The following is a 57671-nucleotide window of genomic DNA, read 5'->3' as shown; positions in this document are numbered from 1 at the left end:
GTTGCTCACGATCCAATTCCACTGACTTGTTCAGCAGATTCTTCGGCTTCGTGCAAAAGTAGAAAAAAACCGAACTATCCGCCGGGTAAACCTGCGGGATTGTGACTGCGCCAGAAAATGCGACAGTGATCCAGACGACTTTCCGAGGTTCAGCGAGCAACAACGGAAATGCTCTGCGACATTGCTCCTTCGCTGAGCTACTTATGCATCTCTTTAGCCCACGAATCGCGCAAGGCCACCGTGCGGTTGAATACCAACTGGTGAGCGTTCGAATCATCATCAACGCAAAAATAGCCTAGTCGTTCAAACTGAAAGCGCTCACCGGGCCGGGCCGATTTGAGACTTGGTTCGACATGCGCGGTTAGATTCTGCAAACTATTGGGATTCAGATTATCCAAGAACGTTTTGCCTGTCGGGGCTTCATCCGGATTTTCGGTCAAGAACAGTCGATCGTACAGGCGGACCTGGGCGGGCACACTGTGCGCTGCGCTGACCCAGTGGATCGTGCCTTTAACTTTGCGCATTGATTCGTTGGGGCCACCCGATCGCGTCTGGGGGTCGTAACTGCACTGCAACTGGACGATCTGGCCGGCGGAATCTTTGATGACTTCGTCGCAGCGAATAATGTAGGCGTAACGCAAACGCACTTCGCCACCGACGGTCAGCCGGAAGAACTTGCGCGGCGCCTGTTCCATAAAATCATCGCGTTCAATGTACAGCTCACGTGAAAACGGCACCGACCGCGATCCGGCTGAAGGATCCTCTGGGTTGTTGATCGCGTCCAGCATTTCGACGCTGTCGGAAGGATAGTTGGTAATCACAACTTTGATTGGGTTCAGCACTGCCATGACTCGCGCGGCCACGGCGTTCAGGTGCTCGCGGACGGCATTTTCCAAAACGCCAACATCAATGGTACTGTGGAATCGAGCAACCCCGATGCGTTCGCAGAACAGTCGAATGCTGTCGGGAGTATAGCCCCGTCGGCGCAGCCCGCTAATGGTTGGCATACGCGGGTCATTCCAGCCATCAACATATCGTTCTTGGACAAGCTGCAGCAGCTTGCGTTTGCTCATCACAGTATACGAGAGATTCAGTCGCGCGAACTCCATCTGTCGCGGGTGGTAAATGCCCAGCTCGCGGCAAAACCAGTCGTACAGTGGGCGATGATCTTCAAATTCCAAAGTGCATATCGAATGCGTGATGCGCTCCAGAGAGTCGCTTTGACCGTGAGCCCAGTCGTACATCGGATAGATACACCAGCGGTCGCCGGTGCGGTGATGGTGCGCGTGCACGATGCGGTACATGACTGGGTCGCGCAGATTTACATTGGCGGAAGCCATGTCGATCTTAGCGCGCAACGTCCGCGCACCATTGGGATATTTGCCGTCGCGCATCTCTTGAAACAGCACCAAGTTCTCCTCAACGCTGCGATCGCGGTAGGGACTGTTTTTACCCGGCTGTGTCAACGTGCCACGATACTCTCGAGTCTGTTCGCTGGTCAGATCACAGACGTATGCTTTGCCGGCTTTGATCAGTTGAATTGCCCACTCATATAACTGGTCAAAGTAGTCGGAAGCGTAATGCAGTTCGTCCCACTGAAAGCCTAACCAGCGCACATCCTGCATGATGGAATCGACATACTCTTGATCCTCCTTGCTGGGATTGGTATCGTCGAAACGCAGATTGCAGCGGCCACCATACTTTCTGGCCAAGCCAAAATTCAGGCAGATGCTCTTTGCATGACCAATGTGCAGATAGCCGTTTGGCTCGGGTGGAAAGCGGCTGATAAAGGTCTGGCCGGCCAGCTTGGGTTGTTGCAGATCGTGCTCGACTTCCTGTTCAATGAAATTGAGACGTTCAGCATGTCGCCCCTCCGAATGGGAATCATCCGCTGCGTTGGAATCGGGGCGTTCATTGGGGCTCATCGAAGGACTCTCCTAGTCTGGCCGGCACACTTGTCAGGCGCGTGAATCAAGCCAGGATGATATCAGCCATAGGGGCTAGTCGTCAAACTGGGGTCTGGTCACTAGCCAGCTCGGTCTTGACTGCCAGCGTGGCTGTCTGGTGGCACTTCTAACTGGTGGCTACGCGGGCCCAGAGCGTGGTGGAACCACCGGCAGACATTGCCACTCCCAAAACCTCCACCTTCTGGTGACGGTAGCTACCTAGCCTACCACGGGCGTGACTAAGTCGTTGTGAACGCTGGCCACAACGTCGGCGCTGATGATCGGGCACTCTTCAGCATAGCCGACCATCAGCGCTAGATCGCACAGGCGGTTGATCTTACGAGGAATGCCGTGTGCAAGCTGATGAATGCGTTCCAGAGCCGCTTCGTTAAACACGCGTTGACTGTCACCTCCTACGGCACGCAAGCGATGCTGGATGTATCCTACCGTTTCTTCGGGTAGCAGTCGATTGAGCATACATTTGACCGCCAATCGTTCGTCCAGAGGCTGGTAACGTTCAACATGCGACAGCACGATGGGTTGTCCAACCAAGACCAACGTCCAGGCAGACTCTCCTGGCGATTGATTGGCAGCCACATTCAATAGCAGCCGTAGCGGCTCGAGCAGGCCATGCTGTTCCAGCAGATGTGCTTCATCGACCACAATTACCCCATGGCGCCCAGCCTGGATGTTGTTGACCAACAGCCGCTCGAAGCGCACCAAGTCAGCCGAAGTTTCACGCGGCCATTCGCTGTTTTGAGTATCGACTTGTTGCACCAAATAGCGTAGCAATTGGCTGCTTTCCAACGTCGGAAAAACGACGTGCTGCAGCGGACGAAATGTATCATCCAGTTGTCGTAATAGCATGTCGGCAATCAACGACTTACCCATCCCGCTGGGACCACACAGCAGCGCGGCGGCGCGGCGGTTTTCGATGGCATACCGAAGTTTCAACAGAGCCGCCTGGTGCGACTCGGCTGGGTAATATTGCTCGTGGCCGATGCGGTTTTCAAAGGGGCGAGCTTGCAGGCGCCAGTATTCTTCGTACATCTGAATTCCCGAATGCGATGGTTAGGCGGCGAAGTTTTCAATCAGCCCGATGGACGAAATTCCCGTTTGCCGGATCTGCCGCAGACAAGATTCCAAGCGTTCGGTCGATGTGTGGCGGCGATCGACAACGGCCACCACGGCACTGAGTGCACCCAGCTCGCCTAGCGAATAAACCAGACTGCGCGGCACGGACATGTGACCTAGATCGACCAATACCAAATCAAAGCTTTGTGACAGCTCCTGCAACATCAGCGCCATACTGTGCTCGTCGAGTGACGGCGCACTCAACCGCTCAAGCAACGGGACCAAGGTAACTTGGTCTTCAACCGAGTGGACAGCAATCTCTTCCAGCGGCAGTTGTCGAGCCAACGCTTCTTGCCAGTCGACTTCCAACTCCAGATTGGTTTGGTAGCATAGCGATGGATTCTCAGTATTGCCATCGACCAATGCGACGTTCAGTCCGCGCTTGCCAGCTAACATGGCCAAGCAGCACGCCACAGTGGATGTTCCTGTCCCGCCCTGAGGACTGGTAACTGCCAACACCTGCAAGCCGTCTTGGCAAGCCTCAAGTAGATGCTGCGCGATGGCCGATGAGCGTTCTCCGATCGTATCCAGCAATTGATTGCACACCCAGGGCCATTCCAGGCGATCGACTTCCCACAACGGATTGAAGATGCGCGAGCGGGCTTGACGTAGCTGCCTTTCTTTGGCCATGGCTTGCGACATCTGATCCGCACCGGATCGCGGACCAGCGTTGGGTCGGTGCGTCTGTGCGTCTTGGCTTGTGTCGGAATGACTGCCCAGTTGATGAATAACGGCCGACTGCTCGCTGCAATCGCTGTCGATGTATGGGTCTTGCGAGGCTGTGTCCTGCACGTAGCTCGGACGGTCCAGGCGAAAAATGCCGCCGTCCCGATTCTTGGCAGCAATCTGGTCGTCTAGCCTGGCAGGCTGAACGTCACGGCGCGCCGCTGTGGACGGCTGAATCTGGCTTGTGTGGGGGGCCACATCCTGCCATGGCTGCTGTCCCGAGACTGACTGCGAACCTCCCGGCATGCCGCTTCCCGCTTGGTTGGCTGCATAGGGCGATTGAGGCTGAACGTAGTTGGATTGTTGGACATTCGGTACTGATAGACTGGCAGTTGCCGCTTCCGACGCCTGGAGGGCGTTTTGTTGATATTGTGGTTGCAGTTGATACTGAAACTGCTCGGCAGCGATTGGCATGGGCGCTGGAGCTTGATTGGTCAGATTGTTTGGCTGCGCTACGGTCGGAGCCTGTTGACGAACTGCCTGTTGAGTCAGCAAATGTGGCGGTGTGGGGTGCGCTGTCGCGGTGTCAAAACGAACGGCGTAAGCATTCCCCGCAGCGGCCCCCTGGGTGGACTTCGGAGACTGGCCAACCGCAGGCTTACCTTTGTCGTAGGCTTTGATGAAAACTCGGTTCAAATTGTCGGAGGCCATGGCGATTTGTTCCGTCAAGTTCTTGGGAAAGCCAGATGCAAAGAAAAGGTGCAGTGTCCGGGCTCTAGGAACACTACTTGGTATTCGGATATCGATTGAGCTGCTGTTTGGCGTCAGTCGTTTCGGCAGGTCGTTTGGCTGTCCGCGTCAGCTCCAGATAAGCCCGAATAATCGACTCGTCGTCAGCTTCGGGCGTGGAGGTTGAGCGAATGGTCGGCGTTGTTGGTACCGCATTTGCGTCAGTAACCGCATCGGTCATTGAACTGGTGTCTGTTGGCCCAGCATTTCCAGCAGTCGCATTTCCAACTGTAGAGGCCAATCCGCCAGCCGTGCCGACCATCTTGGTGTTTGGCGCCAGCGAAGTGTCTCCACTTCCAAGATTCGGCATACTGGTTGCCGACAGCGACGGTGCTGTAAGGTTAGGCAATGCTGGTGAACCGGAAACGGGCGAGCTGGACAATGGTATTTGACTGTTGCTCTGAGCTAGGTTGTTTGCAGCCAGGTTGTCCACGGGCTGATTGCTGGCGAGCTGGCTGCCGGGTAATTGGCTACCGGGTAACGGCGTATGTATCCCGCTGCCGCTGACCGCCGAGAGCGATTTCTGAGCTTCGATGGGCTGGGGCTGCATCAACTGAGCCTGCGCGAGCTGGCTGGTTGGCTGGTTATTAGATTGAGTTGTGGTCAGCGCGGGCGAAATGTCTGCGTTCATTAAGCCGTCGGCCAAAGCGTTTTCCACTTCGGTTGAAGAACGGTTGGCCAACGAGCCTTCAGACGCTGTGCTCTGTGCGGCGTCGTTGGTACTGGATGGTTCACCGGAGAGCAATAATTCGAATTCAGCCTGCGAGTTTAGCGTACTGGTCGGCCCGGTGTCATCTTGAACAATTTCCAGCGTAGGTACAGTGATCTGATCCAGGTCGCCAAAGTCGCTGTTGGATGTCGTTGAAGAACTGGCACCCTCATGCGACTTGCCTGACGGCCGAAAGGCTATAATGCTCAACAGGATCAACAAGATGATCAAGACAATCAAGACCACGCCGCTAGACCAGTGCTCCCACCAGGAACGCCGCCAGCCACTGTCGAATTCGGCTGGCTGCTGTGCGAAAGCCGACCGAGTTTCTGTACGTGAAGTTGGCTGCGCTAACGACTGCTCGTCCTCGTCAGCCGCTGTTAGAGCGTGACCGCCAAAGTCGGTTGAGCTGGAAAACGAGGGTTGCTCGACGCGCGGAAGGCGCAACAGAACCGGGATGTTCTCCAGCACATTTTGCGGCTGCGAACGCGAATTGGGTCTCGTTCGATCGGGTCGAATCGATGTTGTTCTTTGCATGGCTAACGATCCTTAAGTTGAGCCATACTAGCCTGATGCTAGCCGCCTCCGGCTACATCCATAGCTAATTGGCCCCACCCAATCAAGGTCATCACAGTTTCCGAGACATGACCGGCCAAACCAGGTTTCTGGGGACACACGGCCATCTTCTGTATCGGTTCCGATTGTAGGAGCCTTGAGCCTTTTGCCGATTAAACGGACTTGGAGGGTTGGGGCGAAAGGGACAAATCCCAACTGGGACTCATTACAGGCGCCAACTTAACCCAAGGCGAACCCTGTCCTTGACTAATCCAATGAAATCAATCAAAATCCTTCCATCCGGATAAACGGATGAACAATCTATCTTTTAAGGTGAAAAATGTCGTCCACCCCTGATCGCACAGATGCCCTGTTGCAAGCACTCTCAGAGCGCATCCTCATTTTGGATGGTGCCATGGGGACAATGGTGCAGGCGCTGAAACTCAGCGAAGCCGACATGCGCAGCCAGCGATTTGCAAACCATCATAAAGACCTGAAGAACTTTACCGACATCCTTTCGCTGACTCATCCGCAGAGTCTGGTTGAAATTCATCGGCAGTATCTAGCGGCTGGTGCCGACATCGTTACGACCAACACGTTTGGGGCAAGTCCGGTCGGCATGGAGGAGTTCGAGCTTCCGCCCAGCCTGGTAGCCGAAATCAATCATGCGGCGGTGGCCTGTGCGCGTCGAGCGACGGAGGAATTCTCCGAGCGTACTCCGGATCGCCCGCGCTTTGTCGCCGCCAGCATTGGCCCCACTGCCAAGCAGACCGCGATCAGTACCAAAGTAGACGATCCGGCCTTCCGCAATACGACCTACCAGATTATGGCCGACTCTTACTATCAGCAGATCGCGAGTCTGGTGGAAGCGGGCACCGATATTCTGCTAGTGGAAACCGTAATCGACACGTTGAATCTCAAAGCCTGTCTCTTTGCCATCAGTCAGTACTTTACCGATTCGGGGCGGCGGGTTCCGGTGATGGTTAGCGGGACATTTGATAAGGGCGGACGCACATTCGTCAGCGGTCAAAGCGTGGAAGCGTTTTGGAACGCGCTCAGCCACTTTCCGATGCTCAGCATCGGCATGAACTGCGCGCTGGGCCCGGATGTCATGCGTCCGCACATCGAAGAGTTGTCGCACATCGCTGGCACGAACATCAGTTGTCATCCCAACGCTGGCTTGCCCAATGCGATGGGACAATACGATCTATCGCCAGCCGCGATGGGACAAATGATCGGCGAGTTTGCTGAGCAAGGCTGGCTGAATATTGTTGGCGGATGTTGTGGGACAACTCCCGATCACATTCGAGCCATTGCCACCGCTGTCGCTGGCAGGCGACCACATCAGCAGCCGGCACCGTCGGTCTACACTCGCTTGTCCGGTACGCTGCCGCTGACACTGCGACCAGAATCGAACTTTACGATGATCGGCGAACGCACCAACGTCACCGGTTCGCGGGCCTTCGCACGACTGATTCGCAATGATCAGTTTGAAGAGGCGGTCGAGGTGGCTCGCCAACAAGTACTGGGCGGGGCAACGATCATCGATATCAACATGGATGACGCGTTGCTGGACGGCGTGGCTGCAATGACTCGATTCCTACGTTTGATCGGCGGTGAGTCGGATATCGCTCAAGTGCCCGTGATGATCGACAGCAGCAAATGGGAGGTTCTGGAGGCCGGTCTACAAAACACGCAGGGCAAGTCGATTGTCAATTCCATTAGCCTAAAGGATGGCGAAGACGAATTCTTGCGCCGCGCCCGACTGGTCCGACAATACGGAGCGGCCTGTGTGGTGATGGCCTTTGACGAACAAGGCCAGGCGGTGACCAAAGACGACAAAGTGCGCATCTGTGTGCGAGCCTATCAGTTGTTGACCCAACAGGTTGGCTTTCCTCCACAAGACATCATCTTCGATCCCAATATCTTAACGGTGGCTACCGGAATTGAGGAACATAACAACTATGCAGTGGACTTCATCGAGGCGACTCGCGAAATAAAGCGGGCCTGTCCGGGCTCCAAAATCAGTGGGGGCGTCAGCAATATCAGCTTTTCGTTTCGCGGCAACGATCATGTTCGCGAAGCCATGCACTCGGCGTTTTTGTATCATGCGGTTCGCGCCGGCATGGATATGGGCATCGTCAACGCCGGACAGTTGGAGGTGTATGAGGACATTCCCAAAGACCTGCTGGAGCGCGTGGAAGATGTGCTGTTGAATCGTCGCCCTGATGCCACGGAGCGATTGATCGAACTGGCCGACAACGTCAAGTCGGCGGGCAAGAAGGCGGCTACCGAAGACCTGTCGTGGCGCGAGGCTGACGTTCGCTCGCGTTTGCAACATGCACTAGTACGTGGAATTGACAAGTATATCGAACAGGACGCGGAAGAGGCTCGACAGTCTTGCAGTCGTTGCCTGGAGGTCATCGAAGGTCCACTGATGGACGGCATGAGCGTCGTGGGGGACCTATTTGGCGCGGGCAAGATGTTTCTACCTCAGGTCGTCAAGTCGGCTCGCGTCATGAAGAAAGCGGTGGCCTATTTGACGCCCTTCATGGAAGAAGAAAAACGCCAGGCCGGCGTCGCTAGCGGTTCAGCGCGTGGCAAAGTCTTGATGGCCACGGTCAAAGGCGACGTGCACGACATCGGCAAAAACATCGTGGGCGTCGTACTGGCGTGCAACAACTATGAAGTCATCGACCTGGGCGTCATGGTTCCCACCGAGAAAATTCTGGATCAGGCACAGGAGTTGGGCGTCGACGTCATCGGACTGTCTGGCTTGATTACGCCCAGCCTGGACGAGATGGTGCATGTGGCCAAGCAGATGCAGCGGCGCGGCATGGCGCTGCCATTGCTGATCGGCGGCGCCACGACCAGCGCCAAACACACCGCCGTCAAAATCGCCCCCCAGTACGAACACGAGGTGATTCACGTGCTGGACGCCTCACGCAGCGTGCCGGTTGTCGAGCGATTGACTAATTCTGAATCGCGTCGCAAATTGTCTGATGATAATCGGCGATTGCAACAAGAACTGGTCGCCAGCTACCAAGCGCGGCAGGTCAAACTGGTTCCGTATGCCGAAGCTCTCCAGCGTCGATTTGCCACCGATTGGTCCAGCGTCGATATCCCTGTGCCGGCATTTACCGGCATCAAGTCGCTGCCGGACTTCCCGTTGCAGAAATTAGTCGAGACGATCGACTGGTCGCCATTCTTCTGGGCTTGGGAGCTGCGCGGCAAGTATCCTCAGATTCTCAGCGATGCCACGGTCGGTCAGCAGGCTCGTGAATTGTTTGACCATGCGCGAGTCATGCTGGACAAGATTATTTCGCAAAAGTTGATTCGCGCGCACGCCGTCTACGGATTCTGGCCGGCCAATAGCCAAGACGACGACGTAATCTTGTACCAAGACGATAGCCGCCAACACGAGCTGGATCGCTTGCACTTTCTGCGCCAGCAATGGGAACGTAAGGGTCAGTCCGACTTCCGCTCGCTGGCCGACTACATCGCGCCGGTTGGCAGCGGTCGAGCTGATTACATCGGCGGCTTTGTCGTAACTACGGGTGAAGGCGTGGACGAGCTGGCCCAGAAGTACCAACAGGCCAGCGACGATTATAACGCCATCATGGTCAAAGCCCTGGCCGATCGCCTGGCCGAGTCGTTTGCAGAATGGCTGCATCGGCAGGCGCGCCGCGATTGGGGATTTGGCGCCAGTGAAGGACTCAGCAACCAGCAATTGATCGACGAACAGTATCGCGGTATTCGACCCGCTCCGGGATATCCAGCCTGCCCGGATCACACTGAGAAAGGCATCTTATTTAAACTGCTGGACGCTACGGCACACACCGGAGTCAGCTTGACCGAGTCGTATGCCATGTGGCCCGCAGCCAGCGTCAGCGGACTTTATTTTGCACATCCTCAATCTCGCTACTTTACCGTGGATCGTGTGAGTCAAGATCAAGTACAAGCCTACGCCCGCCGCAAAGGCCTCAGCCAAACCGAAGTCGAACGCTGGCTTTCACCGAATCTGGGATACGAGACGTAGGAGACAGTTCATTGAGCGTGGATCATTGATCCATTGTCAACCAACAGTTCCTGTAGACAACAGGTTGAAGGCAAATCTCTGAGTACTGAGTACTGAGTCCGCCCGAACCCGTTCACTCCACCACCCCGGCATGCCTGACGCCAGTCCCTGCAATCCCCATCAGTGAATCGCCTAGCTCCTGCCGCATTGGATCGGCTAGCCCCTGTAGTCTGGTGACAACATCGGGATGTGAGTCGGCGAGGTTGCGGCTTTCACTAATGTCTTGCCAAAGGTCATAGAGTTCCAAGCCGCATTTCTTTTGAGCATACTGCCCGGGCATGCCCGCTTCAGGCGGCGGGCTCTTGAGCGTGCGATAGCTGTGAGGAAAGTGCAGTTTCCAGCGGCCACTGCGGACGGCCTGCAGTTCGCGATCCCAATAGTAGTACCAGGCCTTGTGTGGACTGGCTGCTCCGGGTGTGCCGGCCAGCAGTGGCCAAATGCTGCGACCGTCGATGGGCAGTCGCGGCAATTCGGCGCCAGACAACTCAGCCAGCGTGGGCAGAATGTCGATAGTTCCGGCAACCTCATCGCAGACAGCCCCGGAGGGTATTCTGCCGGGCCACGATGCAACTGTTGGCACGCGCACTCCACCTTCCCACGCGGTGCCCTTGCCTTCGCGAAGTGGTGCAGCCGAGCCGGCATGGCTACCGTAGGACAACCACGGGCCATTGTCCGAGGTGAACAGAACCAGCGTATTATCACCAGCACCAATCTGATTGATAGCGGACACGATCTGTCCGACGCTCCAGTCAATTTCAGCGACAACATCGGCGTACAGCCCCTGCCCGGTCGAGCCTTGAAATTCCGGTGATGCATACAGCGGCACATGCGGCATGCTATAGGGCACGTAGAGCAAGAAGGGTTGCCGCTGATGCCGTTTGATAAACTCGACAGCCTGCTCGGTAGCCCAACGTGTCAAATAGCACTGATCCTCGCCGGTAACGTGGGCATTGAGCACCATTCGGTTTCGCAGCAGCGGCAAAGCCGGAAAGCGACTCATGCTGGGATGGTGTGGCCACATGTCATTGGAGTACGGCAAGCCCTGGTAGTTGTCGAAGCCATGCTCGGCTGGCAACCCCGCGCCACGATCGCCTAAATGCCACTTGCCAAAAACCGCCGTTGCATAGCCGCGCGCCTTGAGCATCTCGGCCAGCGTCGTTTCAGCCGGGTTCAGGCAGATTCGCGATCCAGGCCCGAGTGCCCCGTGGATACTGATGCGCACGTTGAGACAACCGGTAAGCAGTGAGCTTCGCGAAGCGCTGCACACGGCCTGGGCGACATAGAAGCTCGTCAGACGCATGCCGCCTTCGGCCAGTCGATCCAAATTGGGAGTCGACATCTGCGATCCACCAAAACATCCCAAGTCGGCATATCCCAGGTCGTCCGCAAACAGCACCACGAAGTTAGGTCGCTCGCCGCCTGAGGCTAGACATAAACCGCCACTGCAAGTCAGGCCCAGCGAATTTGAAAACCATACGAGGCATAGTAACGCACCTGCCTTCGAGTAACGCTGCATGACTATAGTCTCCACTAACCGAGTTAGGCTTGGGTTCGAGGCTACTGTGGTGATAACCTAAGTGCCCTAGCGTGGCCACCGTGCCAAGCAGTGGAGAGGCTAAATTCCGCGCTACTTCGGGGAATACCGACGGCGATGGCTTGCCAAAGTCGCCTCGAAGGCCGAAAATATCGACATAAGCCTCCAGATTCATCGATCGGCCAAGCTGCGTCGAACAGTTATTGGCAATTCTAATTTTTTCGGGGAGATTAGACATGAACCGTTCACCCCAGAAAACGGGTTTTACTCTAGTTGAGCTACTGGTGGTCATCGCCATCATCGGCATTCTGGTCGGGCTGCTGTTACCTGCCGTCCAAGCCGCCCGCGAAGCCGCTCGCAGAATGAGCTGCGGCAACAATCTCAAGCAGCTCGGTATCGCCGTCCACAACCACGAATCAACCTACGGCTATGTGCCTGCCTGGCGTAAGGAATTCCCCAACAATCCTCCTGATCCCTATGCATCTCAGGGAAGTCCATGGTACGCAAGCATCTCTGGCGCCAGAAATGGATTCGGCGTTCTGGGTCACTTACTACCGTTCCTGGAGCAATCGAATGTGATCAACAAGTTTGATCTGAAGAAGCCGATGATTCACCCGGATAACCTGTCACCTCCGTTTCCCGGTGCCAAGAACACGCCGGATAGTCTTGCAAAGGTAGTCACATTTCTCTGCCCATCTACACCCGAGGCAGGTTCGGATTATGGCCCATACTTTGCGCTAAACGGCTTCGGATTTCCGACCAACACCCAGTACAACATGCCAAGGACAGACTATGTTCCACTTCGAGGCGTTCACAGTTCGTTGCTATCGTGCGTTGGGATAACAACCGGCAGTACAGAGAATGCGATGCTGGGGACCAGAGACGCAGTTAACAGGTCAACTGTAAAGTTTTCCGAGACGAGCGACGGACTTTCCAATACATTCTTGTTCATTGAATTAGCTGCCAAGCAGAGTATTTGGTTTCGTGGAATTGATCGCACGTCAACCTACCCAGCTACGTCAAACTTAAACTCGTTTTATGGTGACTGGAACATTGCCAAAAGGGTTACTGGCTTAAGTGGCGCAAACATGGCTGTCGGACGCGAATTGGATTCTGGTTGTTCAGTTATAAACATCCTGAATTTTGAGACGCCATACTCGTTCCATTCTGGAGGAATTCAGACTGTTAGAGGAGATGGATCCGTCTCGTTTCTATCTGCCAATACAACCAATCAAGTTTTTGTGGCGTTGGTGACGCGTGATGGTGGTGAGGTCGCCACTCCTTAAACTGGTGGACAGCAGAGCCTTGCAGTGCCTGCCGCGTAATAGTTGTAGAGACTGACTTAGATTCGCTATCGATAAGGATTCTGAAGTTGTGTAGCTGGCTCCGAGTTTTCAAAATTCGTGCCGTTTTCTGTTCAGTACTGGGTGCGGGTTTGGTGTTTCTGACCGGCTGCGCTGAGCCGCTGATTCAGGTGAGCGGCTCGGTCACCGTGGATGGTAAGCCCGCCGAGGGTGCCGTGTTGATATTTCATCCTGAGGTGGCTGAAATCCCTACGGTTGCCACGGCGGTCACTGATGCTAATGGAAAGTATCAGTTAGTCTCCGACATGAACAACGGCATCCGTGCCGGTACCTACCGTGTGACGGCGACTTGGAGGGGACCTCCCAAGAAGACAGCTCAGCCCACGTTTGGGCTTGGCTCAGATGCCGACCTACCAGATTTACTCAAAGGCCGTTACGCTTCCAAGGACACATCGGGGCTCACGGCTGTGATTGAGAAGTCGACGGTTGAGCTTCCACCACTGGAACTAACGACCAAAGCTAGCCGCAAATAGACTTCGCTAGAACGATGAACTATCCGCGCAGTTGCTGCATAATTTCTCTTACAATCTGTTCAATAAAATCATCGCTGGCTTGGGCTTGCCGTCCGGCAACCGCTGGCTGGATATCCGGTAGCCAGTGCTGCAGCTCGCTCAGCATCTGCACCAATTGCTGCTGCGTCTGCTGAGCCGTTGCGATCTGTTCGGGAGACAGCGGCTGGCGACTGCGACCTAAGTCCCAACCGCGAGTCAGAGCACCACGGCGGAAACCTTCGGGAAACTCGGGCTGACTAATCATGGCGTCAAACAGCGGTAGCAGGCGATACTGCAACTGCATGGTCCGATCCCACTGGCCACGCGTAGCGGCTTCGTAGATGGCTCGTGTTAATTCTGGCACTACGCCGCTGGTTGCATTCGTACCGCCATTGCAGCCGATTAGCAACATGGGAGCCAGCGCCGCATCCCAGCCGGTCAAGAAAGAGAACTCGGGGCGTTGAGGTCGCACGGCGGCGATCATTCGCATCATGTGCGGAATGTCGCCACTGCTGTCCTTGATCCCCACAATTCGCGGACAATCCAGCGCTAGCCGGCGAACGGTGGCCACGTCGATTGGCGAAGCAAACAACGGAATGTTGTACAGCGTTACATCCACCGAGACATGATCGGCGATCTCTTTGAAATACTGATAAACCGCTTCAGGACCTAGCTTGTAGTAGAACGGCGCCACGATCGCTACAGCCCGGACTCCAAAACTGCCATAGGTTTGGCAAGCGTCGATCGTCTCGCGTACATTGGCTTCTGCTGCTCCAGCCAGGATGGGTACGCGACCGGCAACGTGACTGGTCAGTAGTTCAATGATTCTGCGTCGCTCCGCAGCCGTAAATCGTGTGAACTCTCCAGTTGAGCCGTTCGGATACAGTCCGTGCACACCGCGCTCGATCAGCCAATCGACATACGCGCACAACTTATCTTCGTCGACCCGCCCCTGCGAGTCGACTGGCGTAATGTTCGGAGTATAAATGCCTTCCATGGGTTGGTTCATCTTGTTTTTCCCGTCGGTGCGTGTCAGGTAACTGCCGGATAGGTAATTGGTTAACTAAAGCACAGTGAGACTGTCGTCAGTTTGAATGCCTTTTGGCTTCCATTAGGTCAGGGGTGCCGGTTTAACCCAGGCCCGTGGCGAAAGCCACCGGTGTAGTATGCAATCGTCCGTTAGGGACCAATGTTAGTAGCAAGATTGGTATGTAGCCAGCAAGAATCATCCCCTCGGGACGAGATGGGGTACGATGATAGGATGATAGTTGACATATTTTACCGACATCGAGGCCCCACGGGACGAATCGCATCCAAAAGTCGCTGATCGGTTCTACCAACATCGTGCCCAGACTTCGTGCCATTGATGCTCAGTGTCTGCTCTGCTTCACATAAAAACATAAACTGCTCGGAGGCAGCTCCGAGCAGTTTATGTTAATGACATTGTACCTGCCGAATGTCAGCAACGCACTATGGATTGGCGGGAATGGTAATGCGTGTCAACTGCGCGGACACGTTATTACGCATGGCAGTGATATCCGCAAAGGCAACCGTTCCATTCTTGTCGATGTCCGTCAGTCCACCAGCGTCAACAATCTGCGCTACCGTATTCTTGATCTGCGTAATATCCGCAAACGAAACAGTGAACACCGGCAGAGCGTCCGGGCCGGTGGTTTCACCTAGCAAGTGGCCAATGTACAGCTCGACCGAAGTTGAACCAATCGTAACTTTAATACACAGATAGCGGTTTTGAATAGCATTGTTAGCCCATAGAATCCGCACCCGATCATTTCCACCCGCCTCCGCCAAGTCTGGATGGAGCGTTACCGATGTTGGAGCCGGAGCACCTTCCCAACCTGAAACAGGATGAGCACCTTCATTGAAGGCTCCCTGGGGACTCATCTTGTATTCCAAGCTGATATCGTTCAGCGAAGCTAAATTATCGAAATCCAGCACAACACCGTTCAGCCCGCGACTGTCGTTGGTCAGGTTGACCAGACCAATCTGCTGCGGATTATTACTTCGCTGAATCAGTTCGTTGGTTGGGTTGACTGCGTTCCAGGGAGGAGAACCCATGGTACCACTAAAACCGTTGTGGTACACGCGTTTGTTAACCAACGTCGCCGCTGGGGCGGCCAGAGTGGCAACGATGGTGCCTGCCCAATTCTCGATTCGATTGGAACCAACCGTTTGAAACTGAACTGGAATGGTCAGCGTTGTGCCATCCCAGGCCACATTGGACGCCGCAGTATTTGTGCCACTAACATTAACCAGGCTAGAGGTACCACCTGTCGTTAGCGGCGGAACATCTTCGTTCTGAGCACCCCAGACCAATCTACCGACAGTAAACCGAAAAGTGGCGGCGGTAGGCGATCCGTTTTGAGCTGTGCCAGAAGGAAGGTCGATTGTCAAATCTTCGTACAATCCCAAAACGTGTACAAACCCGAACCCGAATACAGCGCCGTCTCCTCGGATGCCAAAATTGCCTGGCCTGGTCAGCGACGATTCAAACGTGAAAGGTGCGTGAGAATAGGGGCCGGTGGGATTTACGTCGACCGCAATCGCGCTGCCTCCCGAGAACGTAAAGACGCCGCCGGTCAGGTCGCCAGTAATGGTGCCACTGAGCGAGGTGGTCATCGAGCCTGCGTTCTGTTGGGCATACGGCAATCCGAACGCTTGACCTGAGATTGTAAGGTTGCTTTGGGCTGAGTTTACGCTCAGCACTACGGGGTCTGCCTGGACAGTGGTCGTAAGGCTAGCCAGCGCAAGAGATGCCACACAGGCCATCTGCTTGAGTTGAAAAAACAGTTGCCTCATCTTAGTTCTCCAGATTGGATGATAGTTGATGTTTGTATTTGTCGGAGCTTAGAAAAAATGGCAAGCCGAAACGCTATTCGGCTCGCCACGATGAAGTTGACTCTGCGCTAGTTACTAACAAACTGTTCGGCGACGATAGATGCAACTGCCCAGGCTAGCCAGTGACAGCAAAACCATCGACGATGGCTCTGGTACGCGAGCTACGATTAGGCCGCTCCATGATTCATTGCGGTTTGATCCAGTGGTTGCAAAGGCAACTGGGATTCTCAATGTGGTTCCATCCCAAGTAGCCAGTCCGGCGCTCGTGTTGGGCACATTCGCCGTTGAAACATTGGACGTACCAGCCGTGATGGGCGCTGGATTAGCAGCTCCAAAGACGATCTGCCCAGAGTTAAATTTCATTAGCGTCGACGTGACCGCCGAACCATCGGATACGGTTCCAGCGGTGATGTCCAGGGTGAGACTGTGATAAACGCCATTGACCGTCACCGTTCCAAAACCCTGAACCGGTCCAATTGCTGTTACACCATAGTTTCCAGGAATTATACCAGCAGGATTAGGTGCCGTAGTGTAAGGGCCACCCGGATTCACATTCGGGATTATGGAGCTGCCAGGTGAAAAGGTGAACACTCCGCCCGTCAGGTCAACGTTGATTGTTCCGCCGAGAGCCGTGGTCATCGAGCCTGGGCCCTGTGGACCGTAAGGCAAGCCGAACGCTTGTCCGCCAATTGTCAAACTGCTGTAGGCGGAATCAACCGCCAGCGAAATGATCGCGGCCTTGCCAATCGACGGCGTCGACACGGATGCAATCGCCGTAGCGATCGCCAAGCCGATTTTAAAAAATCGAAATCTACTCATCGTTGTCCTCTCCAATCCACTTGAATGAAACTTAATACCAAAGTTGCACTGCTCAGACGTTGACAACTGCTACGAATCACTTCGCAAACGTCGCATTAGTACGTTTCCTAAATGGAGCCAATGCAACTTAGGGGTCACGCTAAGTTTAGTCGTGCTATGCGTTAAGGCGTAGCGGCTGGATAGGACTTTTCCGCCAAATTGGAGAACTTAGGCTAAAATTGGTTTTGGAAGGCCAGCCCCCCGTCGTTTGGGGGTAGTACAAGCGAAATCAGAATTTTAGGCTTCAACTGTGCTTATCTGCAAATTGCTGCTCAAGTGGGTCAAATCCGAAGTTTGGGACTGGCTTCGCCCTGCTTTCGCTGGGCTGGGACGAACGGGAAAGCAGCGCCAAGTGTCAGACTGCAATCCTGGCTGTGGTGAGCCTAGCTACCTTTGAATTCAGCCTGATGCTGAAACCAACGCCAGGGACTGATGGTAACGTTATGATAGATGACGCAGGGCGAATTCCACCGCACGCCTCGGAACGCAGAATCTGTCCTCTATGAGCCACGACAAACCGTTAAGCCTACCGGCGCGTTGCTGCATCGGTATGGTTCATTTATATCAGCGAGCACTGTCGCCACTACTGGGCAGCAATTGTCGCTATCAGCCTACATGCAGTCAGTACATGATCGGTGCGATCATCAAGTACGGAGTGCTACGAGGTGTGCCTCGCGGTGCTTGGCGAATCCTGCGCTGCCATCCGTTTAGCCGAGGTGGATATGACCCGCCCTGAAGTGCGTAGCTACCGTCGCCAGACGGTGGAGTCGTAGTCGTGGGTCGTGTGAAGCAGGCGGACGTGAATTCAGATCGTGTAATGATTGAAACGCTGAGTGACTAGACCAGCGGGCCCTTAAACCATCATCGCCAGCGAAAATCGCCAGGCAGGGGCGCAAGTGGCGATGGTACGTTACGCGGTCTGACCATTAATTGGAGCACACTCGCCTTGTGATGCATTAGTCAAGTTGACTAGGTTTCTGCGCTGCCCCGATCGCTGCCTGTCCTCCTAGGTTACCCCAAAGCTAGCTATAGCAAATAGGCTTGCCACGGATAGCGAGATTTTACTATACCAGCCGTTTATGGCTAACTAGAGACGTCCCGCGTCCGGTTCAGGAGGAGTCCGAATATGTTGCGTTATGGCCTGGCAATTGCAGGTTGGTTGGTGGGCAGCGCTGCGCTGCCGGTGGTCGCTCAACAGAAGAAGCCCCTATCCGCTGTGCGCGCGGCAGTCACTCCGGCATCAACTGCTCAAACACAAAACACGCAGCCGGCGGCCGGGCAAGCCGCTTCTGCCAATGTACCAGTTGGCCTGGATAAGATTCCTAAGGTGGTTGCCGTAGTCAACGGCCACACCATCGCGCGCGACAAAATCGCTGACGCGTGTATCCAGCGCTTCGGCACAATCGTGCTCGACAACCTCCTGAACAAGCATCTAATTCTGCAAGCCTGCGAAGCTAAAAACATCAAGATTACTCAGGCCGATGTCAACGCGGAAATCGACCGGGTTGCCAGCAAATTCGGCTTAACGACCAAGCTATTTCTGCAGTCGATTGATGAACAACGCGATGTCACGCCCGAACAGTATGCCAGCGAAATTGTTTGGCCGATGTTGGCGTTGCGAGCACTGGCGGCTGACAAGATCGCCGTGACGCCGCAAGAGATTGAGCAAGTCATCCAGAGTGAATACGGACCCAAAGTCTCAGTGCGAATGATCGCGGTGTCTGAAGTCGACAAGGCCAAGCAACTGCACCAGCAGGCCATGTCGCAACCGGAGCTATTTCGGCGGTTGGCCAAGGAGCACTCCGAAGACGCTCCCAGCGCCAGCGTCGACGGACTCTTGCCGCCGATTCGTCAGCACAGTGGCGACGATCTGCTGGAGCGGATGGCCTTTCAGTTGAAGGAAGGCGAAATCTCACCCGTCTTTCAAGTCGGCAATCTGCATATCCTGTTGCAATGCGTCCGCCACCTGCCGGCCACTCCTCCCGACCCACAATTATTGCCCGCCATTCAGGAGCGAATTGTCGATCACCTGCGCGACGAGCGGTTGGCCAAGGCCGCCGACGAACTGTTTGCTAAGCTGCAACAGAATAGCCAGGTGGTCGCCGTAATTGGCAATCCTCAGCTTGAGCAGCAATATCCCGCTGTGGCCGGATTCATCAACAACCAACCGGTATCTCGCGACCACTTGGCACTGGAATGCATCAATCGCCATGGCCGTCAAGTATTGCGCGGTGAGATCAATCGGCTACTGATTACTGAAGCGCTGAAACAAGCCAATTTAACAATTGAGGAAACGGACATCCAGGCCGAACTGTCCGCAGCGGCTGAGGGCATGGGCTACTTCAATTCCGACGGTACACCCAACACCGATGCATGGGTCAAGGCCGTCATGGAAGACGAAAACGTGCCGTACCAACTGTATGTCCAGGATGCTGTTTGGCCCAAAGCAGCCCTTAGAAAACTGGCCGAGCGCGAAGTGCAAATCACCGACGACGACTTGCGCAAGGGTTTTGAAGCCAATTTTGGACCACGCGCTGAAGTGTTGGCCATTGTGCTATCCAACCAGCGGACCGCCGAACAGGTCTTCCGGCAGATTCGTCAGTCGCCTACAGAACAAAACTTTGGCGAATTAGCCGCTAAATATTCGGTAGAACCGGTCTCGCGCAGCAACTTCGGCAAAATTCAGCCGATCAGGCAGCATGGTGGCATGCCCACACTGGAAAAAGAGGCGTTTGCCTTGGAGCCGGGAACGCATTCCGGTGTGATTGCGCTGAGTAACGATCAGTACTGTATCCTCTACAAGCAAGGCGATTCGCAGCCCATCGTACAAGACTTTGAAGCCGTCAAACCGGAGATCGCGCGCGAACTGCACGAGAAGAAGCTGAACGTCGCCATGCAGCACAAGATCGACCAGCTATTAAAGTCCTCGCAGATCGAAAACTTCCTGGAAGGCTCCATTCAAATCGGCGCCACCAAATCCGCCGACCGCCCCAGCCTACCCGCGAAAACCGCCAGCTTCCCGATAACGCGGTAACAAGCACATCGGCAGTTCGGGTGACCTTCGGCCAACATGTTGCAGTTTAAGATTAACCCCAGCGATCTGTTTCAGTTATCGGCTTGTGCACGGTAGCCGAAAGCGATTGGCAACGCCCAACCGATCGGCGTACGAGCCCCAAAATTGCTTCTCAGTCGGGCTAGCCAGCAGACCGGTCGTTGAAGACAATTGTCTTGTAGCTCGTATACAATGGAGCGGTTGGATCGCACCGGACAGGTTCCGTGGGGTCCTGACCATAATGCATATCTGCCCTTCCGTCTCTGGACTACGAATCGACGATGAATCCCGACCCCCATTCAGCTCCCATCGATACCAAGCCATTTTCGATCGAATTTGCTTCGCGCGTTCACCGTTTGCCGCCGTACTTATTTGGTCGAATCAATAATACTTTATATCAAAAGCGACGCGCCGGGCATGACGTGATTGACCTGGGCATGGGGAATCCATCCGACCCGCCTGAGCGAATCGTGATGGAAAAGATGGTGGAAGCCACTTACGACGAACGCAATCACGGTTACAGCAAGTCCAATGGGCTGCTCAACCTCAGACGCGAGCTCGCCAGCAAGTATTTCCGCAAGTATGGTGTACGTCTCGACCCCGAGTCGCAGGCGATTGTTTGCCTGGGCAGCAAAGAGGGGTTCAGCCACATGTGCCTGGCGCTGATGGGCCCTGGCGATACAGCAATCATTCCGTCGCCCTATTTTCCGGTGCACATGTACGGCGTTATCTTAGCCGCAGGCAATGTGGTCGCGCTGGAAGTGGCCGATAGCGAAAAATTTCTATCAAACATCGCCTACACCTGTCAGCATTTTTATCCGCGTCCCAAGTTGCTGATTATCAACTATCCGCACAACCCTTCAACGGTGACGGTCGAGGCTCCATTTTTCGTCGAAGTGGTCAAGCTGGCCAAGCGTTATGGCTTTATGGTCATCAGTGACTTTGCCTACGCCGACGTAGCATTTGACGGCTATCAACCACCCAGCTTCCTATCTGCACCGGGAGCAATCGACGTTGGTGTCGAGTTCACGACGATGAGCAAGGGCTACAACATGGCCGGGTGGCGCATCGGTTTTTGTGCAGGTAACTCCGAAATGATTCGCGGGTTGGCCACCGTCAAGGGCTACTATGACTACGGTATGTTCCAAGCCGTACAGATCGCTGCAATTGTTGCCTTGCGGGACACCGAAGCGGCCGTCGAGCGACAAGCGGAAATCTACCAGGGTCGCCGCGACATCCTCTTGGAAGGCTTGCGGAGAATTGGTTGGCAAGCAGACGCGCCGCGAGCAGGCATGTTCGTTTGGGGCAAGATTCCTGATAAGTGGATGCAGCGGATGAATACGCTGGACTTCGCTATGATGCTGCTTGAAGAAGGTGATGTGGCCGTCAGCCCCGGAACCGGCTTTGGCCCGACTGGCGAAGGCTATCTGCGGATGGCACTAGTGGAAAACGAAAGCCGGCTACGACAGGCTGTACGCCAAATCGCTCGCTGCCTGGAACGTGCCGAAGCCAGATATCAGCCGCCTTCCCCATCCGCCGATAAGGTGACTACCTAGATGGATTCTGCCGGCTAGCCAATCTAACGCCCCCCTAACGGTTGCCAGCCGGGTGAGCGTATGTTCCGGCAATTGCGTTTCCGTATGGACAGAATCTAAAAAAAGGCGGTCGCGCAGGAATAAACGCTAGGCGATTGCCATCTATGACTATAATTGTCGCCTCGACATGTTAACTGATGCCGGCAACACAGTGTTGCCGCAAGTTTGACTGATCATTTTCTCAAAAGGGGGAAGTACCATGTTGCGCAAGTTGCTGGCTCTGTGCTGTGTATGTGTGATGACCGTTGGCTTTGTTGGCTGTGCTAAAGTTGAAGACGCCGCTACCAAAGCTGCTGATACTGCTACCGACACGATTGATGCCACTGCCGAAGCTGCTGGTGAGGCTGTTGATGCCACTGCCGAAGCTGCCAAAGAAGCAGTTGCGGGCGAAAACAAGTAACTGCCAGACTAGTCTACAAGACTTGATCGCAGACTGTATCGTTTGGATTGGCGATCCAGCTTATCCAGGATAAAAAACCAGTGGGGTGCAAATTGTTGCACCCCATTTTTTATTGCCACGTCGGATTCACCTGGCTGATTGCCGGCGTCAACTCCTGTTACACCTGCTGTCGGAGTAATTCGTACGCCCCTTGCAAATCTAGAGGTAGCGGACTCTCGATGCACAGCGGTTGCTCTGTAATCGGATGTGTGAGCTGAATCCGACGCGCGTGAAGTGCTTGTCGTTCGAGCACAATTTCGCCATCATCCGGTTCGGGTGGTAGACCGCGCACCAGCCGTCGGCGAATCTCCCCGCGCGTGATTTTCGCATGTCCAGCGTACAGTCGATCACATAGCACTGGTGCCCCCAGATAATCCATGTGCACTCGTATTTGGTGCGTACGACCTGTTTTGGGATGTACGCGAACCGCACAAAAACCTCGAAATCGGTCGATCACTTCATACATCGTTTCTGCTTCGCGACTATCTGGATGATCGCGGCGGATGGCCATCTTGTCGCGCTGGTAGGGATGCGGCCCGATCGGCTGGCGGACAATGTCGCGATCCAGCTGCAAGTTACCAACCACGATGGCAAAGTACTCTTTGGATACCAGTCGCTGTTCGAACTGCTCGCTCAACTTGAGATGCACGGCGTTGGTCTTGGCGACCAAAATGACGCCGCTTGTATCTCGGTCGAGACGATGGATGATTCCAGGTCGCGTTGGACCACCAATGTCGCTTAACTGCTTGAAGTGATGCGCCAGGGCGCTGGCAAGAGTTCCCCGCCAGTTTCCCTTGGCGGGGTGCACAACCATTCCCGGCGGCTTGTTGATTGCCAGCAGTGCATCGTCTTCGTACAGCACATCCAATTCGATCGCTTCCGGTTGTGGACCATCCACTGGCGGCGGAGGGAGTGCCATCGAGATGTGCTGACCCTCACGAACGCGAAAGCTGGGCTTGACCAACTGGCCGTCAACCTGCGCACCGCCTTCCTGCACAACTTTGCGAATGAAGACTCGGCTGTAGGCGTTCAAGTGCATTGCCAGTACGGCATCGACTCGCTGACCGTGTTCAGCGGCGGTGGCCCGATGTTCAAATTGCAACATGAGTCCAGCTAATTGAGCAACGGTGGCGATGCCTCGCTGGCAGGGATGGGCTGCTCGCTTGGTACTGCAGGTGGTGCGGGTTGTTGCGTGTCAGCGGCCTGTTCCGCAGTCGTTTCGTCTGAGGCCGGCTGTGTTTCGGCCGGCAATTCCAACTGAAGCTGCCCATCTACTGCCGCCGACGGCTCGGTTGGTTGAGCGCCATCCGCAGGTATAGCAGGCAGCTTATCGGGATCAAACTGAATCGTAGGGCTTTCCGGAGGCGACCCCAGATCACCCGGTATCTCGGGAGAGGCGGCTGGTTTGGGATTCAACGTTCCAAACCACTGGTAGAACTCTTTGGCTTCTTGAGTCAATAAAAAACTGACCCGGTCGCGAACTTGCTCTCGTTCGAGTTCCGACAAATTTGTTGCATCAACCACCGATTGATAATGACTGATTGCCTGATCCAGCTCTCCTAAACTCTCATGGGCTTTGGCCAGCATCAGAATGGACTGAGTTCTCAGGTCGCCCGTCGTAGAGTTCTTCAAAGCGCCGAGTTCCGCAATCGCTTTCTGAATCAGGCCAACACCCTCTTGCCGGTTCACGTACAGCGCTTCGATGCCGTTTTGCAAATTGGCCGCGGCCGCAGAAAACCGTGCCCACTGTCCGGCAGGCGCGGCCCCGTATTGGTTTGCCAAAGCTTCAAAAGATTCGGCATCGCCATTGAGATTGAAGTAGAACTTTGTCCAGGCTTCAGCTGCTTGCTTGGTAGACAGACTCTGAAATGCGGTGTAGCCCAAGAATCCTAAGAAACTCGCCGCCACCGCGATCAGAGCCGGCTTGAGCAAGTGCTGAACCCGCGAGAGGCGGATGCCCAGGTAATTCGCCAAGTAGTTTTGCTCAAGCTGATGCCGACGCTGGTTATTCATATTCAATCCTGATTATTGGTTCGACTGGCCATGTTCGAATCGGGAACCACAACGTCCTCGTGTTGTTTCCAGGCCGGCGGATTTGCCGACACACGAGAATCACTCCACCCCGCAATGGAGGTAGAATTATAGGTCTGAAGGCAATTCCGCTCAATATCGCCTGGAACGATCGATTTGGCCGGTGTGCGCTGTCGCTGAGGGCCACACGAAAATCCTCTTACAACCATCGCAGCCAATTGTACAAATGGCCAATAATCTACATGATTACCGCTTTTGGAGTATCTCCAATCCAAGCATTGGAGCAGTGGCAATCGCGGAAGACAGGACCAGCACTATGGCGTCGGGCGAAGGGCTAAACCAGCAGGCTCTGCAGGTCTTCCTAGCGGCACAGGCCAATTCGGAGGAACTGAGTATTGCCGGCCATCAATTGAACTGTGGGGCCCACTTGTTGGACTTTGGTGTCCACCAGCGCGGAGGATTAGCTGCCGGCATTCGATTGGCTTCACTGTGCTTAGGCGGATTGGCCGAAGTCGCGATCTCCAGCGGCGATCGCTCAATCTGGCGTGGCCCCTGGGTTCGCGTATCCACTGACCATCCTGTGCGAGCTTGCCTGTTTGGTCAGTATGCGGGCTGGCCAGTGCAGGGTCAAAATTTCTTTGCCATGGGTTCAGGCCCCATGCGGCTGCGACGCGGCAAGGAGCCGCTATTGAAGGAACTCGCGGCCCAGGACAATTCACCTGTGGCAGTTGGAGTTCTTGAGTGCGATCAACTACCTGACGATCAGATTGCTGTTCAGATGGCAGCACAGTGCCAAGTTACTCCCGATAATCTCTGGCTGGCGGTAGCACCCACTCGCAGTTTGGCCGGTTGTGTACAGGTTGTAGCGCGCAGCGTTGAAACGTCGTTGCACAAGTTATATGAACTGGGCTTTCCGCTCATTTCCATCAAGCAGGCGTTTGGCATCGCTCCTCTGCCTCCGCCAACACCCGACGCGGCCTTGGGGATCGGACGAACCAATGACGCAATTCTGTACGGTGGTCACGTGACACTATGGGTAGACGCAGACGACGAGCAGATTCGGTCGATAGGCGCCAAAGTTCCGAGTTCTCATTCACGAGACTTCGGCGAACCATTCGCAGACATCTTCAAGCGTTGCCAGTTCGATTTTTATCGCGTTGATCCGGCGCTGTTCAGTCCAGCCGAAGTGGCCATTCACAACCTGAGAACCGGACGCGCTTGGAGTTTTGGAGAGTTGCGGGAAGACCTGGTCGCCAAATCCTTCGCCATTGAACTGATGGGATAGGCGCCACGATTATGACATTTCGCCTGGGTATCCTGGGGACGGCTAGCGGTCATTACATGACCGACTTGCAGCGCGCGGCCAATGAGTTGTCGATTCATGTCGAGCTATTGAGCTTCCCCGAACTAAGCGCTCGAATTCAGCCCGGCCACGACGGTAACAGCCTTGGGCCTCAGGTTGCTATACCTGCGCCATCCCTGGACGCCGTCTTGGTGCGCGGGATGCCGCTGGGCAGTTTGGAGCAGGTTATTTTTCGCATGGACTGCCTACAGATTTGGCAGTCGCAGGGCACGCCAGTAGTCAATTCGCCACGATGTTTAGAAACCTCCATCGACAAATGGCTCACGCTGCATCGGTTGCACTTGGCCGGCCTGCGTGTCCCGGCAACCGTGGCCTGCCAGACGCGCGACCAAGCGTTGCAGGCGTTTGAAGAGCTTGGCCGCGATGTGTTGGTCAAGCCGCTTTTTGGGGGTGAAGGTCGAGGAATCATTCGACTTCAGGACGCCGACTTGGCCTGGAGGACGTTTTCAACTCTCCAGCAACTGGGGCAGATTCTATACATTCAACAATTCCTGCCTCACTTGGGCTACGATATTCGAGTGCTGTGCATCGGTAACCAAATGTATAGCATTCGCCGCCAGGCGCGACTGGACGACTATCGTACCAACGTTTCTCGTGGTGGCATTGCCCAACGACACAAGCTGGATGACCTACAGATTGAGATGGCTCGACAAGCCACCACCGCAGTAGACGGTACGGTTGTGGGCGTCGATTTATTGCCGGCTCAAGACGGAAAGGTGTATGTTCTGGAAGTCAATGCCGTGCCGGGCTGGCGCGGGCTGGCGCGTTGCCTAGGGGTCGACATCGCCAAGCGAATCATCCAAGAACTTCAGCAACCCGCGTCTGTCAAACCGCGTGTCGCACCATTGTTGGAAAGCCAAGGCTGACATGCAATCATCTGTCTCGGATTGGAACAAGTTCAACGTGGCGGCTAGACTGACCGTCATGGCGGGTCGGATTCCAGACCAAATCGCTCTGGCTAGTCCGTTGGGCAGCGCCAAGCAAGGAGTCAATCGCCCGTACAAGACGGTCACCTTTACGCAACTGGAACTAAACACCTCTTCGATCGCCGCCGGTCTACAGAAACTTGGCATCCGGCCGGGCATGCGAATTGTGATGTTGGTGCCCTTCGGTGCCGACTTTATCACGCTGGTCTTTGCCCTGCTGAAGATTGAAGCGGTGATCGTGTTAGTCGATCCCGGGATGGGACGCCGGAATTTGCTGAGCTGTATTCAAGCCACCGAGCCTGATGGTTTTATTGCCATTCCCATGGCACATGCGATTCGGGCCGTGCTGCGGCGGCGCTTCCCCAAGGCCCGATTTAACGTAACCGTGGGACCAACTTTGGGAGTGTTTCCACAGCCAAGTTTGAAGCAATTGTTAGGCACGCCGCCATCGCTATTCGAGCCACCTGCAACCACCCGCGACAGCCAAGCCGCGATCATTTTTACCACCGGCAGCACCGGACCGCCCAAAGGTGTGCTGTATACGCATCACACCTTCAATAGTCAGGTGGATGCGATCGCTGAGCATTACGGGATCTTGCCTGGCGGTAAAGACCTGTCTGGATTCCCGTTGTTTGGCCTGTTCAACGCAGCCATGGGAACGACCACCGTCATTCCCGACATGGATCCTACGCGGCCGGCCGATGTGGACCCTCCGCGGCTGCTGGATGCCATTGAGAAATGGAAGATCAATCAAGCTTTTGGTTCTCCGGCTTTGTGGACCGCAGTCAGTCGCTTTGCTCAAACGGAGGGTCGTAAGATTCCGCATTTGCAGCGGATACTATCGGCAGGTGCTCCGGTTTCGCCAGACGTCTTAGAAGCCATGCGCGGTCTGTTGCCGGCCGGGGCACTGATGCACACACCGTATGGAGCTACCGAAGCGCTGCCCATTGCCTCGATCGATAGCCAGCAGGTACTCAGTGAGACCGCCGCACTGACGCGACAGGGCGCCGGCACATGTGTAGGCTCACACTTTGCTGGCATCCAATGGAAAGTCATTGCGATTGATGACGGCCCGCTGGCCACGCTCGATAGGATTCAGGAGTTGCCCGTCGGTAAGATCGGCGAACTGATGGTTACCGGCGATGTTGTCACCCGGCAATACGTAACGCGGACGGATCAAAACGCCTTTCATAAAGTATTGGATGGGGAGCGTGTCTGGCATCGCCTGGGCGATGTAGGCTACCTGGATGGCCAAGACCGATTCTGGTACTGCGGTCGCAAAGCGCATCGCGTGACGACCGACAATGGCCAGCTATTCACCGAACAATGCGAAGCTATCTTCAATCAACATCCGAGCATCTACCGCAGTGCGTTGGTCGGCGTCGGGCATAAGGACCATCAGACTCCTGTGATCATTGTCGAGCCACTACCGCAATTTCGACCGAAAGATTCGGTAGCTCAAGATAAACTGCTGACTGAGCTGCGGACATTGGGAAAACAGCACGCGTTGACTCAACAGATTGAACGCTTTTTGGTTTATCCACGGCAACTGCCGACCGATATTCGCCACAACTCGAAAATTTTTCGTGAGCAATTGGTTCCGTGGGCCACCAAGCAGCTCCAGCGGGTTGACCAGTTGTCCAGCCAGCGCAAGTAGCTAGGAGTCAGCCGCATGGACCTGTTTGCTCAGCAAGTCGAAGACAATTGTCGTCGCCACATGCCTTTGGCCGCGCGGATGCGTCCTCGAACCTTGGGCCAATTCGTGGGCCAACAGCATTTTCTGGGTGAGGGCAAGTTGCTGCGGCGCCTGATTGACTCGCGACGCCTGGGATCGATCCTGCTATACGGTCCACCGGGCACCGGCAAGACCACGCTGGCTCACCTGCTGGCCGCCGAAACCGGCGGCACGCTAAAACAGCTCAGCGCCGTATCTAGTGGTGTCAAGGAGCTACGGGAGATTCTGGAATGGGCGCGCGATCAAGTCGCATCGGGGGCTCCGCGACCGCTGCTATTCGTCGACGAAATCCATCGTTTCAATCGAGCCCAACAAGATGCGTTGTTGCCCGATGTTGAACAAGGCTCAGTGTCGCTGATCGGTGCCACCACCAGCAATCCGTTCTTTGCGGTCAACGGAGCGCTGCTGAGCCGCAGTCAGATATTTCAGTTCCAACCGCTATCACCAACCGAGGTTTTGACTGTGTTACAGCGTGCACTCAGCGATGCCGTTGATGGATTGGGGGACATTTCAACGCAATGCGATGCCGCAGTTTTGATGCATTTGGCCCAGGCCACCGACGGCGATGCGCGACGAGCGCTGAGCGTTCTAGAGGTGGCTATCTTATCGTGTAAGCAACGCCCGGTGGTGTTGACCCACCAGCTGATTGATGAGTCGATGCAGCAGAAGACATTGCAATATGACGCTACTGGCGACGAACATTATGATGTGTCGAGCGCATTGATTAAAAGTATTCGCGGCAGCGATCCCGACGCAGCGCTGTACTGGCTGGCGCGCATGCTAGAATCTGGCGAGGACATTCGCTTTATCTGCCGACGGTTAGTGATCTTAGCCAGCGAGGACATTGGCAACGCCGATCCGGCAGCTTTGTCGCTGGCCGTGGCCGCATTTCAAGCTTGTGAGCTGGTTGGACTGCCCGAATGCCAACTAACCCTGTCACAGGCGGTGATTTACTTGTCACTAGCTGAAAAAAGCAACTCTGCCACGTCAGCCATTGGCCAAGCCCGCCAGCGCGTGCGTGAAGGCAGCACGATTGCTGTTCCCAGACACCTCCGCGACGCTCATTATCAGGGCGCAGCTAGCCTGGGACATGGAACAGACTATCAATACGCACATGACTCGCCAGACGGAGTTGTCCAGCAGGATTACTTGGGAGTCGAAGCAACCTTCTACCATCCCACTCCGCGAGGCTGGGAAGGTCAAATGCACCAGCGACTTCAACAGATACGACAGCGACTCCAAGGTACAGATGAGAGCTAGTGCAGACGCAAACACAGTTCTTCGATGGCAAAAATGGCTCGATCGGTGTGGGAGTGACTGCCTTTGATCTTGAGGTCTAACTCCAACAGCCATTGGTGAATCTTGGCACTCCGCAGAAGTCCGAGGCGTCGTAGTCGTTGAGCTGCCAATTGCAGATCGGCACCCCAAAAGCCGGCTTGCTTGACAGCTTCATCGGCCGTGATAGGTCGCTCCATTCGGCGGCTCTGCAGGACCAATTGTGCGGCTTGGCCATACCGGCGAATGCTCCAGGCTAACTGCGGTAGTACCGCCGCCGGATGCTCGCCGCTCGAGAAAACTCGCTCCAAGTGCTCCAGTGCCAGGGCTGTGCGCCCATCCATAATTGCATCGGCAATCTCCCATAATGTGCGAGTCGCCCAGCTACCGACATGGGCGCGAACCGACTGGTCCGTCAACTGTCCAGATGAATCGGCATACAGCGCCAGTTTGGCCAATTCTTGATCCAATATTCCGCAGATCGGGCCCACCGCTTCCAGGATGATGGTCAGCTGGCTGGCGGTAAGCTTGAGTCCGTGCTTCATACTCGCCCACTGCGCGATCCACTGCTTGAGTTTACTCATGCTGGGCGACTTGCTGCGCGGACTGTCGGTCGGAAGTCCACAGCCAACGATCCAGCCATGCTGCTCAATCAACTTGTACAGCTTGGTGTTGGCAGGCATGGCCTGCACCTGCATGATCAGCAACGAACCATCGGCCGGCGCTGAACACCATTTTTCAAGCTGCGCTCGGGCCGATTGTATCAAGTCATCGGCGGCGGTGACCAGCGCTGCCCGTCGACCGCCCGGATCAAACAACGATAGCGTAGCTAGTTCGTCATGTACTTGACCCCAGCTACATTCGGTGCCATCAAAGGTTCGCGCTTGATTGTTTTCTAGCCCAGCAAGTTGCAGCAGCCTTCCAGTAGCTGCGGTTCTCAAGAATCCGTCATCGCCCAGCGCAACCACGACGCTAGGTGGCGGGCCTGCTGCAGATCGCTCCAGCATCAAATCAAAACAGTGCACCTGCATTGGTTCCACCGGCCATCAAGATTTGCAAGGGACATGTAAGGACGATTGTCGTGCTGTTCACCGCGGTGGGGCACGTGGCTGCGGATCCAAAAAAGCTAACCGCCAATCAGCGATTTACCCAGCCACGGCTGCAATACCGCTGGCACGCGAATGGACCCATCGGCCTGTTGGTTATTCTCAAGGATAGCGATAATCGCTCGACTGATCGCCACCGCTGTCCCGTTAAGCGTATGGGCGAAATGCGTACCTTTTTCGGACTTGTGTTTGTAACGCACATTCAGGCGACGCGCTTGATAATCGGTGCAGTTGGAAGTGCTGGTTACCTCGCCCCACTCGCCGGCCTCGCCTCTTCCTGGCATCCAAGCTTCTAAGTCGTACTTACGGTAAGCCGGCCCACCCAGGTCACCTGTGGCGGTATCCACGACGCGATAAGGTACTTCCAACGCATCGAACAGATCGCATTCAATTTGCCGCAACTCCTCGTGCATTGCATCGCTTTGTTCCGGCGTTGTGAAGGCAAACATCTCAACTTTGGTGAATTGATGGACGCGATACAAGCCCTTCGAAGCACGCCCCGCCGCACCTGCCTCGGTGCGAAAACAGTGACTCAATCCCGCGAATTTCAGCGGCAATTGCTCTTCGTCCAACACCTGCTCAGCCAACATGCCCCCCAACGTGATTTCGGCAGTGGCCACCAGATTCAAATCGCTATTTTCAATCGAATAAATCTGCGTTTCCGGGCCGCGCGGCATGAAGCCAATGCCATGCAAAATCTGGGTTTGTGCTACGTCTGGGGTTGTTACCGGTGTGAATCCACGACGAACCAACTGGGTAATGGCAAATTGCTGCAAGGCCAAGTCCAACAACACCGCATCGTTGCGCAAGAAGTAAAAACCGGCACCGGCCACACGCGCTCCGCCTTCAAAGTCGATCATGTCATGCAACCGCCCCAGCTCCAAGTGATCTTTGACCGCAAAGTCGAACTGCGGTACCGGCGTGCGACCCCGGCCCACCTCAGCATTGGCCGAGTCATCCGAGCCAACCGGTGCCTGCGGGTGGGTCAGGTTTGGAATCTGGGCCAACAGCGCCAAGACTTGATTCTCCAGTAGGTCTTGCTCCAACTGCGCCGCCTCTTTTTGCTCGCGCAGTAAACGTCCTTGATTCTTCAATAGCTCACGCTCTTGGGCGGTAGCAGCTTTTCCAATCGACTTGCTGACTTCATTAGCTTGTCGATTCAACTCTTGCGCTTCGGCCAGTTTGGCTTTGCGATTGTTCTCCAGTTCAATGAACCGATCCACGTCTACATGAGCACCGCGTGCTCGGCAGTTGCGTTTGATTAGCTCGGTCTGTTCCAGAATCAGTTTTCGATCTAGCATGTTGGTAGTCTAAAAAATGGCCTGTGACTAAATTCAATGCTGCTGATTGTGCCAGGCTAAGCCGTGGCTGCGGCTTGCGACAGATAGTGCCACAAGTAGGCGCTGGCTCGCGTACCGCGGTGGAAGTCGGCAATACAAAACTTTTCATTAGGGCTATGGGCTCCATCATCGTCCAGCCCCCAGCCGAGCAACAACACTTCGGCTCCCAACAACCGAACAAAGTCGGCCACGATCGGGATCGAACCACCTTCGCGTATGAGTTCTGCCGGTTGTTGAAAGCCCTCGGAAATGGCCTGACGAGCCGCTGCGATGAAGGGACTAGTTGGATCGACGACGACGCCTCTGCCGCCATGCAATTCGACCAGCTGGACCTGAACTCCCAGCGGAGTATGCTGATCCAGGAACTGCTGAAATTGCTGTGTGACTTCCACTGGATCCTGATCGGGTACCAATCGGAAGCTGATCTTGGCACCCGCGCGACTGGGAATGATCGTCTTGCCGCCTTCGCCTTGATAGCCACTCCACAAACCATGCACATCGCAGGTTGGCCTGGCCCAACGGCGCTCGAGGGTGCTAAACCCGGCCTCACCAGACAGCGCCCTGACACCGAGTTGATCGGCAAACCTCTGGTCATCAAATCCTAGATTCTGCCACGCGCGACGTTCTGCGTCGGACAGCGATTGGACTCGGTCGTAAAATCCTGGCAACTGAACGCGACCGTTACCATCTACCAAACTAGAAATGATCTTGGCCAAGGCGTTGGCCGGATTGGCCACGGCACCACCGAAGCTGCCCGAATGCAAGTCCTGCTTGGGGCCGATACAGTGCAACTCGTAGTAGGCTATGCCTCGCAGTCCATAGGTGATCGCAGGACGACCTGGTGCATACTGCATGGAATCGCTGATAACAATAACGTCACACGCGAGCTTCTGCGCTGCATCCGGACTAGAAAGGTATTTACCAAGTTGCTCGCTACCGACTTCCTCTTCGCCCTCGATTATGAATTTAACTTGTAGCGGCAGTTTTTCACCGGCGGCTGCCCAAGCGGCGACGCTATTGATGTGCGTCAATACCTGCCCTTTGTCGTCGGTCGCACCCCGCGCGTATAAATTGCCATCTCGCTCGGCTGGTTCAAAGGGAGGAGTGATCCACAGATCCAGCGGGTCAGGCGGTTGGACGTCGTAATGCCCATAGACCAGTGCAACTGGCCTGCCTGGCACCGGCGGACTTTCTGCATAGACTAGCGGTGGCCCCTGTGTTTCAATCAGCTCGGCGGCTAACCCTGCCGATCGAAGACGACCCAGGACTTCATGGGCCGCGCTCGCAACTGAATCTCGGTATGCCGGATCGGCGCTGATGCTTGGAATGCGCAGCAGGGATTTGAGCTCTTCCATGAATCTGGGTTGACTTTGCTGAAGCTGCCGATCAATTGCTCTCAATTCGCTCATTTTCTGCCAATTCTTCGGCCAAAAGCCACAAAAAACGCTTGCCCCCCATCCCCTGTTGGGGGTTACAATGATGCCGAGGATAACAATATAACGTTAGATGCCCAGTGACGGGATTCGTCTTAGCGTATTGACGGTAGCAACTAGCCAAAGTTTCTCGTACAGCCTGCCGGCATGCTGGTCATGGCTCAGGATCGCAGGTCCGTTTCAAGCTTAAGGTGGAAACATGTCTCAATCCAACAGCGCAGTCGCGGAACCAATTCGTGAAAGTCAGGTTCGGCAGCATATTCAGCGCTCCAAGCCCCAGCAGCAACCACGGTACCATGTGATCCTGTGGGACGATACCGATCACACGTTCCACTACGTCATCCACATGTGCCAAATTTTGTTTGGTCATCCGCTGGAGAAGGGACTGACCATCGCCAAGCAGGTTCACACACAGGGACGTGCCGTATTGCTGACAACAACCAAGGAGCATGCGGAACTCAAGCAGCAACAGATACACTCTTTTGGTCGCGATCCGTTGGCCATGCGCTGCGTGGGCAGCATGTCTGCCACAATTGAACCTGAACGGTAGGCGTTGAGTGTCGCGAGATACGATCTTTACCCTGCCCCAACAGCGTATCGGGGAGTTCGCCTTTGACCAGCAGGTGGTCGAAGTCTTTCCGGATATGATCGCACGTTCTGTACCAGGGTACGCCTCTGTACTGGCAATGATCCAGCAGCTCACGGCCCGCTACGCGAGATCTGGAACTGCCTTATATGATCTAGGCTGTTCGCTGGGCGCTGCCACACAACTGATGAATGCTCAGGCTCCGCCCGATTGCGATTTACATGCCGTTGATAATGCGCCAGCCATGATTCAGCGGCTGCGTGAAGTCTTGCAACAGCTCCCGGAAGGTGGCCGTCAGCGAATACAAATTCACGAGTCTGACATTCGCGATGTACCGATTGAAACTGCATCCTTGGTGGTGCTGAATTGGACCCTACAATTTGTACCACCTCAGGATCGCCCTGCACTGCTGCAGCGGATTTTTGATGGCTTAGTCGACGGCGGTGCCCTACTGATTAGTGAAAAAATTTGTTTTGCAGACGAGCACCAACAACAGTTGTTGACTGAACTCCACCATGACTTCAAACGTGCTCACGGCTACAGCGATCTGGAGATTGCTCAAAAGCGCAGTTCGCTGGAAAACATCCTGGTTCCTGAAACGCTAACGCAACATTGCGCTCGCCTGCGCGATGTCGGCTTCGGTCAGGTGGTGCCATGGTTCCAGTGCTTCAACTTCGTGTCAATCCTGGCGGTCAAGCTTGCATAAATATTCAACCAATCCCACCCAATTCCTTGATCGACAGCCCGCCGTAGATTACTTGCTGGAATTAGATCTACCCAAGCTGGCGCAAGCAGTCCAACGCGTGTGCCAACAGCGTTTCCAGGACGAACGTGACGGGCATTTACGGGTCTGGCGACGGGCATGGGACGAACTGCCGAGTGTTGCTTCTCGACTAGAGATTGTAAACGAACGCGTAACGATCACGCCGCAAATTGAGTTCCAACTTACGCCGCATGAAGCTGCCGCATTGCGTGGCAAGCTGATGAAGTTTCACCCCTGGCGCAAGGGACCGTTTGATGTCCTGGGCATTCAAATTGATTCTGAGTGGCAATCGAACCTTAAGTGGCAGCGTTTCGCCGAACATGTTGACTGGCGCCGTAAGCGCGTGCTGGATGTCGGCAGTGGAAATGGTTATTACGGCTGGCGCATGTTGCAATCCGGAGCTGATTGGGTAATGGGCTGCGAACCGTTCCTGCTATCGGTGGTCCAGTTTGAAGTTTTTCGCCGATTCAACTCGCAGCCTGAACGGCATTTTGTGGTTCCGCTGGCCGACACCGACATTCCGCGCGGGCTGGGCTGCTTCGATATCAGCTTATCCATGGGGGTACTGTACCATCGCCCCAATCCCATCCAGCATCTGCAAATTCTGCACAGCACGTTGCGGCCCCGGGGACAATTGATCTTGGAGACAATCGTCTTAGCGGATACCGACGAGCGCGTGTTAGTACCAGAGGACCGCTACGCCAAAATGCGCAATGTGTGGTTTATTCCTAGCTTGCCGATGCTACAGAAGTGGCTCCGCCGCACCGGCTATGGCGAAATCCAGGTACTGGATGTCAGTCGTACAACTGAAAACGAACAGCGAGCAACTCCATGGATGCACTTTGAGTCGCTAGCCAATTTTCTTGATCCGAACGATTCCAGCCGGACGCTCGAGGGCTATCCGGCCCCATGTCGCGCTGTGCTATTGGCTCAGCGTCGCGGTTAAACTGAAACTGCGAGGAGCCGTCCAATATGACACTAACAATTCTGACGCCGTAGGCTGAACCCGCTAAGTACTTTTCCAGGACAGTCAACCAACATGATTCCACCGATCCTCAGTCTAAGTCAAGTCTTGAACTCCAACTGGCAATACATTTGGTGCGACGTACGCTACGCATTGGACGGCACGGATGGCTATCAGGCCTACTTGAAGGGTCATATTCCTGGTGCGCGATATGTGTCGATGGATCGCGTCCTGGCGGCACCGCCAGCAGCCGGCCTTGGGCGCCATCCGCTACCCTCGCCAGATGCCTTCGCACGGTCGCTTGGAGCGCTGGGCATCAGTAATAGCGACATTGTTGTAGCCTACGACGCCGTTGGTGGACGATTTGCCGGTCGATTGGTGTGGATGCTGCGGATTATCGGTCAACAGGCGGCGCTGTTGGATGGTGGTCTGGATGCGTGGTTAGATCAAGCCAATCCACCGCCACTGCAGCTGGAGGTTCCGCACTGGACTGCGGTTCCCCGATTGCCTCGCCCCTGGCCCGCAGCCGAAATCGTGAGTGCCGAGGAGGTAGCTGCGGCAATTGCCAGCGGTCTGCCGGTTTTTGACGCGCGCGCTCCGGAGCGATTTCGAGGTGAAGTCGAGCCATTGGACCCCAAAGCGGGACACATTCCAGGTGCCAAGAATTTGTTTCTGGGAGACAACTACGCCCAGTGCACAAACTATTTTCGACCACGAGCTGAACTGGAGCAAAGGATTTCTGCAGTCGGGGTCAATGCCCAAGCGATCTGCTATTGTGGATCAGGGGTAACCGCCTGCAACAATGTTCTGGTTGCGGAGATGTTGGGCCTGCCGCGACCGAGAGTTTACGTGGGCTCCTGGAGCGGCTGGTCGAGTGAAGATCGACCGATCGCGACCGGTGAGTAAGCTCAGGGGGCATGCAGCCCTAGATTCGGCCCGCATGCTGTTCTGGCAAAACCCTGCGGAGAGGTAATCGCCCCGTGTCTTCAGCAGTTGCTTGGACGCTGGCGATATCGGGTTAAGAAGCCAATGGCATTCCGCGATCGAATTTCGGACCGTGGATGAAAAAATGTTGTCGGCGCAGCCAAGGAGAATTGGCTAGTGCTTGCAGGATAGGACTAGCCAACCGGTGCAGCCAGGCGGCGACGTAATTCACAGCGGGAGTATAGTAGGTCCAAGCCAGGACGGGTAAGGCAACGCACATTCCACCAACAGCCACATCGCTAAACCAATGCGCACCGACCACAATTCTGGGCAGAACCATCAGCGCCGGTACGATGGCCGCCAAGCAGCTTGACCAGTGCCGCCGGAAAAGCAGTACAAAACCTGCCCAGGCCAATAGAATTGTAGCGTGATCTCCAGGAAAGCTATCGACTGAGGCGTCTTTGAGCGGAAGGAAGGGAACCAGTTCAGATAGCCGAACCACAGGCTGTAAGACCAAAGACGGACTGGGACCACGAAGTCCCGTTGCTCCACAAAACTCCTTGAAAGCAATTCTGGCAAACAGCAGTACCAGCATCATCGCGATATACCGAAACAGTGCGCCCTGCAAGTGTTGTCGTTGAAAGCCGGCGATGGGGAATAACAAACACAGTAAGATGCCGGCGCCTACAACAGCATCGTGAAAGCGGGTATTGCCCCAAGCCCAAAGTAACTGCCAGAGATAATTGTTGGGCAGGGTACCGTTGAGCGTAAAAAAAATCTGTTCATCGATGGCTCGCCACCAAGCATGTCCTTGGGGAAGCATGTAACTCAGCAATAGACCAGCGGCCAGCAAATGCAGGCCAGCCAAGGGAATCCATTGCCAACGAATTGGCGGAATGGAGCTGGAGTGAACGCTCATGTGCACGAAACCTCCCGAATGGTCACAGAACTAGCGGCCACTGTGGGATCAAACCCCGACAGCCAAGGAATACATAGTCCATTAGCGAGCGGCACCGCAATGCAGAAACCGGGACGGCGCATAAAAAAACCTCCGAGTTTCCTCGGAGGTTTTCATAAAACCGGCAATACCTACTTTCGCACTTTTGGAACTATCATCGGCTCTGAAAGCTTGACTGCTGTGTTCGGGATGGGAACAGGTATAACCTTTCAGATATGGTCACCGGAAAGACCACTGGCGGCCTATTCGCCCGCCAGGGCCTAATTTGTCGATTGGTTTACAGGCATCTTCGAGCTCCATCGAGCCCAAGTGATGACTTGCGAATTTTGCGAGAGTGCAAAATATCGGCGGTCAAGTTTTCGTCCCTTAGTACCAGTAAGCTGAACACGTTACCGTGCTTACACATCTGGCCTATCAACCTGGTAGTCTTCCAGGGGACTCTCGCACTTAAAGTGCTTACGAAACCTTATCTTGGAGCGGGCTTCACGCTTAGATGCTTTCAGCGTTTATCCTTTCCGTAGTTAGCTATCCAGCCGTGCCACTAGCGTGACAACTGGTACACCAGAGCTACGTCCAACCAAATCCTCTCGTACTAAAGTTGAATCTCCTCAAGTTTCGAACGCCCACGGCAGATAGGGACCGACCTGTCTCACGACGGTCTGAACCCAGCTCACGTACCACTTTCATTGGCGAACAGCCAAACCCTTGGGAGCTTCTTCACCCCCAGGATGTGATGAGCCGACATCGAGGTGCCAAACCGCATCGCCGCTGTGGACGCTCGGATGCGATAAGCCTGTTATCCCCAGAGTACCTTTTATCTGATGAGCGATGACCCTTCCATTCGGAATCACCGGATCACTAAGACCTACTTTCGTATCTGCTCGACTTATTTGTCTCGCAGTTAAGCCCACTTATACCTTTACGCTCTACGCCTGATTGCCGACCAGGCTGAGTGGACCTTTGTACTCCTCCGTTACTCTTTAGGAGGAGACCGCCCCAGTCAAACTGCCCAACTGACACTGTTCTCTGTCCAGTTTCATGGAATCAGAGTTAGAATTAAAGCATGCCAAGGCTGGTATTTCAACGATGGCTCCCCGGACGCTAGCGCGCCCGGATCAATGCCTCCCAGCTATTCTACACATGAGATACCTCAACCCAATATCAGCCTACAGTGAAGGTTCATGGGGTCTTTCCGTCTAACCGCGGGTACGTGGCATCTTCACCACGACTACAATTTCACCGGGTCGGTGATTGAGACAGTGCACCAGTCGTTACGCCTTTCATGCAGGTCGGAACTTACCCGACAAGGAACTTCGCTACCTTAGGACCCTCATAGTTAGGGCCGCCGTTTACTGGGGCTTCGGTCGCCAGCTTCACTCCCGAAGGAGCTAACCGCCTTCCTTAACCTACCAGCACCGGGCAGGCGTCAGACGCTATACATCCACTTACGTGTTAGCAGCGTCCTGTGTTTTTGATAAACAGTCGCTGGTGCCGATTTTCTGTGGCCTCTTGCGAGGCGCCCCTTATTGCGAACGTACGGGGCCAATTTGCAGAGTTCCTTAATCACCGTTCTCCCGAGCGCCTGAGACTACTCGTCTCGCCTACCTGTGTCAGTTTTAGTACGGTCATGCGTGCTTCGAAGCTTAGAAGCTTTTCTTGGACATCCTGCCAACATCATCCAGATCTTAAGTGCTGTTAGCTCGGTTCCTTGAACCTATTGAGGCGGATTTACCTACCTCCATTCTTAGAACCAAGCAACGGACATTTCTAGTCGTCCGCATGCTTTTCGGATGCCGTCCCTCCAATCGCTCCACACACATGGCTGCAGGAATATTAACCCGCTATCCATCGTCTACGCCTTTCGGCCTCGACTAAGGCACCGGCTAACCCTGGGCGGATTTACCTTCCCCAGGAAACCTTAGGCTTTCGGCGAACAGGATTCTCACCTGTTTTATCGTTACTCATTCCGGCATAATCACCTGTAAAGTCCGAAACCACTCCTTACGGTATGGCATGTATCTACTTTACAGCGCTCTCCTACCACTCATTACTGAGTCCGTAGCTTCGGTACTATGCTTACTCCCGTTCATTATCGGCGCAGAACTTCTCGACCAGTAAGCTGTTACGCACTTTTTAAATGGTGGCTGCTTCTAAGCCAACATCCTGGCTGTCACAGAAATTCAACTTCCTTAGTGACTGAGCATAGTTTAGGGACCTTAGCTGACGATCTGGGTTGTTTCCCTCTCGACCACGGAGCTTATCCCCCGTAGACTGACTCCCGAGATAGTTATCACGGTATTCGGAGTTTGGTTCAGTGAGGTACCCTAGGCGGGCCCCCATCCGATTCAGTATCTCTACCCCCGTGACATAGTTGCTCGAGGCTATACCTAAATATATTTCGGAGAGAACGAGCTATCTCCCAGTTTGATTAGACTTTCACTCCTCCCCACAGCTCATCCCCTCGGTTTTCAACCCAAGTGAGTTCGGTCCTCCACGCAGTTTAACCCGCGCTTCAACCTGGCCATGGGTAGATCACTAGGTTTCGCGTCTACCGCCCGCGACAATGGTCGCCCTATTCAGACTCGGTTTCCCTATGGCTTCGGCCCTGAGAGCCTTAACCGAGCCGCGAACGATAACTCGCCGGATCATTATGCAAAAGGCACGCCGTCACACGTTATAATCGTGCTCCGACCGCTTGTAGGCGTTATGGTTTCAGGTTCACTTACCTCCCCTAGCCGGGGTTCTTCCCACCTTTCGGTCGCCCTACTTAGTTCACTATCGGTCATCAGAGAGTATTTAGCCTTACGGGATGGTCCCCGTAGATTCAGTCGGAGTTTCACGTGCTCCGACCTACTCAGGTATCCTCCGGGAGATTCAAAGCTTTCGAGTACGGGGCCGTCACCCTCTATGGCGCGCCTTATCCAGACGCTTCCCCTAGCTTGAATTTTGTAACTCCCATGCGAAGGACCCTACAACCCCGCGAGGGAAAACCCTCACGGTTTGGGCTATTCCGCTGTCGCTCGCCGCTACTGACGGAATCGATTTTTCTTTCTTCTCCACCAGGTACTTAGATGTTTCAGTTCCCTGGGTTAGCCACCTACACCTATGAATTCAGTGCAGATCAATTCGGGTACCTCGGGATCAATACTTGTTTGTCAGTTCCCCCAGAGATTTTCGCAGACTTCCACGCCCTTCATCGCCTTCTGATGCCAAGACATCCCCCATACGCCCTTAGTAACTTGACCACCGAAATTTTGAACTCTGTCAAATGACTTCGCCAAAACTTCGATGAGACTTCATCGAGCTGAACTTTTACGCTCAACTCCGCTCTTTGGAACGCTCTTTTCAAAATCGGTCCAACCTATCAAAACCCGCTAAGCCTGCCGAAGCAGTCTCGCGCGGTCCGCAGGTTGGTCCAGCGTCGTGTGCAGTACTCAGAATTAACCAAGCACTGCGTTAAGATGCCTATAACCAATCAACCAAATTGTCAAAGATCAGTAACTCAATTCCACGTCCTGCAGCCAGAGGTCATCGGATCGCGGGTCGAGTATTTTAGGAGCACCGGACAAACCCGTCAATCGCAAACCAAAATATTCTTGCTTTGCATCGACCACTTCGAACCGGCTGGCTCCCATTCAGACAAGCCTGAGCAACAGTCAACCCGTCGCCAAATCTTGTGCTGAACTGGAAGTCATCTTCGCGATTTACAACCGCCTGACAAGCCCTAATCCAATCTCCATCAGGAATCGTTTTTGGGCCCGCATTCGGGCGGTAATTTCTCGCCAGTGGAGGTGAACGGACTCGAACCGATGACCCCTTGGATGCAAACCAAGTGCTCTACCAACTGAGCTACACCCCCGGCAATAACATTTGAAGCGTAAAAGCGTGAAGTTTGAAGGGCATCTTCATGCCTCAAACTTCTCAATTCACACTTCGCGAGTGGGCGCGCCAGAATTCGAATCTGGGACCTCGTCGTTATCAGCGACGCGCTCTAACCAACTGAGCTACGCGCCCATCTTCGAATCGCTCGCCGAAACGAACAATTCTGGGCTCATCGGACCACAGGATCCAGGATCCCCCTAGCCGCCAAACCGCTGGCAAATCGTAGCCGAAGGCTGCGGCCTGTCAACTCACAGTTCGCATCAATTTCCAACAACTAGGCTCAGCCATCAGTCCTCTGGCGCACGGCAGGCTAATCGGATCGTCTAATCGGCCTAGCCAACTTCAGCGGAAAGCCGATTTTCCCAAGGTTTTGCTAGCACCGGGCATCTCAAAGAGCCTCTGCCACGACCTAAATTGAGCATCCAGCACAACCTGTGATTCTCGAAAAAGCGAGATTCGCGCCGCGTCCGGCAAATGCTACAACAGCCCGGAGCTACCCTCCCCCGGTTTGCCGCTGGTCCACAACCGATGGCTCAAGCCGGATTTCCCCAGGACCAGCCAACTCGTATTCTCGACAGGATGAATCGAATGCTACGCGATATGTTCCTCGGTCTGTTTGTCGCCCTGGCGCTCAGCACCAACTTCAGTCGGCTGGCGGCCAACGAATCAACCGAACTGACAAAGGCATTGTCCTTCAAGCCGCGCCAAGCCGACGTGAATTACGAAAAGGTAAGCGCCGACGAAGTGGGTAAGTGCAAGCTGGAAAAGGTGGCTCGCGACGATGGCAAAGGATTCTGGGTAACCGGCCCGGCTGGACAGCCACTGCGATGGTTCGTGGACACCAACGGCGATAACAAACCAGATCGCTGGTGCTACTTCAACGCTGGCGACGAAGTGTATCGCGAATCAGACACAAACTTTAATGGCACCGCAGATGAATATCGCTGGTTGAATACCGAAGGCATGCGCTGGGGAATCGATAGCGACGAAGACGGTACCATCGACAGTTGGCGAATTATCTCCGCTGAGGAAATCTCTTACGAAGTTATCCAGGCTCTGGCGACTGGTGACATCAAACGCTTTCAGCGGTTACTGCCTACCGAAGCGCAAATCGAAGGGCTCGCACTCGGCAGCGCGATGACAGACTCTCTGAAAGCTCGTGTACAAACAGCCCGCGATCAGTTTCCCGGTTGGATGCGGCAACAGCAATTAGTCACCGCCACCAGTCGCTGGACCAATTTTGGTGCCGACAAGCCTGGAATCGTTCCGGCTGGTACCGCCGCCTCCAAGCAGGATATTGTCGTATACGAGAACGCCGTGGCGCTATTTGACAACGACGGTGAAGCTCGACAACTAATCATCGGCACCCTGATTCAAGTCGATGGCTCGTGGCGCCTAGCCAGCCTGCCCCGCAAAGTCGGCGACAACGCGACATCCGAAGATACGGGAGTCTTCTTCAATGTTTCCTACAATCCGCGCGGTCAGAACTCAACAGCGGAAACGGAGATGGGCATCAGTAAGTCCCTGGAGGCGCTGGTCGTCGAACTGCAAGGAATAGACGACAAGCTAAATGGCGACGTCAACGACAAGGCCAGCCTGCACGCGCGGCGCGCCGACGTTTTGGACAAACTGATCGCCTCCGCCCAGTCTGCCGATGACCGTGCGATTTGGATCGAACAGATGGCCGACACCGTCAGCGCTGCCGCTCAAATCGGCGAGTATCCCGACGGTACCAACCGCCTGCGCAAGTTCTCTGCCAAGCTGAAAGAAAACGGGGCCGATGCCAGTAGTTTGGCCTACGTCGAGTTCCGCAGAATTACCGCTGAACACAACTTGGATATGCAACAACCCGGGGCAAAGTTCGAGGAGCTGAATGAAGCTTACTTGGCTAGCCTGCGAGGCTTCATTGAAGAATACCCACAAGCCGAGGATTCCGCAGAGGCCATTCTGCAAATCGCGCTAGCCGCCGAATTCAATGGCGATGCCAAGGAAGCTGCCCGGTGGTACGATCGTGCCGCCAAAGGGTATGCATCATCCGATTCCGGCAAGAAGGCCGCTGGTGCACTGCGCCGACTGAACCTGGAAGGCAAGCCATTCAGTATTGCTGGTACAACCCTTGACGGCAAAACCTTTAACTCCAACGCCTTTCGCGATCGACCGGTGGTCTATCACTGCTGGGCAAGCTGGTGCGAAGGCTGTAAAGCCGACATGCGGGCTCTCAAAGAATTGCAGGCCAAGTATGCTAAACACAAGCTGTTGATTGTGGGTGTTAACTTGGACAAAGAACGTGCTCAAGCTGACCAATTCATCAAGCAGAATCCCTATCCATGGCCACACATCCACGACCCCGGTGGCTTGGATAGCAGCCTAGCAACCAGCTACGGTATATTGACTCTGCCGGTGAACATCGTTGTGGATAAAAACGGCAACGTCGTCAAATCCGGCGCACACTGGACCGAACTGGATCGCATCATCGACCAGTTAGTCAAACCACCCGTCAAGTAGCAATTGTTAGCATGGTAGCTGCAGTATGACTGTGGCATTGCCACTACCATAGCCAGTCGGTAGCTGCTGGTAAATTACCTTTGGCCTCACGCCTCATCACTCACCCGGCGTCGATGCCAATCCGCTGAGCGAACTCGCACGCCTCCTGCACGGTCACAATCTGGTCGCCAGTTGGTGTGGCGAGTTCGAATCGCTGGCCACCCCGTCGAGAACTCAGTTCGGCGGTGTTGGCAATTAGCAACGTTTTCCATCCCAGCTCCAGGCCGACATCAAAGACAGCTCCTGCGCGAACGCTGTCTAGAAACGCTTGCAATTCCCGCCGATAGGCTGCTCCAAAACGCGCATAAAAATCGGGTTGTTGCTCGGTCGTTGGCATCAGTGGCGACAGCGTCGCCGGGGTCATCGCCAAGCTATGCCAGTCGGCTAAATAGCCGCGCGGTCCTGGCTCAGCACCGACTCCGCGCCACAGCTTGACATGGACTTGGCCAAAGTCCCCGACAAATTCCCCAACATCGATGCGACCAGCGGTGCCAATCAGCTTGAATCCGTTGTCGTAGCCGGTGTTGTTGATCCGCGAGCCCCACAGGTGTGCCACCGATCCATCCGGCCAGACGCAAAAGGCATGTACAATGTTCGCTCCTTCCCCCGCGCAGTCATTGTAATGTGGAGCCATGAAGCGCACGGCCTGCACAAATTGAGGCAGTTGGAATTGATGAAAGCACAGCGCCTCGAAGACCAGATGAATCGCCATATCAGCCGTAATGCCACAACTCTGGTAGGCCGGTGGAGTCGGATTCTTGTCCTGTAGAATGTGCTGTGACTGTTGCAACTGGCCAATCCGGCCTTGCTCGAACCAGGCCCGCGCCAACTCGATGGCTGCATCGTACCGGCGCTGAAACGCCACTTGAATCAGTCGATCGCCGGCATCACCGAGCTGGCTACACAGCCGGGCCGCTTCCGCAACAGAATTGGCTAGCGGCTTTTCAACCAACACCGGAACACCTGCTTGCGCAAACGCCAAGCAATCGGCCGCGTGATCGCTTGTTCGCGATGCAATGATCACCGCATCGAGTCGCGCCCGATCTGCCATCGACGCAGGACGATCATGCAGAGTCCAACTCGAACTCGCCTGCTGGCTGTCATCTATCTGCTGACCCGCCCCGCTCTGCCCCGCGCCCCACTCTCCGTGTGCAGAAAATTCAGCGTCTCCGTTCTCGTCGCACTTCTGCCTTTCAGCCAGGTACTCTGTGGCCTGCAGGTGCGCCTGCTGCAAAGTTGAGTCCATCCGATCGCCGAGCGCAACTAGCTCGACCTGTCCCTGGACAGCCAGCTCCAGCACATGCTGTAAGTGCACACTCCCCATGCGGCCCAGGCCAAAGCAGCCCACTCTCAGCTTTCTTAAACGCTCCACGCTGCCTGCCAATCACTGATGATTTCTAATCCGCTCGTGCTACGAAATTCGAGCTGTCACATCATGGCTAATTGGACTGTATCTGGGAAGGCACGCGGGCCATCAATGGTCACTCTGACAGGTCTCGTTCGATGCGATTCTGGTTACAGTTGAGGGCAAGAAAGCGTTTCATATCAACCATAGCTGAATTGTCCACAGCCACCTCTATTGTTTGCTTGACACCCGCTAGGCAAGTAGCGATATTTTAGCGTTCCGGTGAGCGGTCGCGTTTCAGAAATCGTGGGTGGTATGGTTCGGGGCCCGAGTAAACTGATTTACTGCGATTGGAACCGACTTCACAAAATGGCAATACCTAACTTCCAATCGCTAACTCTGCCGCTGCTTCAGCTTGCTGCCGATGGCGTGGAGCGCTCAATGGTTGATACTCGGGCACTACTCGCCGAGCAGTTCTCACTAACGAACGAGGAAATAGCCGAACTTCTTCCTAGTGGCCAGCAGCCACGGTTCACCAACCGTGTGGCCTGGGCAAAAGTTTACCTTGAACGTGCAGGCCTGTTGTCGAAGACACGGCGAGGGCATTTCAAGATTACGGATCGTGGACTTTCGGTGCTTGCTGCGCCTCCTGACCGTATCGACATTAATTTTCTCAAACGGTTTTCAGAGTTCGGTAGCTTCCGTTCCAGGCAGGCGACCGATGGTGATGCCGGAACAATTGACGACTCAACGCCGGAAGAGATTTTGCAGGCCGCCTACCAGACTATTCGCGATTCCCTGTCAACCGAAATACTGACCATAGTGAAGTCGCTGTCTGCTTCATTTTTTGAACATTTAGTGCTTGATCTAATGTTAAAAATGGGTTACGGCGGATCGCGAGATGATTCGGGTTTTGTCACCAGTCTAGTAGCAGACGAGGGAATTGACGGAATTATAAACGAAGATCAGCTTGGCTTGGATGTCATTTACCTACAAGCCAAGAGATGGGAAAACACCGTCGGGCGCCCCGAAATTCAACGATTCGTCGGCGCACTGCATGGACGTCGCGCTAGGAAAGGCGTATTCCTGACAACCAGCAGTTTTTCGCAAGAAGCACGCGACTATGTTGCGACGATCGATGCAAAGGTTGTGCTGATCGATGGTTTGAAACTGGCTCAATTGATGATTGACTTCAATGTTGGCGTAGGCAAGTCTCAAGTCTACGAAATTAAGCGAATTGATTCGGACTATTTCGCCGACGAATAACGCAGTCCGCAGTAGTTGCAGGATTAGTCAGTAGTTGGCGTCGCTGAGTGAGTGGATGATTTTGGTGCGATATCGACAGCGCGCAGCCTATGTTCTGCCTTTGTGCTTAAGAGAGCCCCAAGCGCCGGTGGCGTAGGGTGAAGAATGAGGACCTAAAAAGAGGCTGCATCAACCAAGAGCCGCCCAGCGTTACGCGCCGTCTTCATGACCGTCACTACGCGTCCTGCGAGTCGTCGGGGGCCGGGGGGCGACACAGCGCATTACACTGCGTTGGCGCGGGCTGAGGGACAGTGAGCAAATCGGCGATGGTGGACGAGCGAAAACTGCGCTCGACGCTGGCCAACGCATCGTCGATGCGGCGGTGCAGCGGGCAGAGTTGCTGGCCGTGAGCATCCAGTTGCAATGGACAGTTCTTGATGCGCTCGATGGGATCAATGGCCGAAATGACCTCCAGGACCGTCAGCCCCTCGGGCTTTCTCAGCAGGCTGAACCCCCCCTGGCTACCGCGCCGCGCCGACAGAATGCCGCTGCGAGCCAAATCCTGCAAGACTTTAACCAGATATCCCGGAGCGGCTTGAATGCCCTCGGCAATCTCTTTCACCTTGTGCAGCCCCTGAGGTCTGCGGGCCATCCACACGACGGCCCGCAGACCCGACTCGCTGGCTTCAGATAACAGTTTCATGGTCACAACTCCTCCGGTGGCGTTGACACCAGCATACCCGAAGCCTATAAACATGTAAAGTGTGCATTGATGCCCACAACACCTGTTTAGAGAAGTTTCCGGATAGATATCAGGCAGTTTCGGGGTTGGCCTGACCAGCCCGTGTGGAGTTGCCCAGTCGCGTTGGGGGAGAAACGAAAATGACAGCCATGTCTACAGAATTGACCGTCGGACAATTGGTGCGACAACGACCGGCCAGATCACGCGTATTTGAGGCGCTAAAGATCGACTACTGCTGCGGCGGCAAGTTATCGCTAGCGGAAGCCTGCCAGCGCAAGGGAGTTGACACGGCCGAGGTATGGAAGCGTCTGGCTGAATGTGATGCTCAGTCCGACCGACAAGCGGGCGACGCGGACGATCAGCCCGTCGATGCAGATGCCATGACGCTATCTGCATTGGCCCAGCACATAGAACAGACGCATCATGCTTATTTGAAGACTGAGCTGCCGCGACTGGATCGCATGACCGAGAAAGTGGCTCGCGTTCACGGTGATCGAGATCCGAGGCTGCCCGACCTGCGCCGCGCCTTCGAAGCGTTGCGCGACGAACTGTTGCCGCACATGATGAAAGAGGAAATGATTCTGTTTCCGATGGTCCGCAAGCTGGAACAGCAACTACAGTCAGCCGCAGCGCTATCCGCGCCACCGTTCCACTGCGGCAGCGTTGCCGACCCCATTGGTCAGATGGAGCATGAACACGACAAGGCCGGCAGCGCGTTGCAGAGCATGCGTGAGCTGACCGACGGATTCCAGCCTCCGGACTGGGCCTGCAACACCTACCGCGCCATGCTGGATGGTCTGGCCGTGCTGGAGCGTGACATGCACCAGCACGTACACAAGGAAAACAATGTTATGTTCCCTAAAGCCATTGAGCTGGAAACTGCAATGATGGCAAAACAAGCAGCCCGCTGCTCGACAATTTGAGCGTTTCGGGGGGAGGTAGCTCGATTCGCTAATGACTTTTCGATCACCAGGATGCTATGAACTTAGTGTCCACCGGCGAGGTCAACTGGCTCATGCAGGATGCATGCGGGTTATGGCCTGTGTGCCGACTTAGCGAAAGGATTCGATCGTGGAGTTTGTGATTGATTTGATCGGAAGCCATTCCGCATTTCTGGCCCCTGCCCTGACGGCGTGGGCCATGCTGACACTGTACGTACAACCCAAAACCGAAATCGGCTTTTCGGCAAGCGGATTCTATTTCGTAGTACTGCTGATGGTAGCCGTCTTAACCATGCGTACCACGATGGTTCACGACAAATTATGGCTAATCCATGCCGCCAGTCTTGGCGTGCTGATTGTTGGCGGCGTCTTGTGGCGCCCATCCGAAAGTGGCCACTCGATAGTGGCTGTCCATCCCCAGGACATCCACTTCTAGGCTCAGGGCCAAACGTCGCCATTCGTTCCACGAACGAACCACCACTTAGAACAACCATGTTCCTGCTCAGGGAGACCAAACAATGAACGGCGTCAATTTTTTCACTTGGTTGCGCGATGGAGTTCGTCAGTCCGTGTTGTTGGGCGTCAGCGACGCCGTCGAGCAACTTGGTACGCCGGCCTCGACCGATGAAATTCACCCCAGCGTCGCCGGCATCTTGGCACCCCGTGCCGCCACGCGCAGTTCCGAACCACTTCTCGCCACCCCCGGACAACCGTCCACCGGTCGCAAGCGTCTCGGGCGCTCACTCAAAGAAATGAACCCTCCGCCACAGTCCTAAGTCGTGCGGTGTCGGTGCATAGGCTAGTAGCAAGAACTCGATCCCTCCGCAGTAGGGGACTATGGTTCGTCCGGTTCGCGCGCCGTCGATCGGCTTTGGAACAGTTTTCCAAGTCGTGTGGACAGCAGCGCCGGGAGGAGCACCAGGTCGCCGACCAGTCCAACGAACAATTGAGCCGCCATCAGCCAGGCAAATCTTCGTATCGGCATGAACGAGCTGTACGAAAAGACCAGCATCGCGCAGGAGCAGGTCAATGTGGTCAATACCATCGCCTTGGCGCAATGTGCCAGCGCTCGCCTAACCGCTTCGCGAGCCGTGGTACTGACAGCTACTCGACGGTACCAAGTCAACAGGTGCAGCGTATCATCAACGGCTATTCCCATGGCGACGCTGGCCGTCATGATCGTGCCAATTTCAATCCAGATATCCAGCCAGCCCATAAATCCGAAGACCATGACGACCGGAATGATGTTGGGCAGCATGGCGACCAGTCCGGCCGCAATGCTTCGCAAATAAAACATCATCACCAGGCTGATCAGGGCGAAGGCCATCATAAAGCTAGTCGTCAAATCACTGAGCAGCGATCGCTGAGCGCGGTACATCAGCGGCAGTACCCCGGTATAGGTGATCGTGGCACCGGGCACATTTTCGATGATTGGGTCCAGTTCGACCTTCAATTCTTCAGTCAACCGATCGCTGGAGGTGTAACTGAGCGCCGAGGTGCGCACGCTGATTCGCCACAGTCGCTGGGAGTCTGCAGAATGGGCAACCAACCCTGCCGCCTGCATCCGTTGCTCCAGTTCGCCAGCGCTGCGTCGCAGTACCGCCTGGCGAATAACTCGCTGCATGCCAGTAGAGCGGGATTGCGGAGGGGCAAAACTGCTCGCCGATAGCGTCGCACCTACGCGGCCGTGCCGGCGCACCACCTGTTCGATACTCCGCACATGATCCAGCTGTGACCACAGGCTATCCTCCGAGACATCATTGAAATGAATGACTAACTCGAGCGGCGACAGTGGTCCCACATTCTGCTCCAGCCAACCATAGTCTTGCAGGATGCGACTGGCCGCTCCAAACCGATAGTACAGGCTGACCGTCGAATGCAAACGAGTCAGCCCATAGGCGGTCAAACCCAATCCGACGATGAACGTCATGATGATCCAGGCCGGTTTATTCCAGACCCACTCTGCCCAGGTGTTGACCAGCCAGGAATCACCCGCACGTTCTCGGTGGCGATTGCGCCTACTGGCCGACGGAGGCCACACAGTCAAGCCAGCGGGTATCAAGACCAGAACACCGAGCAGCGTTAGCAGTACACCAGCCGCCGAGTAGATGCCAAACATTTTGACGGGCACGATGTTGCTGACGGCCAACGACGAGAGTCCAATTGCCGTCGTAAGCGACGAGAGGGTGCAGGGCTGCCAACCATCTCGGACCGCGCGCCAGGGAGCCGACTGGTCGGAGGTGGTCAGCAGCGCAGCCCGGTAATAGTTGATAATGTGAATTGCACCGGACATGCTGAGCACGCTGACCAGGGCGGGCAGCATGGTCATGGTCAGATTCATGTGGCCACCCGTGTAATACAAAAACGCCAGTGACCCGGTTGTGCAGAAGGCGTTATTGATGAGAATCAGCACCGCCATTCTGACGCTGCGCAGCTGACTCCATGTGATCAGCAGCGCAATGGCACCCGATACACAGGACAACTCGACGAGCATACGCCGACTTTCGATGTCGATGGTCGCGCCATCGACGGTGGCACCGCCCAGGCGCAACTGATCTGGGGGAATTCCGACTTGCTGTTGGGCGGTTTCGAGTATCTGCGCCACGGCCGCTGCCCGATTTTGCTTGCCGCGTTCGGAAACCGTCAGCACCAGACAAGTTGTCTTACCATCCGGTCCTACCATCACTCCTGAGAGCCGGCGGATAGCTTCATTACGAGAAAGGTCCAGCGGCGGGGCACGCAGCTTTTGGAGCAGTTGATCGCCCGTAGTAGCCCGCTCGAAGTAGGATGGCTCAGATTCTCGCAGCAACGCCTCGGCCAATTGCCCAGCCCGTGGATCACCCAAGACACAACCCGGCCAACTGACCACGGTCATCTCGTCGTTGCCGAAATGGTCCTGCAACCACTGGTAGGTCACCGCCTCTTGAAAGCCCCGCGGCAGCCATTGTCGAGGGTCATTGGTGTTGCTACGAATCGCACCTAGCGTACCGAGATAGAGCCACGGACTAGTGGCGAAGGCTGCGACCAGAATAGCCCAACTACCCACGCTGCGAAGCAAGTGTACCGATGGCGTGGCGGATTGGCTGTCGGAATTGTGCATGGCTTGAAGGTGTTAGCCACAGGTCGGTCAGCGACTGTCAGTCGGCGTGCTTGGCAAAGAAACGATCTTCGGCCTCAGCATCACCGACAACGATTAGATTAAGGCCGGCGGTCAGGCGCATATGCGGGTTGGGATTGGCTTGGCACAGCCCGTTTTCTTCGATGCCTACGACGTTGCATCCGGTCACTTGTCGGAATTGCGATTCGGCCAGCGATTTACCAACCAGCCAACTTGGTACTGGAACTTTGAAGGCATCCAGGCCATCGGTCAACAGCAGCAGATTGCCGCGCCTGAGCAGATTGTAGATATTACTGCTGCCCATCGAGGCGTACGACATCACGAAGTCGGCTCCGGCGCGATGCAACGTGGAAACATTGCGATCCTGATTAGCGCGCACCAGAATTTGTGCATCAGGCCGGAGTTTGCGACAGTAGATCGACAGGTAGACGTTCACGTCATCATCGTGGCTGGTGATGATGACTGTCGAGCAATCGCGAATTCCTGCACGCTCCAGTACTTCCAACTCAGCAGCGTCGCCCAGCACATAGTGTTGTGGGTTGCGGATGCGCTGCGGATTGTGATCGATGATATGATACTCGATGTCCTTATTGAGCAGCTCGCGACCCGCCGCCCGGCCAACTCGACCTCCGCCGATGATGATTACGCTCGACTCTTCTTTGCCGTAAACACAAAACAGCGCGTCGTATTCATCCAAGTCAGCGCGCGTTCCAGACAGTAGCAATACCGACCACGGTTCCACGCGCGTCTCAGGCCCGGCCAAAGTAAATCTTCCGCGATCCCAAATACCCACGACGTTGGTGCGCGTGTGTTCGTAGAGTTTAATATCGCGTAGCGTCCTACCCACCAGCGGGGTGCCAGCCGCCGATGCCTCTGCGATCAGCAGCTCACCAAACGCACCCACCACATGTGTGCGTGCATCGCGTCCCAGTACACGTCGAGCCAAAGCCTGACCCAACATTTCGCCAAGTTGCAGAACTTGATTGCAGCCGGCCAGCTCCAAAATGTCGACTGAGGCTGGTGACGATGCGGTAGCCACGATACTGACCGTCGGCGAAAACTCGCGAACAGTAAACGCCACGTTGGTGTTGGTTGTATCTCGCTGAGCGGCAACAACCATGGCTGCCGCGTTGGCCCGAGCGCGTTCGTAGCTACTGCGATCATCCACCGCCCCCAACATGACAGAAAAACCTTCGTCGTGCAGTCGCAGCGCCTCAGAGAGTTCGCCGACCAGAATCACATAGGGTATTTGAGCCCGTTTGAACAATCGCACCAGGGCTCGTTCAACAATCCCCAAAGATGTCAGAATGACATGACGGCGAGTATCGGCGGGCAACTCTGTCGGCGCGCGCGCGGCGGCTTGGGCCTCCATCCACGGCACGTAAAAAAACTGAATGAACATGAACGGCAGCAGCACGAGCATGAACACCGATCCGGACAACAGCACTGCGACTGAAAACAGTCTGCCAGCGTCGGAGCGGAAGGTAATGTCCCCAAATCCCAAGGTAGACATAGTCACCAGAACCCAATAGATGGTCGAGGCGATGGAGTGCGATTGCCCTTCGCGCTGCATAAGAATCTGGAAGATGGTAGAGAACACCACCACCATGGTCACAAACACCAACAGCAGCTTACCTAATGCCAGTAAGTTGCGTCTTTTGGAGGGCTGGAGAATGAAGCTTAGCGAGACGACAAGTGACTTCATGCCATGGTATCTTCAATTAGCAGGTAGGCAGAATATAGCACTGCCGTGCGGCTTGTGGGAGTCTAGTGCCACGTCGACCAGCTCGTCAGGTTTCAGCTAATCCTGCTGTACCAAGTGAACGTAACTATCGTAGCGCCGCGGGTCGATGCGACCGTCGGCCACGGCTTCTAGGACGGCGCAGCCAACCTCATGCAGGTGCTGACAGTCTGGAAAGCGGCAATGGTTAACGTAAGGACGAATGTCGCGAAACAGTCCGGCGACCTCTGCGGGCTCGACGTCCCACAATTCCAGTTGGCGAATTCCAGGCGTATCGACCAGATACCCCCCCGAGGCCAGTGGAATGAGTTCGGAAATCGTCGTGGTGTGTTTGCCTTTCATGTTTTCTTGGCTGACCGCTTGAACGCGCAAGGCCAGTCCATCCTCCAGCATGTTGAGCAACGAACTCTTACCGACACCGCTTTGACCAGTCACCACGCTGTGACGCCCTGCCACAATACTTCGTAAGCGATCAATCGACCAACCTTGCGTTGCACTGGTCAACAACACGCGATAACCCAATTGCGAAAAGACACCCACGATCGGCTGCAGCACTGTGGGGTCAATCAGATCAACCTTGTTAATGACGATCACAGCCTCCAGCCCCGCGTGTTCTGCGGTGACCAGGAAGCGGTCGATCAAATGTGGCTTCAAGCCTGGCTCAGCAGCGCTGGCGACGATCAAAATCTGCTGAATATTACTAACCAAAATGTGCCGCTTGCCTTTACTGGTACGGCTCAATACGCCTCGTCGAGGTTGTACCCAGACGACAACACCTTGCTGCTCGCCTTCGGGACGAAAGTAGACAAAGTCGCCGGCCACAACCACATGTCGCGCGTCGGTTGAGATCGACTTCAGTACTTGTCGCACGGCACAGCGCACCAATTGTCCATCGTCGGCCAACACGATACTCTCCAGTCCGTGCACTCGCAGTACGCGGCCGGTGCGGAGGCTGGGATCATTCAATTGCAAGTCGACGGGCAACCCGTCACGATCGGACTGAGCCAATTCGCCGATCAGAGTTCGATAGCGCGTCAATTCACCTTTGCCGCTGACGCGCTCATGCGACAGGATATTCTGATCGTCCAGGGAACCGTCATGGAATTGACGAGTCAGGTCGCTTTGGCGACGGCGTTCCTGGTGGTTCTTTTTGAACTGAGTGCGAATCTTACGAGATGGCTTAGGTTTTTTCGCCATACTGCGTTTAGCGCTCCGGTGCGGGCGACCTTCCCTGCGAAGCCAGCGATTGGGCAGCCACAGGATCGTTCGCTGAAGCTGCATCGCTACTGGATGCGGTCAAGGCTGCTTGCGAGGCATTGGCATCCGTATCTGTATGGTCTGTGGACGAAGTTAACAAGTGCTGCCGCGCCGCGCCATGCACAGAGACACCAATCAGTTCTTCAATTTCAGTTTCACTCAGCTCTTCGCGCTCTAATAATCCGCGAGTAATGGCTTCCAATTCCTCCCGGCGCTGGCTCAGGAGTTCGGTCGCACGCAGGCTGGCCGAGTGCAGTACTCGTGAGACTTCACCGTCGATCATTTCTTGAGTGTGCTCGCTGAATTTACGCTGCTGGTGCATTTCGCGGCCCAGGAACGGATCTTCTTCTGAGGTCTTGTAGCTGACCGGTCCCAGTTTGGGACTCATGCCCCAATGGGTAATCATCCGCCGCGCCATCTCGGTGGCCCGTTCTAGATCATTTTCGGCACCAACGGTCGTTTCATCATAGATCATTTTTTCTGCTGACCTACCCGCCAGCAAAACCACCAATTGATCCTGCAATTCATGCTCGCTGGCGCTAACGCGATCCTCGGTGGGAACGATTTGAGTAACTCCCAGAGCGCGCCCGCGGGGAATAATGGTGACTTTGTGCACGCGCTGAGCGCCTTTCAGGAACCAGGCGGCTAAGGTATGACCCGCCTCGTGGTAAGCGGTCTTCTTCTTTTCAGCTTCATTAAGCACTTCCTCGCGTTTGGCACCCATCAACACCTTGTCGCGGGCGTAGTCGAAATCCCCGGAACTGACCCGGTTCTTGTTGTTGCGGGCCGCCCACAGCGCAGCTTCATTAACCAGATTGCGAATATCAGCGCCTGTCAGACCGATCGTCACTGCGGCTAATCGCTCCAGATCGACATCGTTGTCCAGTGGCACATCGCGCGTGTGCACTTTGAACATTTCCATGCGCCCCTTTTGCGTCGGACGGCCGACGGTGACATGCCGATCGAATCGCCCGGGACGCAAGAGAGCCGGGTCCAGCACATCGGGGCGGTTGGTGGCAGCCAGCACGATTACCGACTCGGACGGTGCAAAGCCATCCATTTCGCTCAGAATCTGATTCAACGTCTGCTCACGTTCATCGTGGCCACCGCCCAGACCGGCACCGCGTTGGCGACCGACCGCGTCAATTTCGTCCACGAAGATAATAGCCGGAGAATGCTCCTTGGCCTGCTGAAACAGATCGCGCACGCGGCTGGCACCTACACCCACAAACATTTGAATGAATTCACTGCCGTTAACCGAATAGAAGGGCACCCCCGCCTCGCCGGCAACAGCCCGAGCCAACAGCGTCTTGCCGGTGCCCGGAGGACCGTTCAACAACACGCCCTTGGGAATGCGCCCACCCAGACGATGAAACTTCTCGGGGCTTTTCAGGAATTCGACCAACTCTTGCAAATCCGCTTTGACGCCCTCCAACCCAGCCACATCGTTGAATGTCGTCTGTTGGTCGCTAGCTTCATAACGTTTGGCGGTGGATCGGGAAAAACCCGAAAAAAAGCCGCCTCCACCCATCATTTGACTCTGCGTTCGCCGATACATAATCCACAGCGAGGCTAACAACGCCAGCGGCAGCAGTATCCAGATGGCCATAAAGAAAAAATTCATCGTATCGCCATCGTGAAACGTGGCCACAATCGGGCCACCCTGGGTCGCATCGCTGGATTTCTCGTCGGCGGTTGGACGCTGCTTTTCGATCTGATTTCGTAACCATTCGCCGGACTCAGGTGGGAGCGTGACCGAAAACTGCTTGCGGTAGCGAGCAACTTCGTCAGTCAATTTTTGGGCAATAGGCTCGCCCGCAGCGGTGTATTCGATGGGTTTTGGCGGTGGCTCTCGAAATGTCCCTCGAGCCGAATTGCCAGTGACGTCCAGAGTTTGAATATTTCTTTCTTCAAGCTGGTCCACGAAGAAGCTGTAGCTGATGCGATCCACACTGAAGCTGGACCAAAACGAGGACAGCAGCAAGGACAAGACCACGATCAACAGCAGGATCGGCCAGAATTGACCACGCCGCGACGTACCTTCTTCGCTCTTTTTATTGCCAGCCGACGGTTGCTGGTTGTCCATTCCTAGCCCTTCAAAGTTATCATCGCTGATTTTCGTCTATAACAATTGGCGAACCTCTCCATTCTAGGCCACGATGCCACCGCTTGGGCACCCCTAGAGCGTCAATTTGTTGTTCAGCCGGAGATTTTCTGTTGTTTGGCGAGCCGCATTAATGCGTTGCCGTTGCGCTTGCGGTGGGCGAACTGGGGTTCCAGCGGCTGGTGACGGTAGCTACGGGTATATTCTGACTGGCCGCATGCCTTTTAGACACCCGCTGAAGCTCGTCGCTGCATTTCTCGCAGCACGCGCTGCTGACCAGGCGTTCGAACATCGCTGTCGGCAACCGACACCCATCCGCGCTCCAGCCGCTGACCAGCGCGTATCGAATCGCATAAGCTGGCCGCTAGCTGTTCATCGTTCATTCGGCGAATGGCCTGCACAGCCGACCATGTCCATCCAGCTCGAAAAAGCTGGACGGTCCACTGCCAATCAGGGGTATTACCGAGTTGATTATCGTCTGTGGCCACTGTGGGCCGCGCAGGCGAAACAACGGGCTGAGCCGGGGGGCTCGGTACGTTGGGGGCCTGAGCAGCAGGAGTGTTCGATTTACCAAACAATCGGGCAAGTTTGCTGGCTAGGGCGGCAGGCAACTGGACCTGGACCAGCAGTTCACGCCGGCGAGCCGAATCGGCCATTTCAGGAGCGACACAGACAGTTGGCCGGTAGCGACTAACCTCCTGCTGCTGCAGCACTCCACAGCCCAACAGGCAGTCGACCAGTTTGACACCTTCCTCTTGCCTGAGGCCACGCAGCATCCCAAATCCGCCAAGGCGATGCAGATTGAGCTTTTGAACCTTTGAATTCTCTGACCCGCAAAGATATTGGACGATCAAAAGTCGCCCCATGCGTCCTTGCAGTCTGCCGATTTCGTCCACGATTCTTTGGAGCATCAAGACCTGCTGCTCCAGCGACATTTGTGCAGGCTGCGATGCGGGCGACGAGCGCGCTGCCAAAGGGGTTTTCGACTCAGGCTTACCAGGCGGCTTGGCTGCCTGGCTGTTGGCAGTTCGAGACTGCGGTAGTCCGACTTCACCAGCATCGACCTGCGTTGCAATGGCACCAGCCGCAGCGGCTCTGGTGGTGGCGATTTTGTACAGCGAAACAGCCTGACCGAGTTGACCTCGACAGCGATCACACTGCTGACAATCTTCGGCCTGCGCATCGCCAAAATAGTTAAGGATATTTGCCTGGCGGCACTGCGTGGACTGAGCATACTGAATCACTCGGTTGAGTCTTTCCAGTTCAGCTTCTTTTCGCTTGC

The 57671-nt window shown here is 55.2% G+C and carries 41 protein-coding genes, 2 tRNA genes and 2 rRNA genes (1 of these 45 only partly in view); 20 read left to right on the top strand and 25 right to left on the bottom strand.

Features of this window, described 5'->3' with window-relative positions; genetic code table 11:
• Positions 1-197: 197 nt before the first annotated feature.
• The 4 genes from KF752_18150 to KF752_18135 all read right to left on the bottom strand — a co-directional run bounded on the left by KF752_18150 (position 198) and on the right by KF752_18135 (position 5781).
• The gene (locus tag KF752_18150) at positions 198-1925 is read right to left on the bottom strand and encodes a glutamine--tRNA ligase/YqeY domain fusion protein (GenBank protein ID MBX3423481.1); all 1728 of its coding nucleotides are present in this window, start codon (positions 1923-1925) and stop codon (positions 198-200) included.
• A 240-nt stretch (positions 1926-2165) separates the two neighbouring features.
• Complete coding sequence (locus KF752_18145) at positions 2166-2996, bottom strand: AAA family ATPase (GenBank protein ID MBX3423480.1); 831 nt, start codon at positions 2994-2996, stop codon at positions 2166-2168.
• Between the two features lie 21 nt (positions 2997-3017).
• Positions 3018-4457 carry a hypothetical protein gene (locus tag KF752_18140; GenBank protein MBX3423479.1) on the bottom strand — a complete coding sequence of 480 codons (1440 nt, stop codon included), beginning with the start codon at positions 4455-4457 and terminating at the stop codon, positions 3018-3020.
• 73 nt (positions 4458-4530) lie between these two features.
• On the bottom strand, positions 4531-5781 hold the full coding sequence (locus KF752_18135; GenBank protein ID MBX3423478.1) for a hypothetical protein: 1251 nt from the start codon (positions 5779-5781) through the stop codon (positions 4531-4533).
• Between the two features lie 358 nt (positions 5782-6139).
• Between KF752_18135 and metH the strand changes: the two genes are divergently transcribed.
• Entirely contained in the window at positions 6140-9838 is a 3699-nt protein-coding gene (gene metH, locus KF752_18130; GenBank protein MBX3423477.1) for a methionine synthase, read from the top strand.
• Positions 9839-9950: 112 nt separating this feature from the next.
• Here the strand turns inward: metH and KF752_18125 are convergent, their stop codons facing one another.
• On the bottom strand, positions 9951-11393 hold the full coding sequence (locus KF752_18125; GenBank protein MBX3423476.1) for a sulfatase: 1443 nt from the start codon (positions 11391-11393) through the stop codon (positions 9951-9953).
• A 254-nt stretch (positions 11394-11647) separates the two neighbouring features.
• On the opposite strand from KF752_18125, the gene KF752_18120 reads away from it, so the two are divergent.
• Together KF752_18120 and KF752_18115 are read left to right on the top strand one after the other, a co-directional pair.
• On the top strand, positions 11648-12697 hold the full coding sequence (locus KF752_18120; protein MBX3423475.1) for a DUF1559 domain-containing protein: 1050 nt from the start codon (positions 11648-11650) through the stop codon (positions 12695-12697).
• Between the two features lie 86 nt (positions 12698-12783).
• Entirely contained in the window at positions 12784-13248 is a 465-nt protein-coding gene (locus KF752_18115; protein ID MBX3423474.1) for a hypothetical protein, read from the top strand.
• A 19-nt stretch (positions 13249-13267) separates the two neighbouring features.
• Here KF752_18115 and KF752_18110 read toward each other — a convergent pair whose 3' ends face one another.
• The 3 genes from KF752_18110 to KF752_18100 all read right to left on the bottom strand — a co-directional run bounded on the left by KF752_18110 (position 13268) and on the right by KF752_18100 (position 16941).
• Positions 13268-14275: a dihydrodipicolinate synthase family protein gene (locus KF752_18110; protein ID MBX3423473.1), complete on the bottom strand. Its 1008-nt coding sequence runs from the start codon at positions 14273-14275 to the stop codon at positions 13268-13270.
• A 461-nt stretch (positions 14276-14736) separates the two neighbouring features.
• Complete coding sequence (locus KF752_18105; GenBank protein MBX3423472.1) at positions 14737-16083, bottom strand: hypothetical protein; 1347 nt, start codon at positions 16081-16083, stop codon at positions 14737-14739.
• A 114-nt stretch (positions 16084-16197) separates the two neighbouring features.
• Positions 16198-16941 carry a PEP-CTERM sorting domain-containing protein gene (locus KF752_18100; protein MBX3423471.1) on the bottom strand — a complete coding sequence of 248 codons (744 nt, stop codon included), beginning with the start codon at positions 16939-16941 and terminating at the stop codon, positions 16198-16200.
• A 541-nt stretch (positions 16942-17482) separates the two neighbouring features.
• Between KF752_18100 and yidD the strand changes: the two genes are divergently transcribed.
• The 4 genes from yidD (at position 17483) to KF752_18080 (ending at position 22027) form a co-directional block, all read left to right on the top strand.
• Positions 17483-17716, top strand: a complete 234-nt coding sequence (gene yidD, locus KF752_18095) for a membrane protein insertion efficiency factor YidD (GenBank protein ID MBX3423470.1) — start codon at positions 17483-17485, stop codon at positions 17714-17716.
• A gap of 390 nt (positions 17717-18106) precedes the next feature.
• Positions 18107-20014, top strand: coding sequence for a peptidylprolyl isomerase (locus KF752_18090; GenBank protein MBX3423469.1), 1908 nt, complete (start codon positions 18107-18109; stop codon positions 20012-20014).
• A gap of 299 nt (positions 20015-20313) precedes the next feature.
• Positions 20314-21588 carry an aminotransferase class I/II-fold pyridoxal phosphate-dependent enzyme gene (locus tag KF752_18085; GenBank protein MBX3423468.1) on the top strand — a complete coding sequence of 425 codons (1275 nt, stop codon included), beginning with the start codon at positions 20314-20316 and terminating at the stop codon, positions 21586-21588.
• Between the two features lie 238 nt (positions 21589-21826).
• Positions 21827-22027 (top strand): hypothetical protein, encoded by a 201-nt coding sequence (locus KF752_18080; GenBank protein ID MBX3423467.1) that lies wholly within the window; start codon positions 21827-21829, stop codon positions 22025-22027.
• Between the two features lie 157 nt (positions 22028-22184).
• Here KF752_18080 and KF752_18075 read toward each other — a convergent pair whose 3' ends face one another.
• A complete protein-coding gene (locus KF752_18075) occupies positions 22185-23171 on the bottom strand; it encodes an RluA family pseudouridine synthase (protein MBX3423466.1) in 987 nt (328 codons plus the stop codon).
• 8 nt (positions 23172-23179) lie between these two features.
• Complete coding sequence (locus tag KF752_18070; GenBank protein ID MBX3423465.1) at positions 23180-24079, bottom strand: hypothetical protein; 900 nt, start codon at positions 24077-24079, stop codon at positions 23180-23182.
• Between the two features lie 334 nt (positions 24080-24413).
• Between KF752_18070 and mch the strand changes: the two genes are divergently transcribed.
• The 4 genes from mch to KF752_18050 are packed head-to-tail and all read left to right on the top strand — an operon-like array spanning position 24414 to position 29381.
• Entirely contained in the window at positions 24414-25382 is a 969-nt protein-coding gene (gene mch / locus KF752_18065) for a methenyltetrahydromethanopterin cyclohydrolase (protein MBX3423464.1), read from the top strand.
• Positions 25383-25393: 11 nt separating this feature from the next.
• Positions 25394-26326 (top strand): RimK family alpha-L-glutamate ligase, encoded by a 933-nt coding sequence (locus KF752_18060; GenBank protein MBX3423463.1) that lies wholly within the window; start codon positions 25394-25396, stop codon positions 26324-26326.
• Position 26327: 1 nt separating this feature from the next.
• On the top strand, positions 26328-28043 hold the full coding sequence (locus KF752_18055; GenBank protein MBX3423462.1) for an AMP-binding protein: 1716 nt from the start codon (positions 26328-26330) through the stop codon (positions 28041-28043).
• Positions 28044-28058: 15 nt separating this feature from the next.
• A complete protein-coding gene (locus KF752_18050) occupies positions 28059-29381 on the top strand; it encodes a replication-associated recombination protein A (GenBank protein ID MBX3423461.1) in 1323 nt (440 codons plus the stop codon).
• Here KF752_18050 and holA read toward each other — a convergent pair.
• The 3 genes from holA to KF752_18035 form a co-directional block, all read right to left on the bottom strand.
• On the bottom strand, positions 29378-30421 hold the full coding sequence (gene holA, locus KF752_18045) for a DNA polymerase III subunit delta (protein ID MBX3423460.1): 1044 nt from the start codon (positions 30419-30421) through the stop codon (positions 29378-29380). The genes KF752_18050 and holA overlap by 4 nt on opposite strands.
• 101 nt (positions 30422-30522) lie before the next feature.
• Entirely contained in the window at positions 30523-31803 is a 1281-nt protein-coding gene (serS, locus tag KF752_18040) for a serine--tRNA ligase (protein ID MBX3423459.1), read from the bottom strand.
• Positions 31804-31859: 56 nt separating this feature from the next.
• Complete coding sequence (locus KF752_18035) at positions 31860-33251, bottom strand: dipeptidase (protein ID MBX3423458.1); 1392 nt, start codon at positions 33249-33251, stop codon at positions 31860-31862.
• Positions 33252-33474: 223 nt separating this feature from the next.
• Between KF752_18035 and KF752_18030 the strand changes: the two genes are divergently transcribed.
• The 4 genes from KF752_18030 (at position 33475) to KF752_18015 (ending at position 36494) form a co-directional block, all read left to right on the top strand.
• Positions 33475-33825 (top strand): ATP-dependent Clp protease adaptor ClpS, encoded by a 351-nt coding sequence (locus KF752_18030; GenBank protein MBX3423457.1) that lies wholly within the window; start codon positions 33475-33477, stop codon positions 33823-33825.
• Positions 33826-33832: 7 nt separating this feature from the next.
• The gene (gene cmoA / locus KF752_18025) at positions 33833-34567 is read left to right on the top strand and encodes a carboxy-S-adenosyl-L-methionine synthase CmoA (GenBank protein MBX3423456.1); all 735 of its coding nucleotides are present in this window, start codon (positions 33833-33835) and stop codon (positions 34565-34567) included.
• Complete coding sequence (cmoB, locus tag KF752_18020) at positions 34560-35570, top strand: tRNA 5-methoxyuridine(34)/uridine 5-oxyacetic acid(34) synthase CmoB (protein MBX3423455.1); 1011 nt, start codon at positions 34560-34562, stop codon at positions 35568-35570. The genes cmoA and cmoB overlap by 8 nt, the downstream gene beginning before the upstream one ends.
• Positions 35571-35663: 93 nt before the next feature.
• Positions 35664-36494, top strand: coding sequence for a sulfurtransferase (locus KF752_18015; protein MBX3423454.1), 831 nt, complete (start codon positions 35664-35666; stop codon positions 36492-36494).
• Positions 36495-36606: 112 nt separating this feature from the next.
• Here KF752_18015 and KF752_18010 read toward each other — a convergent pair whose 3' ends face one another.
• The 5 genes from KF752_18010 to KF752_17990 all read right to left on the bottom strand — a co-directional run bounded on the left by KF752_18010 (position 36607) and on the right by KF752_17990 (position 41484).
• Entirely contained in the window at positions 36607-37431 is an 825-nt protein-coding gene (locus tag KF752_18010; GenBank protein MBX3423453.1) for a phosphatase PAP2 family protein, read from the bottom strand.
• 158 nt (positions 37432-37589) lie between these two features.
• Positions 37590-37697 (bottom strand): 5S ribosomal RNA (rrf, locus tag KF752_18005).
• Between the two features lie 120 nt (positions 37698-37817).
• Positions 37818-40715, bottom strand: a 23S ribosomal RNA gene (locus tag KF752_18000).
• A gap of 541 nt (positions 40716-41256) precedes the next feature.
• Positions 41257-41329 (bottom strand) — tRNA-Ala (locus KF752_17995).
• An 81-nt stretch (positions 41330-41410) separates the two neighbouring features.
• A tRNA-Ile gene (locus tag KF752_17990) sits at positions 41411-41484 on the bottom strand.
• A 447-nt stretch (positions 41485-41931) separates the two neighbouring features.
• On the opposite strand from KF752_17990, the gene KF752_17985 reads away from it, so the two are divergent.
• Positions 41932-43857: a redoxin domain-containing protein gene (locus KF752_17985; protein MBX3423452.1), complete on the top strand. Its 1926-nt coding sequence runs from the start codon at positions 41932-41934 to the stop codon at positions 43855-43857.
• A 100-nt stretch (positions 43858-43957) separates the two neighbouring features.
• On the opposite strand, the gene KF752_17980 is transcribed toward KF752_17985, so the two are convergent.
• The gene (locus KF752_17980; protein MBX3423451.1) at positions 43958-45268 is read right to left on the bottom strand and encodes a Gfo/Idh/MocA family oxidoreductase; all 1311 of its coding nucleotides are present in this window, start codon (positions 45266-45268) and stop codon (positions 43958-43960) included.
• 342 nt (positions 45269-45610) lie between these two features.
• Between KF752_17980 and KF752_17975 the strand changes: the two genes are divergently transcribed.
• Positions 45611-46507 carry a restriction endonuclease gene (locus KF752_17975; protein ID MBX3423450.1) on the top strand — a complete coding sequence of 299 codons (897 nt, stop codon included), beginning with the start codon at positions 45611-45613 and terminating at the stop codon, positions 46505-46507.
• 214 nt (positions 46508-46721) lie between these two features.
• Here the strand turns inward: KF752_17975 and KF752_17970 are convergent, their stop codons facing one another.
• A complete protein-coding gene (locus KF752_17970; GenBank protein MBX3423449.1) occupies positions 46722-47189 on the bottom strand; it encodes an Rrf2 family transcriptional regulator in 468 nt (155 codons plus the stop codon).
• Between the two features lie 179 nt (positions 47190-47368).
• On the opposite strand from KF752_17970, the gene ric reads away from it, so the two are divergent.
• From ric to KF752_17955, 3 genes are all read left to right on the top strand, one after another.
• Positions 47369-48151, top strand: coding sequence for an iron-sulfur cluster repair di-iron protein (gene ric, locus KF752_17965; GenBank protein ID MBX3423448.1), 783 nt, complete (start codon positions 47369-47371; stop codon positions 48149-48151).
• 148 nt (positions 48152-48299) lie between these two features.
• Positions 48300-48605: a hypothetical protein gene (locus KF752_17960; GenBank protein MBX3423447.1), complete on the top strand. Its 306-nt coding sequence runs from the start codon at positions 48300-48302 to the stop codon at positions 48603-48605.
• 82 nt (positions 48606-48687) lie between these two features.
• Positions 48688-48945, top strand: coding sequence for a hypothetical protein (locus KF752_17955; protein ID MBX3423446.1), 258 nt, complete (start codon positions 48688-48690; stop codon positions 48943-48945).
• Between the two features lie 59 nt (positions 48946-49004).
• Here KF752_17955 and KF752_17950 read toward each other — a convergent pair whose 3' ends face one another.
• From KF752_17950 to KF752_17930, 5 genes are all read right to left on the bottom strand, one after another.
• Complete coding sequence (locus KF752_17950) at positions 49005-51269, bottom strand: MMPL family transporter (GenBank protein MBX3423445.1); 2265 nt, start codon at positions 51267-51269, stop codon at positions 49005-49007.
• A gap of 37 nt (positions 51270-51306) precedes the next feature.
• Positions 51307-52992: an NAD-binding protein gene (locus KF752_17945; protein MBX3423444.1), complete on the bottom strand. Its 1686-nt coding sequence runs from the start codon at positions 52990-52992 to the stop codon at positions 51307-51309.
• A 96-nt stretch (positions 52993-53088) separates the two neighbouring features.
• Positions 53089-54225 carry a ribosome small subunit-dependent GTPase A gene (rsgA, locus tag KF752_17940; GenBank protein ID MBX3423443.1) on the bottom strand — a complete coding sequence of 379 codons (1137 nt, stop codon included), beginning with the start codon at positions 54223-54225 and terminating at the stop codon, positions 53089-53091.
• A 7-nt stretch (positions 54226-54232) separates the two neighbouring features.
• Entirely contained in the window at positions 54233-56371 is a 2139-nt protein-coding gene (gene ftsH, locus KF752_17935; GenBank protein MBX3423442.1) for an ATP-dependent zinc metalloprotease FtsH, read from the bottom strand.
• A gap of 242 nt (positions 56372-56613) precedes the next feature.
• On the bottom strand, positions 56614-57671 hold the 3' portion of the coding sequence (locus KF752_17930; protein ID MBX3423441.1) for a RecQ family ATP-dependent DNA helicase. It continues 1558 nt past the right edge of the window; only the last 1058 of its 2616 coding nucleotides appear in the window; its start codon lies beyond the right edge, outside the window; the stop codon is at positions 56614-56616.

The sequence above is a fragment of the Pirellulaceae bacterium genome, assembly GCA_019636385.1.
GTDB lineage: Bacteria > Planctomycetota > Planctomycetia > Pirellulales > Pirellulaceae > Aureliella.
Note: the sequence above shows the minus strand (reverse complement) of the source record. Positions and strands in the feature narration are given on the sequence as shown.

Bases quoted from the DNA above. Each gene is read 5' to 3' on its own strand.
- KF752_18050 (MBX3423461.1), top strand. From the start codon at position 28,059: ATGGACCTGTTTGCTCAGCAAGTCGAAGACAATTGTCGTCGCCACATG.
- rsgA (MBX3423443.1), bottom strand. From the start codon at position 54,225: ATGGCGAAAAAACCTAAGCCATCTCGTAAGATTCGCACTCAGTTCAAA.
- KF752_18060 (MBX3423463.1), top strand. From the start codon at position 25,394: ATGACATTTCGCCTGGGTATCCTGGGGACGGCTAGCGGTCATTACATG.
- KF752_18140 (MBX3423479.1), bottom strand. From the start codon at position 4,457: ATGGCCTCCGACAATTTGAACCGAGTTTTCATCAAAGCCTACGACAAA.
- KF752_18105 (MBX3423472.1), bottom strand. From the start codon at position 16,083: ATGAGGCAACTGTTTTTTCAACTCAAGCAGATGGCCTGTGTGGCATCT.
- KF752_18125 (MBX3423476.1), bottom strand. From the start codon at position 11,393: ATGCAGCGTTACTCGAAGGCAGGTGCGTTACTATGCCTCGTATGGTTT.
- KF752_17970 (MBX3423449.1), bottom strand. From the start codon at position 47,189: ATGAAACTGTTATCTGAAGCCAGCGAGTCGGGTCTGCGGGCCGTCGTG.
- KF752_17975 (MBX3423450.1), top strand. From the start codon at position 45,611: ATGGCAATACCTAACTTCCAATCGCTAACTCTGCCGCTGCTTCAGCTT.
- KF752_18135 (MBX3423478.1), bottom strand. From the start codon at position 5,781: ATGCAAAGAACAACATCGATTCGACCCGATCGAACGAGACCCAATTCG.
- KF752_18010 (MBX3423453.1), bottom strand. From the start codon at position 37,431: ATGAGCGTTCACTCCAGCTCCATTCCGCCAATTCGTTGGCAATGGATT.
- KF752_17950 (MBX3423445.1), bottom strand. From the start codon at position 51,269: ATGCACAATTCCGACAGCCAATCCGCCACGCCATCGGTACACTTGCTT.
- KF752_18075 (MBX3423466.1), bottom strand. From the start codon at position 23,171: ATGTTGCAATTTGAACATCGGGCCACCGCCGCTGAACACGGTCAGCGA.
- KF752_18090 (MBX3423469.1), top strand. From the start codon at position 18,107: ATGTTGCGTTATGGCCTGGCAATTGCAGGTTGGTTGGTGGGCAGCGCT.
- KF752_18030 (MBX3423457.1), top strand. From the start codon at position 33,475: ATGTCTCAATCCAACAGCGCAGTCGCGGAACCAATTCGTGAAAGTCAG.
- KF752_18055 (MBX3423462.1), top strand. From the start codon at position 26,328: ATGCAATCATCTGTCTCGGATTGGAACAAGTTCAACGTGGCGGCTAGA.
- KF752_18150 (MBX3423481.1), bottom strand. From the start codon at position 1,925: ATGAGCCCCAATGAACGCCCCGATTCCAACGCAGCGGATGATTCCCAT.
- yidD (MBX3423470.1), top strand. From the start codon at position 17,483: ATGAGCCACGACAAACCGTTAAGCCTACCGGCGCGTTGCTGCATCGGT.
- KF752_18035 (MBX3423458.1), bottom strand. From the start codon at position 33,251: ATGAGCGAATTGAGAGCAATTGATCGGCAGCTTCAGCAAAGTCAACCC.
- KF752_17985 (MBX3423452.1), top strand. From the start codon at position 41,932: ATGAATCGAATGCTACGCGATATGTTCCTCGGTCTGTTTGTCGCCCTG.
- mch (MBX3423464.1), top strand. From the start codon at position 24,414: ATGGCGTCGGGCGAAGGGCTAAACCAGCAGGCTCTGCAGGTCTTCCTA.
- KF752_17955 (MBX3423446.1), top strand. From the start codon at position 48,688: ATGAACGGCGTCAATTTTTTCACTTGGTTGCGCGATGGAGTTCGTCAG.
- KF752_18085 (MBX3423468.1), top strand. From the start codon at position 20,314: ATGAATCCCGACCCCCATTCAGCTCCCATCGATACCAAGCCATTTTCG.
- KF752_18145 (MBX3423480.1), bottom strand. From the start codon at position 2,996: ATGTACGAAGAATACTGGCGCCTGCAAGCTCGCCCCTTTGAAAACCGC.
- KF752_18070 (MBX3423465.1), bottom strand. From the start codon at position 24,079: ATGAATAACCAGCGTCGGCATCAGCTTGAGCAAAACTACTTGGCGAAT.
- KF752_18120 (MBX3423475.1), top strand. From the start codon at position 11,648: ATGAACCGTTCACCCCAGAAAACGGGTTTTACTCTAGTTGAGCTACTG.
- ftsH (MBX3423442.1), bottom strand. From the start codon at position 56,371: ATGGACAACCAGCAACCGTCGGCTGGCAATAAAAAGAGCGAAGAAGGT.
- serS (MBX3423459.1), bottom strand. From the start codon at position 31,803: ATGCTAGATCGAAAACTGATTCTGGAACAGACCGAGCTAATCAAACGC.
- KF752_18015 (MBX3423454.1), top strand. From the start codon at position 35,664: ATGATTCCACCGATCCTCAGTCTAAGTCAAGTCTTGAACTCCAACTGG.
- ric (MBX3423448.1), top strand. From the start codon at position 47,369: ATGACAGCCATGTCTACAGAATTGACCGTCGGACAATTGGTGCGACAA.
- KF752_17945 (MBX3423444.1), bottom strand. From the start codon at position 52,992: ATGAAGTCACTTGTCGTCTCGCTAAGCTTCATTCTCCAGCCCTCCAAA.
- metH (MBX3423477.1), top strand. From the start codon at position 6,140: ATGTCGTCCACCCCTGATCGCACAGATGCCCTGTTGCAAGCACTCTCA.
- KF752_18110 (MBX3423473.1), bottom strand. From the start codon at position 14,275: ATGAACCAACCCATGGAAGGCATTTATACTCCGAACATTACGCCAGTC.
- KF752_18080 (MBX3423467.1), top strand. From the start codon at position 21,827: ATGTTGCGCAAGTTGCTGGCTCTGTGCTGTGTATGTGTGATGACCGTT.
- KF752_18100 (MBX3423471.1), bottom strand. From the start codon at position 16,941: ATGAGTAGATTTCGATTTTTTAAAATCGGCTTGGCGATCGCTACGGCG.